We start from the raw sequence: 57671 nt of genomic DNA, 5'->3' as shown, positions 1-57671 counted from the left end.
TGGAGGTCGATCTCGCGCGCGGCCAGAAGACGGGGGCGTTCCTCGACCAGCGCGACAACCGCGCCCGCGTGCGCGCGCTCGCGGCCGGGCGCCGGCGCGTGCTGAACCTGTTCAGCTATGCGGGGGGCTTCTCGGTGGCCGCGGCGCTCGGCGGCGCGGGCCGGGTCACCTCCGTCGACTCGGCGTCGGCCGCGCACGCGTCGGCGCAGCGCACGTTCCGCGAGAACGGCGTGGATCCCGCGGCCCACGAGTTCGTGACGGCGGACGCGTTCGACTTCCTCGAGAAGGCCCGCGCGCGCGGCGACCGGTACGATCTCGTCGTCTGCGACCCGCCGAGCTTCGCGCCGAGCGAGCGCGCGAAGCCGCGCGCGCTCGGCGCCTACCGGCGGCTGCACACGGCGGTCGCGCGCGTGCTGGATCGGGGCGGCATATTGTGCGCGGCGTCGTGCTCGAGCCACATCACGGCGGAAGACTTCCTGGCGACGCTGGACGACGCCACGCTGGAGCGGGACGACCTTCGGATCCGGGCGATCCACGGGCAGCCGGAGGACCACCCGACGCTGCCGGCGTGGTGGGAGGGGCGGTATCTGAAGTTCGTGGTGCTGGAGTGAGGGGCTGACGCGCGCGCCATTGAACGCGCGGCGCGGCGCGCCGCGGCGCGCCGTGGCGCGCGTTCAATCCGGCACGGTGGAAATGGCCGTGCCTGGAATTCGCTGTCGATATAAAGACATGACCGCCGCGCGCCGCGGCCGTATCGGCCCCGCGGCGCGGCTCTCGGCGCCTCGGCAGCATCGCGCCTCGATGCTCCCTGTTTCGGCGTGATGTCGGCCTTCCGTGGCCACACTACTATACCGGCTCAGTATTGCCCATTACTTGGCCAACGCACTGCTTACCTGCGACAAGGCTGAGCAATAAAGCAGCATCCAAGCAGTCGTTCATCGGGCGCACCGCCATAATCCGCGGTACCTTGGCGGAGAGTCGCGCCGAGTACGCCAGTAGCTCGGACGCAGAAGACAAGGGGGTCTATCATGAAGACGCTGAGGATTACCCCGGAGCAGATGCGCTCGCGCATCGCGCGGTTCGGCGAGCTCCGGGCTCACATGAATCACACCGTCGACGCCAGCATCCCACAAGAGGCGTTCGACGCCGTGAACCCTCCCATGTATCTCCTCATGGCGCACGCGGCGCAGGGCGTCGGCGAGGGGATGGAGCCGGCCATCGCCGGCCCCAAGGGCATGAGCGTGGGCATCGTCAGCTGCCGGCCCGGCGATAAAGTTCTGTTGCACGTACACCATCGCTCGCGGGAGGTATTCCTGTGCCTCAAGGGCCGCTTCGCGCTGCGATGGAACGAGGGCGGCACGGACGAGACGACGCTCGAGCCGTTCGATATGATCGACGTCCCCGTGGGCGTCTACCGGCAGTTCGAGAACGTCGGCCAGGAGCCAGCGCTGCTCCTCGCCATCATCACGGACGAGCACGAGGACGAGCCCGGCGACATCGCCATCGCCCCCGAGGACAGGGCGCGCTTCGCCGAGCGCTTCGGGCCCGCAATCCTGGAGAAGCTCACGGCGGCGACTGGCCTGCTCTTCACCGACCCTCCCACGAAGTAGCGCCTGCCCTTGTGGTCCGTTCGCGGAAGGCAAACCACCAAGCCGCGGATGTGCTGAATACTCATCGCCAGACCCGACCCTCTGCCGGCGCGGCGCCGGGCAGCGCGCGGCGCGCGGCGCGCGTGAACTAGCGCGGAGAGGATCGAAGTGAGCCCGCCGCTCATCGGTCGAACGATTTTCATGATTCCGCTTGGCAAGTCCAAAACCAAAGATCATTATTAATTCTGCAAACTAATAAATCGTCTTGCCGGGGGAGGTATAGACGTCGAGACCTCGCGCCCTGGACTCGTCGCAGGCGTACACCAGCTGCGCGCTCGGGATGGATCGCGCGTTCGGGAGGGGAAACGCCCGAGCGCCGAGGGCATCGCTGAGCCGACAGCCCGCGCGCGGGGAGGGATGGAGTGGTTGACAAGCTGCATGGCACCGCGCACGCGGCGCGCGTGAACGCAGCGCGAGGGCCCGCTCCGAACGCTCGAGCGTGAAGAGAGAGGGGAGCCCTGACATCGACGGACAGGAGGGCATGCGCAATGGTTGAGCTGACGTACGCGCCACTTTCGTTGGAGCAAGAGACGAAGTGGCTGCTTGCCCGGATCCACGGCCCCACGCCGGCGATCCATGAACGAGGCGTGGCCTGGCTCGACGGGGATCTCGACGTGCAGAGGCTGATCCGCGCCGTCGAGGCGATCGCGGCGCGCCACGAGCCGCTGAGGACCTCCTTCGTCGAACGCGAGGGAGAGGCCGCGCAGGTCGTCTCACCCACGGTGGCAATCGACCTCCGGGAGGTGGACCTCGCCGCGGACCGACAGACCACCTCGGACGAGGCGGCGCTCGCGGCCGCCCGCGAGGAGGTCGCTCGTACCATCGATCATGAGCGCGCCCCGCTCTGGCGGGTGGCGCTCATCCGAGCGCGCCCGCGCCGCCACCTGGTCGCGCTGTCCATGCACGGCCTCATCTGCGACGGCGCCTTCAGCGTGGGTCTGTTCTTCTCGGAGCTCTTCGCCCTCTACCATTCCATGACGCCTCCGGCGCTGCCCATGCGCTACCAGGACCACGTGCGGCGGCAGCTCGGCCGCGCCGCGGGCGAACGCCTCGACGCGCGGCTCGACCACTGGGCGCGAGAGCTCGCTGGCGCGCCGACTGCCCTCGATCTTCCGACGGACCTGCCGCGGCCCGCCGCGCAGACCTTCGCCGGAGGATCAGCCGAGCGCGCGCTCGATCGAGAGCTCCTACAGCGGCTCGAAGCAGCGGCCCGGGATCAAGGAGCGGGCCTGTTCACGGGGCTGCTCGCGGGGATGCTGGCTGTCCTGCACCGGATCACCGGCCAGGAGGACGTCCTGATCGGCGTGCCCTCGCCCGGACGCGATGCGCCGGACGTTCAGGGGCTCATCGGCCTCTTCGGCGGCCCGATGATCGTGCGGGGCAGGTTCGGCGCAGCGCCCTCGTTCCGAGAGCTCCTGCGCCAGGTACACCGATCCATCGAGGAGGGCAGAGCGAACAGCGAGGTTCCCGCCAGGGCGCTGCTGGAGAGGCTCGCGGCGCCGCGCGACCCGGGCCGCACGCCGATCGTCCAGGCCCTCTTCGAGGCGCGGCCCCCCAGCCCTCCGCCGTGCGAAGGGCCGCTCCTCACGCTGACCCGAGCGGACCTCGACCTGCCCTACGTCGGCTACGATCTCGTGGCGAGCATTTACGACGCCGGCGCAGGGGTCGTCGCGAGGCTCGATTACCGCCGCGATCTCTTCGAGCACGCGACGGCGGCCAGGCTGCTCGACCACTGGGAAGCGCTGCTCGGCGGCGCCGCGGAGGACCCTGACCGGCGGATCTCGGAGCTGCCTCTCCTGTCGGCCGGCGCGCGGCGGCAGCTCCTCGTCGACTGGAGCAGCGGCGCATCACACTCCCGGCCGCGCGAGCGGGTCGACGAGCAGATCGCGGCGCAGGCGCGCCGCGCCCCCTCCGCCGTCGCGGTGGCGTTCGAAGGCGAGCGCCTCACCTATGCCGAGCTGGATCGGCGGAGCAACCAGATCGCCCACCTCCTCAGGAAGAGCGGCGTCGGGCCCGACGTGCTCGTCGGCGTCTGCCTGGAGCGCTCGCCGGACATGATCGTGGCCGCGCTCGGCGTGCTCAAGGCGGGGGGCGCGTATGTCGCGCTCGACCCGGCCTATCCCCAGGATCGGCTCGCGTTCATGGTGGAGGACGCGAAGGTGTCGGTGCTCCTGACCAGCGAGCGCCTCGTCGGCCGCGTGCCGGGCCACAGGCTCGACGTCGTTCGCCTCGACGCGGATCGGGCGACGCTCGATCGCGAGCCCGCGCACGAGGTGCCTCCTCCCGCTGCCGGCCAGGCGCCGGACGACCTGGCGTATCTCATCTACACGTCAGGCTCGACGGGCCGCCCCAAAGGCGTGCTCGTGGAGCACCGGGGGCTCACCAACCTCGTGGCCTGGCACAGGCGGCGGTTCGCCCTGTCCAGCGCGGATCGAACCACCCTCGTGGCGAGCCCGGGCTTCGACGCCTCGGTCTGGGAGATGTGGCCCCCGCTCTGCTCCGGGGCCTGCCTGCACATCCCCTCCGAGCCCCTCCGCCGCTCGCCCCTGGAGCTCAAGCAGTGGCTCCTCGATCAGCACATCACCGTCTCCTTCGTCCCCACCCCCATCGCCGAGGAGCTATTGCGCCTCGAGTGGCCCGCGCGCTGCGCGCTGCGCTCCCTGCTGACCGGGGGCGACAGGCTCCGACTCTGGCCTCACCGCGCCATCCCCTTCGAGGTCGTCAACAACTACGGCCCCACCGAGGCCACCGTCGTCACCACCTCTTGCGCGCTCCCCACGGCCGCCCCCGAAGACCTCGGCGCCTCACGCGAGCCGCCCATCGGCCGACCCATCGACAACGTGCGCGTCTACGTCCTCGACCCGCGGCGCCAGCCCGTCCCGATCGGCGTCCCCGGCGAGCTCCACATCGCCGGCGACGGCCTCGCCCGCGGCTACCTCCACGACCCGGATCTCACCCGAGACCGCTTCGTCCCCGACCCCTTCTCCGCGTCGGCGGATGCACGGATGTACCGGACCGGCGACCTCGTCCGCTGGCTACCCGACGGCAACATCGGGTTCCTCGGCAGGCTCGACCACCAGGTCAAGATACGCGGCTTCCGCCTCGAGCTCGGCGAGATCGAGGCCGCCCTCCGGCAGCACCCCGCCGTCGACGACGCCGTCGTCCTCGCCAGGGAAGACGGACACGACGACAAGCGCCTCGTCGCCTACGTGGTCGCGAGGAGCCGTGAGGCAGCTTCCGCGCAGGGAGCGGAGGCGTCGCCGGCGGCGCTCCGCGCTCACCTCCAGGGCCGGCTACCCGAGTACATGGTGCCGTCCACCTTCGTCGCGCTCGACGCGCTGCCGGTGACGGCGAACGGCAAGATCGACCGCTCCGCGCTCCCTGCCCCCGCCGCCGCGTCGACCGAGCTCGCGCGGGGCTTCGCGGCGCCTCGCTCTCCGATCGAGGCGTCGCTCGCGGGGATATGGCAGGAGGTGCTGCGGCGAGAGCGCGTGGGGATCCACGACAGCTTCTTCGAGCTGGGCGGCAGCTCGGTCCACGCGGTGCGGCTGCTCTCCCGCGTCCGCGGCGCGCTCGGGGTGGACCTCAGGTTCGAGGAGCTCTTCCGCCACCCGACCATCGTCGATCTCGCGCCCGTCCTGGAGCGGGAGCGCGCGGCGCGGCGGGCCGAGCGCGCGATCACGAAGGTCCCGCGCCTCGGGCCGCTGCCTCTGTCCTTCGGACAGGAGCGCCTCTGGTTCCTCCAGCGGCTCTCGCCCGAGAGCCGGGCCTACAACTGCCTGTTCCCGTTCCGCCTGCGCGGGCACGTCGACGTCCGAGCGCTGGACAGGGGCGTCCGAGAGCTCGCGGAGCGGCACGAGATCCTGCGGACGACCTACGCGGAGCGCGACGGGCGTCCGGTCCAGGTCATCGCCCCGCAGAGCTCCTTGCAGCTCGACGTGGTGGATCTCCAGCACCTCGCCGAGGGAGAGCGAGAGGTCGCGGCGCACCAGCGCATCAACGCGGAGGCGCGCACCCTCTTCGACCTGGCGCGCGGCCCCGTGCTGCGCGCCTGCCTGCTCAAGCTCGGGCCGGAGGACCATATCCTCTGGCTCCACATCCATCACATCGCGACCGACGGCTGGTCCATGGAGCTCGCGTTCCGAGAGCTCGCCGTGCTCTATGACGGCCACCGCCAGGGCGCCCCCGCCGCGCTGCCCGAGCTCGCGATCCAGTACGCCGACTTCGCGGCGTGGCAACGCGAGCACGTGAAGGACGACGCCCACGCAGGGCTGCTCGCCTGGTGGAAAGAGCGCCTCCTCCACGCGCCGCCGCTGCTCGATCTCCCGAGCGATCGCCCGCGGCCGGCGGTCCAGAGCCTGCGCGGCGGGGCCGTTTCCTTCCGGATCGAGGCGCCGCTCGTCGAGGCCCTCCGGGAGCTCGCCGTCCGGCGCGGCATGACGGTGACGATGGTCCTCATGGCCGCTTTCAGCGTGCTCCTGCACCGTTACACGCACCACGACGACATCCTGATCGGAATGCCGAGCGCCAACCGGGCGCGCATGGATCTCGAGGCGCTCATGGGCTTCCTCGTGAACACGGTGCCCGTACGCCTCGATCTCTCCGGCGACCCGAGCTTCGACGATCTGCTCCACCGGGTGCGGCAGGTGTGCCTGGAGGCCTACGAGCACGACACGCTGCCCTTCGACGTGCTCGTGCACGAGCTCCGGCCCGAGCGCAGCCCCGGCTACAACCCGATCGTGCAGATCGCGTTCGCCCCGCAGATGCCGGCGGAGCGCGATCTCGCGCTCGCCGGGGTCGAGGTCCGTCCCATCGAGGCGGACGCCAAGAAGACGATCTTCGATCTCTCGCTCTATTCCTGGGAGAGCGAGGGCGGCGTGGCGGCGATGTTCGAGTACAGCGCCGATCTGTTCGAGCGAGCGACCATCGAGCGCATGGCGGATCACCTGCTGACGATGCTCGGGACCGCGGCCTCGGAGCCGGGGCTGCCCGTCTCGTCGCTGCCGATGCTCACGCGCGCCGAGCAGCGCCGGCTCGTCGTCGAGATGAACGACACCGCCGCGGATCACCCGAGGGACCGGAGCGTCCTCGACCTGTTCGAGGCGCAGGCGGCGCGGGCGCCGCGCGCCCCGGCCGCTGTGTCGGACCGCGGCGCGCTGACGTACGGCGAGCTCGATCGCCGGGCGAACCAGCTCGCCCACCGCCTGCGCGAGGCCGGGGTGGGGCCGGAGACGACGGTCGCGATCTGCGCGGAGCGGTCGCTCGAGCTGCTCCTCGGCATCGTCGGGATCCTCAAGGCGGGCGGGGCGTACGTCCCGCTCGACCCGGACTCTCCGCAGGACCGGCTCGCGTTCATGCTGAGCGACTCCCGGGCGCCGGTGCTCGTCGCCGAGGCGCGCCTCGCCGACCGCATCCCCGCGTTCGGCGGCGCGGTGATCCGCCTCGACGCGGGCGGAGCGGCGCTCGCCGGGCTGCCCGGCTCGGCGCCGCCGAGGAGCGCGGGCCCCGCCGACCTGGCCTACGTCATCTACACGTCGGGCTCGACGGGACGCCCGAAAGGCGTGCTCGTGGAGCACCGGGGGCTCACCAACCTCGTGGCCTGGCACAGGCGGCGCTTCGCCCTGTCCGGCACCGATCGGACCACGCTCATGGCGAGCCCGGGCTTCGACGCCTCGGTCTGGGAGGTGTGGCCCTCGCTCTGCTCGGGCGCGTGCCTGCACATCCCCTCCGATCCGGTCCGCCGCTCGCCCCTGGACCTCAAGCAGTGGCTGCTGGAGCAGCAGATCACCGTCGCGTATGTCCCCACGCCGATGACGGACGAGCTCCTGCGCCTGGAGTGGCCCGCGCGCTGCGCCCTGCGCGCCCTGACGACCGGCGGCGACAAGCTCCGGCTCTGGCCCCACCGCGCCATCCCCTTCGAGGTCGTCAACAACTACGGCCCCACCGAGGCCACCGTCTGCACCACCTCCTGCGCGCTGCCCAGGCTCGCGCCCGACGACGCCGCGCGCGAGCCGCCCATCGGCCGACCCATCGACAACGTGCGCGTCTACCTCCTCGACCCGCGGCGACAGCCCGTCCCGATCGGCGTCCCCGGCGAGCTCTACATCGGCGGCGACAGCCTCGCCCGCGGCTACCTCGGCGACCCCGCCCTCACCCAGGGCCGCTTCCTCGACGACCCCTTCGCCGACGCGCCCGGCGCCCGCATGTACCGCAGCGGCGACCTCGCCCGCTGGCTGCCCGACGGCAACATCGAGTTCCTCGGCAGGCTCGACCATCAGGTGAAGCTCCGCGGCTTCCGCGTCGAGCTCGGCGAGATCGAGGCCGCCCTCCGGCAGCACCCCGGCGTCGATGACGCCGTCGTCCTCGCCAGGGAGGACACCCCCGGCCACAGGCAGCTCGTCGCCTACGTCGTGCCGGGCCTGCGCGGCGAGCGGCCCGCGGCAGGTGACCCGGGTCTCGACGCGGACCACGTCTCGGCGTGGCGCGCGCTGTACGACGACGACACGTACGCGAAGGGCGGCGCGGGCGCCGATCCGGATCTCGACACGGCGGGCTGGAACAGCAGCTACACAGGCGCGCCGATCGATCCGGCGGAGATGCGCGTGTGGCGCGACGTCACGGTCGACCGGATCCTGTCCTTCCAGCCGAGGCGGGTCTGGGAGATCGGCTGCGGGACGGGCCTCTTGCTGCTGCAGGCGGCGCCCCGCTGCGAGGCCTACCTCGGGACGGACATCTCCGAGCAGGCCCTCTCGCTGCTCCGGGCCCGGCTCGCGGGCGGCGCGTACGCGCGCGTGACGCTGGCGCGCCGCGAGGCCAGCGACTTCGATCACGTCGCGCCGGAGAGCGTCGACGCGGTCGTCCTCAACTCGATCGTCCAGTACTTCCCCGGCGCCGACTACCTGCGCTCGGTGCTCGAGGGCGCCGCGCGCGCTGTCGCGCCCGGCGGGCTCGTCTTCGTCGGTGACGTGCGGAGCCTGCCGCTGCTCGAGGCCTTCCACGCGTCGGTCGCGCTGCACCGGGCGTCGCCGGACACCCCGGCCGCGGCGCTGCGAAGCCGGGTCGAGCGGGCGATCTCGGCCGAGGAGGAGCTCGTCGTGGCGCCCGGGTACTTCCACGCCCTGCTCGGCCGGATCCCCGGCGTCTCGCACGTCGAGATCTGGCTCAGGCGCGGCCGCGGCGCCGACGAGATGACCCGCTACCGCTACGACGCCGTGCTGTTCGTCGGCGAGGCGCCGGAGCCGGTCGTGATCACCCGGTCGCTGGGCTGGCCCTCGGCGGGCCTGGAGGAGCTCGAGCGAGCCCTGCGCGACGACCGCCCCGAGGCGCTGGAGGTGCTGGGCATCCCGAACGCGCGCGTGCACGCGGACCTCGCCGCGGCGGCGGCGCTCGCCGCGGCGAGCGGGACCAAGGAGGACGTCCTCGCGGCGGGCGGCGCGCTCCCGGGCGCCGCGATCGACCCGGAGGCGCTCTGGGAGCTCGGCGGCAGGCTGGGCTACGCGATCCGCGTCACGTGGTCGCGCGACGGGGCGCCGGGGCGCATGGACGCCCTCTTCGAGCGCGACGGGGACCCGCGCAGGCCGCGCGCCTGGCGCGAGGCGCGCGCCGCGCGCGTCGACGAGGAGCAGGCGCGCGCGCCGCTCACGAACGACCCGGTCCGCGCCAGGCAGGCGCGCGCCCTCGTCCCCGCGCTGCGGGCGTTCCTCGTCGCGAAGCTGCCCGAGTACATGGTCCCGACGGCCTTCGTGAAGCTCGACGCGCTGCCGCTCAACGCGAGCGGGAAGGTCGACCGGCGAGCGCTCCCCGCGCCGGAGCGCCCGGCGCCGAGCGCCGCGCCGAAGGCCGCCGCGCCGGCCTCGGACCTCGAGGCGGTCCTCAGCGAGATCTGGCGCAAGGTGCTCGACCTCGACCGCGTGGGGCTCGACGACCGGTTCTTCGAGCTCGGCGGCCACTCGCTCCTGCTCGTGCAGGTCCGCGCCGCGATCCAGGCGCGCCTCGGCCGGGACGTGCCGATCGTGGAGCTGTTCCAGCACCCGACGATACGCAGCCTGGCCGCGCACCTCGGGGCGGCGCCCCCGGCCGCGGAGGCAGACGAGGGCGAGGCGCCCGCGCCGCCGACGCAGCCCTCGAGCCGCCCGGGCCCCGCTCCTGCGCGCAGGAGGGCGCCCGAGAACGCCGTCGCGATCGTCGGGATGGCCGGACGCTACCCCAGGGCGCGCGACATCGACGCGCTCTGGTTCAACCTGCGCAACGGCGTCGAGGGCATCCGCTTCTTCACGCCCGAGGAGCTGGAGGCCTCGGGCGTCGATCTGGACCTCATCCGCGCGCCGAACCTCGTGCCGGCGTGCGGCGTGCTGGACGACGCGATGTGCTTCGACGCGCGGTTCTTCGGCTACAGCCCGAACGAGGCGACGCTGATGGACCCGCAGCATCGGATCTTCCTCGAGTGCGCCTGGGAAGCGATGGAGAGGGCCGGCTACGACCCGCTCTCCTGCAAGCAGTCGGTCGGCGTCTTCGCCGGCAGCGAGGCGCCGCTCTACTGGCTCGAGCACATCGGCGTGCCCAAGGCGCCGCTGAGCGCCGAGTATTACCAGGTCCTCACCGGGAACATCACCGACGGCCTCACGACCCGGGTGGCGTACAAGCTGGGCCTCCGCGGGCCCGCGGTGACGGTCCTGAGCGCGTGCTCGACGTCGCTCGTCGCGGTCCACATGGCCTGCCAGAGCCTCGCCGCGAAGGACTGCGACATGGTCCTCGCGGGCGGCGTCGTGGTCCTCCCGCTGAAGCGGCTCGGTCACGTCCACGAGGAGGGCTCGCTCGCGTCGCCGGACGGACACTGCCGGCCGTTCGACGCCGACGCGCAGGGGACCGTGGCCGGCAGCGGCGTGTCGGTGGTCGTGCTCAAGCGGCTGGAGGACGCGCTGAGCGACGGCGATCACATCCACGCCGTCCTCCTCGGATCCGCGATCACCAACGACGGCGCGCGCAAGGTCGGCTACGCCGCGCCGGGCCTGGAAGGGCAGGTGCAGGCGATCCTCAAGGCCCACGCCGCCGCGGGGGTGGAGCCGGAGAGCATCGGCTTCGTCGAGGGCCACGGCACGGCCACGAAGCTCGGCGATCCGATCGAGGTCGCCGCCCTGTCGCGCGCCTTCAGAAATGGCACTGACAAAGTCGGGTTCTGCGCGCTGGGCTCGGTGAAGAGCAACCTGGGGCACCTCGGAGCCGCCGCCGGGGTCACCGGGCTCGTCAAGGCCGCGCTCTCGCTCGAGCGCGAGCTGATCCCGGCCACGCTCCACTTCCGACGCCCGAACCCCGAGCTCCACCTGGAGAGCAGCCCGTTCTTCGTCAACTCCGCGCCGCTCGCGTGGAAGCGCGGAGCGCTCCCGCGCCGCGCCGGCGTGAGCGCGTTCGGGATGGGGGGCACGAACGCCCACGTGGTCCTGGAGGAGGCCCCCGCCCGGGAGCCGTCCGGCCCATCGCGGGCCTGCCAGCTGCTGGTCCTGTCCGCGCGGACGAACGACGCGCTCGAGCGCGCCACCGATCGACTGGCCGGACGGCTGCGGCACGCGGCGGACCTCTCCCTCCCCGACGTCGCCTTCACGCTCCAGCAGGGCCGGGCGCCGTTCGCGCATCGCCGAGCGGTCGTCTGCCGCGACCTGGCCTCGGCGGCCTCCCACCTGCGAGCGCGCGATCCCGCCCACGCCTTCAGCGATGTGGCCGAGGGCCGCTCGCCGAAGGTCGTGTTCCTGTTCCCCGGCGGGGGCACCCAGCGGGTGGACATGGGGCGAGAGCCTTACGGGAGCGAGCGCGTCTTCCGGGAGAGCATCGATCGGTGCGCGGCGCTGTTCGAGCGCGAGCTGTCCATGGACATCCGGGCGCTGCTCTTCCCGGACCCCGAGGAGCGGGAGCGCGCGGCCGAGCGGCTGCGCGCCCCCTGCGCGAACCTGGCGGCCATCTTCTCGACCGAGTACGCGACGGCGCAGCTGCTCCTCTCGTGGGGCATCCGCCCCGCGGCGGTCAGCGGGCACAGCCTTGGCGAGTACACGGCGGCCTGCGTCGCGGGCGTGCTGTCGCTCGAGGCCGCGGTGAAGCTCATCGCGGCGCGCGGGCGCCTGTACGAGCTGCTGCCCGAGGACACGGCCACGCTCGTCGTGCACCTCTCCGAGGACGCGCTGCTCGCTCGCCTCGGCGACGGCCTCTCTCTGGCCGCCGTCAACGGCCCGGAGGCGTGCGTCGTCTCCGGGATGGCCTCGGCGATCGATCGCCTCGAGCGGGAGCTCGCGCTCGAGGGCCACGAGACCCGGCGCCTTCCGGTCGCCATCGCGGCGCACTCCTCGCTCGTTGGCCCCCTCGCGGACCGCTTGACCCGGCTGGCGGCCTCCCTCGAGCGGCGGGCGCCGCGCATCCCGATGCTCTCGAACCTCACCGGCACCTGGATGACGGACGCCGATGCGCAGGATCCGTCGTACTGGGCGCGGCACCTCCGGGGGACCGTCCGCTTCGAGCGAGGGATCGCGGCGCTGCTCGTCGACCCGGACCACGTCTTCGTCGAGGTGGGGCCCGGGCGAACCCTGGCCGCGTTGACGAGCCGGCACCCCGACGCCGGCGAGGGGCGGCTCGTCCTCACGACCCTGGCGAGCTCGGGCTCCGATCGGACGGACCTGGAGGCGCTGCTCGCCGCCGTCGGCCAGCTCTGGTGCGCCGGCGCCGACGTCGACTGGGCGGCGTTCTGCCGGGACGAGCGGCGCCGTCGCGTCCCGCTGCCCACCTACCCGTTCGAGCGCACCCCGTACGTGATCGGCGCCTCGCGCCCGGCGCCCGCGTCCAGGGCGGCGCCCTCGTCGGCGCTCGACAGCCGCGACGCCCCGCCTGCCCCGGCGCCTGTGTCCCAGCGGGTCGGCGCGACCTACGAAGAGAGGGACGGAGCGCCCGCCGATCACGTGGCGCGCGCGCTCGCGGACATCTTCAGGAAGGTGCTCGGCGTGGCCAGGGTGCGGCCGCACGACAACTTCTTCGACCTCGGCGGGAGCTCCCTGAGCGCCCTCCAGGTGCGGGCCCAGATCAAGGAGCGGCTGAAGGTCGAGCTACCGGTGCACGTGCTGCTGGAGCTCCGCACCGTCGCGGCGCTCGCCGAGCACATCCGCGGGAGCCAGCCCCCCAGCGCGCCCGCGCCGCTGAGCGCCCCTCCCACCTGCAGGAGCGCGAGCGCCGTGGCGTCGGATCGCGGGGGCGGCCGGCTCCTTGTCCCGCTCCAGGTCGGGGCGCGCCGGAGGGCGCCGCTGTTCCTCGTGCAGCCCATCGGCGGCACGATCTACATCTACCGCGAGCTGGCGCGGCAGATGGGCGCCGAGCTGCCCATCTACGGGATCCGGGCGTCGGGGATGGAGCCCGACGAGCCCGTCGTCACCGAGATCCCCGCCATGGCCGCGCGGTACCTGCAGGAGCTGCGCGCCGTCCAGCCGGAGGGCCCGTACCTCCTGGGCGGTCACTCGGCCGGCGGCGTGATCGCCTACGAGATGGCGCAGCAGCTCCTCGCGGAAGGGCAGAAGGCGCAGCTCCTCCTGCTCGACACCGGATCCCTCGCGTCGGCGCGGCGCAGGTCGATCGAGGGCGCCGAGGACATGGTCCAGCAGATGAGCGCGCTCCAGGAGACGGCGCCCAAGGCGTACGAGGGCTTCGTCGCGGCGCTCCAGGAGGACACGCCGTTCCGCGCCATCGTGCTGAGCACCTGGCGCGCCATGACGCTCTACGAGCCGCGCCCGACGCAGGCCAGCGTCCTGTTCGTGCGCGCGCGCGAGCAGCTCGAGGCGGAGTCCGACGACGTCGGCTACTGGATGAACCTCACCCGCGGCCCGTTCGCCATGCACCAGGTCCCCGGCAACCATTTCACGATGATGGAGCCTCCCCAGGTCGCGTCCGTGGCCCGCGTCATCCGGGAGCACATCGCGGCGCGGAGCCACGCGCGGACCGCGATCCCCTCGGCCGCCGCCCGGGCGAGGACGGGCCGCTGGGGCTCCCAGAGAAGCGGCCCGGACAGCAGCCCCGACAGCGGCGACACGACGCACTAGGCGGTCGGGCCAGCGCTGCGCTCAGCGCGCAGCGCTCTTCGCGAGGGCCTCGGGCCTCCCCGTCCTCTGCAGCGCGTACGCGATGCCGCTCTGGAGCGTCCCCCGCGTCACGATCTCCTTGAACTCGATCTGCAGGCCCGTGAGGGTCGTCGCGACCTCGGGGCGGATGCCGGTGAGCACCGCCTGCGCCCCGAGCATCCGGAGGGCCTTCGCGGTGGACATCAGCGTGCTCGCGACGTCGGTGTCGACGAGCTTCACGCCGGTGATGTCGAGGATCACGACCTCGGCGCCGTTCGATTCGACCCCGTGCAGCGCGGTGCTGAGCGCCTGCTGGGCCCGCGCGCGGTCCATCATCCCGATCAGCGGCATGACCATGATCCGGTCGGTGATCGGGATGAGGGGGGTGGACAGCTCCGCGAGCCGATCGTTCTGCACCCGGATGATCTCTTCCTGCAGCGACAGGCGCGCCCGCTCGCTCCGCTCTCGCCCGGCGAACTCGACCCCGAGCCGCTGCTCGGCCTCCTGGAGCGCCGCCGTGCGGTGCTCCAGGTGCTCGTAGAGCAGCGCGTTCTCCACGGCCGTCCCGGCCTGGGACAAGAGGAGCCTGACGAGCTCCTGCCGCGCCGGCTTGAAGGTGCTCGGGGCGAGCCGGTTCTCCAGGTAGATGATCCCCTTGGTCCGGCCCTGGTGGACCATGGGCAGGCACAGGATCGACCTCGGGGCGCACGCGGCGACGTACGGGTCGCTCGCGAACCGGGGCTCCTGCGTCGCGTCCGCCAGGATCACGGGCTCCCTCGTCCTCGCGACGTACTGCACGATGGAGACCGGCACGTCGTCGCTCCCCTCGAGCGGGATGGCCAGGCCTGCCCGGAGCGAGCTCGGCTCCGCCGTGACGACCGCCTCGACGAGCAGGTGCTGCTCGCGATCGAGGATGAGGGCGCCCTTCTGCGCGCCGGAGTTCTTGATGACGATCTCCATCAGCCGGCTCACGACGCTCTCCAGGACGACCTCGCCCGCGAGCGCCTGCGCGGCCCGGATGACCGCTTCCACGTCGAGGATGCTCGTGCTGAGCCGCGTCGTCGACGTGGTCTGGGCCCGGCTGGAGCGCGATGACGACGCGGTCACGCTGCGCGGCCCGAGGAGCCCTCCGTCGGGAGGCACGAGGTGGGGCGCGACCCGCGCCAGGCTCTCCACCTTGGCTGTCGCGCCCCACAAGAGGTACGCGTGGTACGCGTCCGTCATGAAGGCGCGAGCGCTCCGGAGCAGCCCCTCGCCCTCGTACAGCTTCGCCGCGAGCTCGTTCGCGATCGCCTCGTCGCGCACGAACCGGTTCGCCCTCGCCCCGTCGATCGCCTTCTCGTAAAGCATCATGGCGTCCCGCGTCCGCCCCGAGAGGCGCGCCACCTCGCCCGCCACGAGGGTGCTCTTGTGGGCGTAGTTGGACGGGCTCAGCTCCGCCCAGCGGCGCAGCTTCGCCTCGAGCCTCGCGAGCGCCTCCATGTGCTGCTCCCGCTCGCCGGCCGGCGCCGCGTCGCACGACGCCGCGAGCGTCAAGCAGCCGAAGAACACGATCTCCGTCGCCCAGGCGTGGCTCGACCACCCCGCGATCTGCCGCTCGGCCGCGGCCAGGAACGAGCGCGCGGCCGCGTAGTCCCCGTGAAGGTAGCTCAGCTGAAGCTTGAAGGCGCTGTACCAGCTGGCCACATAGCCGAACTCCGGCCCCTCGATCGACCTCGTGAACTCGGCCTCGTCGAACGAGCCGCCGCTCAGGGAGTGCCCCCCTTCGGTTCGGCCCGTGAGGTTCGCGACCACCTGCTTCGCGCAGATCAGCGTGTGGATCGTGGTCAGATCGCCGATCCGCCGCACGAGCGCGAGGTTCTGCTCGATCTCTTCCGCGAGCGCGTCCAGCTCGTCACCGAGGTTCAGCTTCGCCGCCGCGATATGCATGCAGCAAAACGACGAGAAGACCGGGTCGCCGCTCGCCAGCCCGGCCTCGCGGGCGCGCCCGAAATAGTCGATCGCCACCGTGAGGTGCTCGAAGAAATGGAGTATCGCCGCGAAGTAGATCAGGAGCTTGCAGGTGAGGCGGATGTCGTTGAACTTCTCGTTGAGCTCGATCCCTAGCTTCGCGAACGCGTATCCCTCCTCGTGCCGCCGCGGGTTGCCTCGGAGCTGGGGTAGGTCGTTCACCAGCATGCTGCCGTACGTGACGTACCCCACGGCGGACATGGCCGAGTTCCCGTGCTTCATCGACAGGTTGATCTGCTTGACCACCGCGAGCAGCGCGAGCGTGGGATCCACGGCGTTCGCCGGCGTCGCCAGCTCGCCCAGGAGGCTCAGGATCTTCTGTGTCTCCGCGCTGGCGGCCGGCGGCAGGTCGATGAGCTCGGCGATCTCGCGCCCCTCCAGGCCCGCGCGCATGGCGGCGAGCTCTTTGCGCAGCATCGCGTCGCGCTCCTCGACCCCCTCGGGGATGTCGATCCCGAAGAGGCCGAGCGCCTCCAGCGCCTGGCTGATCACCTTGCCGATCTGGCCGGTCATCACGAAGAAGGTCATGCGCAGGACGCAGATGTTCGCGCGATCCAGCGTGCTCTTCGCCTGGGCAGAGAGGACGTCGAGCAGCGGCTCGGCCGCCTCGAAGCTGCCGTTCAGACACCTGCACTCCGCGAGCTCGGCGTGGAGCCCGAACGTGAGCTCGTACTCGCGCTTCCAGCTCTCCTGATCGAGCAGCGATGTCCCGACCTCGAGGTAATGGACCGCGGCGTCATAGGCGGCCCCCATCTTCGCCCGCTTGCCTGCGTCGAGGTTCAGCCCCGAGAGCGTCCGCCTCTCGCGCTCGTCCGTGATCAGGGCGACGCCCCTGTTCATGTGGCCCACGATGTCGAACAGCTCGGCCTCGGACTGATCTCGCCTGCTGTCCTCCAGCATCAGCCGCCCGATCTGGAGGTGCGCCGCCTGCTTGTCCGCGTCGTCCATGAGCGCGTAGGCGGCCTGCTGCACGCGATCGTGCAAGAACCTGTAAGAGACGTTGAGCTCCTCGCCGGAGCCGTCCTCGGCGACGGCGAGCTCACCGTCCATCGCGATATCGAAGAACCTGGACTCCGCGTCCACGGGGAGGATGAACCCCTCGCGGAGCACGCCCCAGAGCTCGCGGGCCGCTTCCTGGCGAGACCGCCTCGTGACGATCGCCAGCGTCGTCAGATCGAACTGGTGGCCGACGCACGCCGCGAGGGAGAGGACGCGCTGGGCGCGCTCGGGCAGCCGGCGCATCTTGCCCACCATGAGCTCGATCACGTTCTCCGAGGCCTTCGCCTCGTGGATGCGATCGACGTCCCATGTCCACGAGAAGCGGGTGGGGTCGAACGAGAGGAGCTTCTCTGCGTGCAGGCTCTTCATGAGCTGGCTCATGAAGAACGGGTTGCCCCGGGTCTTGTCGAAGATGAGCCTCGCGAGGGGCTCCGCGCGATGAGGATCGCAGCTCAACGTGTCGGCGACGAGCTGGTTCACGTCGGAGAAGGCGAGCGGCTTGAGCGAAAGCTCGCTCACCCCCGCCGCCTTCGTGCGGAGCTCCCCGAGGACCACGGAGAACAGGTGGCTCGCGTCGACCTCGTTGTCGCGGTACGCGCCGATCATGAGCATGTAGGCGATGCGCGCTTCGGCCGCGATGGTCTGAAGGAACTTGAGCGACGCCGCGTCCGCCCACTGCAGGTCATCGAAGAAGAGGACCAGGGGGCGATCCTTGGAGGGGAAGGCGCGGCAGAAGTTGTGGAGCGTCAGCTGAAACCGCGCCTGGGACTCCGTGGGGCCGAGCGCCTGGACGGCCGGCTGAGGGCCGATGAGGAGCTCGAGCTCCGGTATCAGGTCGATGAGGAGCTGCCCGTTCGAGCCGACCGCCTCCCCCAGCCTGCTCTTCCACTGCGCCAGCGCCTCGGCGGGCTCCGCCATGATGTTGCGGAGGAGCTCCTGGTAGACGTGCGCGACGGCCGCGTACGGGGTGGTCCGGTTGAGCTGGTCGAACTTGCCGGTCGCGAAATACCCTCTCTCGCGAACGACGCTCTTCTGGAGCTCGTTCACGAGGACCGACTTGCCGATCCCGGAGTAGCCGGAGACCAGGACGGACTCGCTGCCGCCCTGCCTCGTGCGGCCCCAGGCGTCGGAGAGGAGCGCGACCTCGGTCTCCCGGCCGTAGAGCTTCTGAGGCGCCCGCAGCTCATCGACGTAGTCGTATCGGCCGGCGGGGAACGGCTCGATCTTCCCCTTCGAGGAGAGCTGCGACGAGCACTCTTCCAGGTCGACCTTGAGCCCGTGGGCGCTCTGGTACCTGTCGTCGGGGCTCTTGGCGAGCAGCTTCATCACGATGTCGGACACGGCGCTCGGCACCGCGGGCGACACGGTGTGCGGCGCCGGCGGGGTCCGCGCGATGTGGCTGTGCACGAGGTCCATGAGGTCCGTCGTCCGGAAGGGGAGGACGCCCGTCACCATCTCGTACAGGGTGACGCCCAGGGAGTAGAGGTCCGTGCGGCGATCGATGACGACGTTCAGCCGCCCGCTCTGCTCCGGCGACATGTAGGCCAGGGTCCCCTCGAAGGACGCGAAGCGGCTCGCTTTGTGGGCTTCCTGCGATAGGCGCGTCGCGCTGCCGAAATCCGTCAGCTTGGCCTGCAACGTCTCCGCGTCGACGAGGATGTTGTGCGGCTTGACGTCCATGTGCGTGACGCCTCTCCGATGGATCGACTCCAGGACGTCGGCGATCGAGATCGCGATACGGAGCGCGTCCTCCAGCTTCAGCTTGCTCGCGCCGATGATCTCGTTGAGCGGGCGCTCGCCCGCGTCCTCCATGATGAGCGCGAGGCTGCTCCCCACCTTCTCGATCCCATAGACCCTCACGACGCCCGGCAGCGCGAGGTCTCGGGCGATGGCGTATTCGTACTTGAGCTTCGCGATCTCGACCGGCAGCGGGCGCTCGCTCTTGAGCCGCTTGATCGCCACCGGCGAGCGGTCGCTCTCTCGAACTCCCCGGTAGACCGTCGTCGCCGTGGATTCGTGGATGACCCCCGTCAATGTGTAAGCAGCCCCACTTGTCATAAATACATTCTCGCGGGTTCGGGCCATCGCAGCAAGGGGATCCCTTACAGCCGCGACCCGAGGCAGCCGCCCAGGTGATCCACTGGGGTCGCACGTGGCAGCCCGCGGCAGGCGAGCGTCGGAGTCGCGCGCCGCCTGTCAGCCCTCAGGCGCGCCGGCCCAGCAGGAACGCCGCCAGCGCCTCCGCCTTGGGGACCAGCGTGCCCACCTCGACCAGCTCGTCCTTCGTGTGGAAGCCGCTCCCCCGCGGCCCCAGCCCGTCGATGGACGGGATCCCGATCTCGGCCGTCGAGCTGGCGTCGGATCCGCCGCCGAGGAGGGGCGCCTCGGCGTCGCCGAGCCCCGCCGCCCGCGCGCAGGCCGCGTACTCACGGTAGAGCGCCTCGCTCGCGTCGGTCCGCACGAGCGGCGACCGCGCGATCTCGCCGTCGACCTGCGCGGCGGTGCCGGGCACCTCGGCGGCCGCCTCGCGCGCCGCCGCGGCGAGCGCCGCCAGGATCGCCTCGCCGTCCGCGCGGCTCACGAAGCGGAAGTCGACCTGCGCCTCCGCCGCGTCGGGCACCGTGTTCCTGCCCTGCCCTCCGCTCACCTTGCCGACGTTGACGGTCACCCCCCGCCCGTAGTCGGTGAGCTGCTGCGCCCGGTCGATGAAGCGCGCGAGCGCCCAGATGGCGTTCGCGCCCTGCCGGTGCGCGTTGCCGGCGTGCGCGGCCTTGCCCGTGGCCCTCACCGTCGCGCCCCCCGTGCCCTTGCGCGCGGTGATGATCCGGTCCCCCTCGCGCCCCGCCTCAAGCACGAGCGCGCACGCGGCGCCCGCGAGCTCGCGCTGCAGCAGCGGCCGCCCCTCGGGCGACCCGACCTCCTCGTCCGCCACGATCGCGAACCGCACCGGGATCGCCGGCAGCGCGCCGATCCGCTCGAGCGCCCTGAGCGCCTCGATCGCCACCACGAGCCCGCCCTTCATGTCGAGCACGCCGGGCCCGCGCGCGAGCTCCCCGTCCAGGCGGAAGCCCTCGAAGACCCCCGGGGGAAACACCGTGTCGAGGTGCCCGACGACGGCGACATGCCCCGCCGGGGACGCCTTCGCCGCCTCGCTCTCCGCCACCCAGTGCGCGGCGTAGCGCGCGCTCGCGAACCGCCGCACGCACAGGCCGGGGATCGTCGAGAGCTCGTTGGCAAGGACCTCGCCCACGGCGTCACCGCCGCGTGGATTGTCCGTGAACGAGTTGAGGTTCACCAGCCGCTCGAGGAGCGCGAGCATCGGCTCCGCGCGGCTGGACAGCGCCTGTCGGAGGGCCTGGATCACCGCGCAAGCATGCCACGGAAGCCGCGGAGGGCCGAGCGCCGCCCCGCGCGAGGTCGCCGGCGCCCGCTCGCGCTACCACCCGCCCCGCGCGCGGCGTGAGCGCTCACCCACCCCCCGCCACCCCGCGCGCGGGCGCGGGCGCGGGCGACCTCTGCCCTGGCCGTTTCAGAAGTGGTACGTGTGCCCCTCATGAAATGTCCCAGAGCAGCGCGGAGGCACCCGTGACCACGGCGACAGGCCCGCTCGTCATCAAGCTCGGCGGTGAGGTCGTCGGCGGCCCTGCCCTCGCCATCCTCTCCAGCGACCTCGCGGCGCTCACCCGCGCGGGCACGCGCGCGATCGTCGTCCATGGCGGCGGCGCGCAGGCCACCCGGCTGCAGGAGCGCCTCGGCATCCCCGTCCGGCAGGTCGCCGGTCAGCGGGTCACCGACGCGGACACGCTCGACGTCATGAAGATGGTCGTCGCCGGCAAGCTCAACGTCGACCTGTGCGCCGCGCTCGTCGCCGCGGGGGCGAGGCCGGTCGGGCTCCACGGCGCGAGCGGGCCCGCCCTCTCGGCGGTCAAGCGGCCGCCGCAGGTGTACGCCAGCGCCGGGCCCGAGCCGGTGGACCTCGGCCTCGTCGGCGACATCACGGGCGTCGATCGCGGGCTGCTCGAGCTGCTCGGGAGCGGCGGCTACTTGCCCGTCCTCGCCTGCCTCGGGGCCGGCGCGGACGGGCAGGCGTACAACATCAACGCCGACACGGTCGCCAACCGGGTCGCCGTCGAGCTCGGCGCGGCGGGGCTCTTCCTCGTGAGCGACGTGCCGGGCGTGCTGCGCGACGTGTCCGATCCCGCCTCGCGCATCCCGAGCCTCACGGTCGCCGAAGGGCGCGCCCTCATCGCGAGCGGCGCCGTCACCCGCGGGATGATCCCGAAGCTCGAGGAGTCGTTCGCCGCGCTCGCCGAAGGGGTCCGCCGCATCCACATCCTGGGGCGGCTCAAGCCGGGCGATCTCGCGCGCGAGGCGAGCGAGCCGGGCTCGATCGGCACCGTGCTCATCCCCTGAGCCGCCGGCCCGACTCGCCCGAGCCGGCCTCGCGCCGTATGCTCCCCGCCTCACCGCCGTATGTTGCCCGCCTCATCGATGACGGATTCCGCCCGAGCAGCGCTCGCGTTCGTCGAGTCGCACCGCGAGCAGTTCGCCATCGGCGTGGGCGTGTGCCTCGTCAGCTTCCTCGCGGGCATGGCGCTCGCCGCTGTCGTGCTCGTCCGGTTGCCCGAGGACTACCTGGAGAGGGAGGAAGAGGCGCCCTTCCTGGAAGGGCGCCCGGCCTGGGTGCGCGTGGCGGCGCGCATCGGAAAGAACCTGCTCGGCGTGATGGCCGTCGCGCTCGGGATCCTGCTGTCGCTGCCCGGCGTCCCCGGTCCGGGCGTGCTGGTGATCGTGATCGGCGTGATGCTCCTCGACATCCCCGGCAAGCGGCGCCTGGAGCGGCGGCTGCTCGGGGCGCCGCAGGTGCGCGCCGTCGCCGACCGCGTGCGCGCCCGCTTCGGCCGCCCTCCGCTGCGCGTTCAGGCGGAGGCCCGCGGCTCTTCACCCGGCGCGCCCTGAGCGCCGCGGGCGCCCTGCGCGAGCGCCGCCGGCCCTCCCTTCGGGGCCCTGGCGCGCCGCCGGAGGTGCCACCCGAAGAGCACCGCCGCGAGCACGAGCGCGAGCCCCGACGAGATCCACTCACGCGGCGCGAGCAGGATGCAGCCGGACGCGAAGGCGCAGCTCGCGAGCGCGAGGCGCTCTTCAGCGTCGGGCGCTTCGGGCGCTTCGGGCGCGTTGGGCGCTTCGGGCATCGGGCGCACGTCGCCCTCCTCGTTACCGTCCCGCGCCGCGCACATCAAGAGCGCCGTGCGGTCGCGATCCTGCCCACAGGGCGTGACGCGGCGCGCTCGCCCGTCGCGCCCCTGGTCGCCTCGTGCGGCGCCCGCGCGGTTGCGGTAGGTAGGGGATCGGAACGGCGAGCGCTCCGCTCGCGCAGCATCGATATCGATCTCGACGCCTTATGAACGCAAAAGACGATCGCGACGAGGGTGGGCCCGAGGGCGCGCTCCGGAACGAGGACCCCGGCGAGAGCCGCGAAGCAGGCCCGGAGGCCGCCGCCGCGAGAGGCTCCGGCGCGAGCGAGGGCGCGCGCGCAGACGACGGCGCGAGCAAGGCCGCGCGCGTGGACGACGGCGCGGCGCGCGAGGCGCGGCGCGAAGGGGTCGCCGAGGACGATGTCGCCGCGGAGGGCGAGCACGACGAGGAAGACGACGCGGAGCCGGAGCCGCCTCCCCGGCCGCGCGGGCCCTCGATGTGGGACATCCTCCGGGACAGCTTCTTCACGTTCGACCGGCGCACGCTCGGCTTCACGCGCATCCTGCTCGGCTTCTTCCTCCTCGGCGACCTGTTCCGCCGCAGCTGGGCGTGGTCCGACATGTTCGCGGACATCGGCGTCCTGCCGAACCACGTGAACCTCTGGCGCCCGCAGGGCGGCGGGAACTTCTCGATCGTCAACGCCTTCTCCACGCCGGGCGAGCTCTGGGTCCTCTGGGCCGTGATCTTCGCCACCTACGTCTGCCTGCTCATCGGCTGGAAGACGAAGCTCATGCAGGTCCTCTCGCTCGTGTTCGTCACGAGCATGAACGGGCGCGTCCTGCTCATCGAGAACGGCGGCTACGTCGTCCACAACCTGCTGCTGCTCTGGACGTGCTTCCTGCCGCTGGGCGATCGCTTCTCCGTCGACGCGCTCCGCGCGTCGCTGAAGCGGAGCCGTGAACGGACCGCGGACGATCTGAACGACCGCTCCACGCTCGACGACCCCCGGAAGCCGGACGCCCACGTGACCGTCCTCGGGCCCGTCCTGCTGATCCAGCTCGCGGCGATCTACTTCTTCAACGTCGTGCACAAGACCGGCCCCGCCTGGAAGAACGGGACCGCTGTCCACTTCGTGCTCTACGTCGACCGGATGGTGACGCCGATCATCGCGGACGTCCGCGACTACGCGCCGAACTTCCTCATCCTGTTCATGACGAAGATGGTCATCTCGTTCGAGGCGGCCATCCCGGTGTGCCTGCTGTCGCCGCTCGGCAGGGTGTGGGCGCGGCGGCTCACGCTCGTGATGATGAACCTGCTCCACGTCGGGTTCGGCACGACGTTCGTGCTGGGCCCGTTCGCGTGGGCGCTCTGCGTGTTCTCCACGCTCCTCATCAGCCGCGAGGACTGGGAGATCGCCGCGCGCACGATGCGGCGCGTGCACCGGGCCCGCGTGGTGCTGTTCGACCCGAGGTCGCCGGGCGCCGTGCTCGCCTGCCGCTTGCTGAAGCGGATGGACCGCTTCGGGCTGCTCACCTTCGAGGCGTCGGACTCCGCGGCCCACGGGCTCGCGGCGCGGCGTCCGGGCGGCGAGGCGGCCGAGGGGGCCGCGGCGCTCGCCGACATCGTCTCGGCGATCCCGCTCGGCCCCGTCGTGGCGTGGGTGTTCCGCCTGCCGCTCGTGCGCGACGCGGCGACCGCGGCGATGGCGGCGGCGCACCGCCGCAGCCTGGGCCGGGCGCTCGGCGCGCGGATCCCGGAGCGCTCGGAGATCGCGCCCCCGCCGGCGCCGCTCCGGCTCGCCGGCCGGAAGGTGCTCGTGGCGCTGCGCGAGGTCGCCGTGCTCGTGATGTTCGTCGGCGCGATCAACCAGGCGGCGGTCGAGCTCTGGGTCATCAAGAACCGCTGGAAGGTGCCTCACCCCGAGCCGACGCGGGTCCTCGCGCAGAAGCTCCGGTTCCTCCAGGGCTGGTTCATGTTCTCGCCGAACCCCGTGATGGACGACGGGACGATCGTCGTGGACGCGGTCACGGTCGACGGCCGCCACATCAACCCCTTCACCGGCGAGCCGCCGAACTTCGACCTCCTGCACGCGAAGAGCTTCGGGTACACGCAGATCTGGTGCGACTACTTCGCCCGCATCAAGCTGCCGGCGAACACCTCGTACCGGGACGCGATGAAGGAGTACATGTACCGCTACCCGGACCGCACGGGCCGGCCCGAGGACGCGATCGTCTCCGGGGACGTGTACTGGGTGAAGGACTGGAACCCGAAGTGGGGCAGCACGGAGAGCTACGGGGAGGAGCGCGAGAAGCTCTTCTCCTTCCAGAACCCGAAGGCCCAGGCGCGCGCGCAGGCCGAGCCTCCGCCGGCGCCCGGCGCGCCCGCGGAGCCGCCGAGCCCTGCCAACTAGGGGGAAACGGGGGAACCACGGCAAGCAAGGGGACCTGGTGGGGCGCCCAGGGTCCCCCCGAACGACAGACCGGCGGTGGAGAGAAAACCGCCATCAATGCTTGACACCAGCGCCCCGGCGAGTAGAGTCCGCGCTCTCGAAAGCGAGGGCCTGTAGCTCAGTTGGGAGAGCGCTAGAATCGCACTCTAGAGGTCGCAGGTTCGATCCCTGTCAGGTCCACCCTCGAAGCAGCTCAGTTCTCTTTCTTAACCGTTCTTCTTCATCCTCCCCGCAATCGCTCTTCACTCGAGAGCGTGCGGCTTCATGAGAAGCGGTCCGCGTAGAGCGTGCGAGCTCACGCGATTGCGCAATGACGCCCGAAGGGGTGTTCTCCTCCGCACCGGGTCGACTCGCAGCGCGCTGAGCTCTCGCCGCGGGGCGCTCGTCGACCTCGCCGTATGCCTCGCTGCGCTGAGCTCCCGCGCGGCTGCGGATGGCGGTCGCCGCGCCGCGTGAGTCAAGCCGGTCCGCGGTCGATGAGGTGGAGCGCCCACCGGGACCGCGCGCTGCGCGATCCGATGCGCTCATCGGCGCGCGGAGGCCGCGCGGCCGATGCGCTCACCCTGCCGGCGCCTCCGCGCTGCCCGGGACTCGGCTCGCCGAGACGGCGCGGAGGCTCGGACCGCTCACTCGTCGATCGGCTCGAAATCGGCCTTGGTCGCGCCGCACTCCGGGCACATCCAGGAGTCAGGCAGGTCCTCGAACGAGGTCCCGGGCGCGATGCCGGTGTCGGGGTCACCGACCCCCGGGTCATAGACGAATCCGCACACCAGACACCGATATTTCTTCATCCGTGGTCCTCCTCAGGATCTCGACGAGCGGCGCAAGACGCTACCACGAGGGCGGACACGACCGCAGATGAACCTTCTGGTCCGCACCGCAGCTCTCGCCGCAGCGCCCAGGTCCTGCGCCTCGGCGCGCCGCCCCGCCGATCGCGGGCCCGAGGGGGCGGGCGCCTCACGGCGGCGCCGGAGCGCCGCGCACCGCGAGCTGCTTCTTCCGCAGCACGCGCGCGATCGGCCAGTAGGCGAGCCGGAGCACCCACCGCGGGCAGATGACGCCGAGATGGATGACGAGCCACGCCACCACCCCGGGCACCACGAGCGCGCGGCCGCGGTCCACCGCGCCGACCAGCGTGCGCGCGCAGCGCTCCGGGGAGATCGAGAGGAGCGCGGGAGGCTCGAGGCCCGTGAAGTTGCCGGCCACCTCGTTGAACTCGGTCCTCACGGGCCCCGGACAGACCTGCGTCACCCGCACGCCGGTGCCGGCGAGGTCGAGGCGGAGCGCTTCGGTAAAGCTCGTGACGAAGTGCTTCGTGCCGACGTACGAGGCCATCCCGGGCCCGAACGTCATCCCGAAGCCGGAGCTCACGTTGGCGATCGCGCCGCGCCCGCGCGACACCATCGGGCCGACGAGCCGGTGCGTGAGGTACGCGAGGCTCGTCACGTTCAGCGCGATCATCTGCTCGGTGCGCGACCACGCGGAGAGGTCGAACACGCCGAGGTCGCCGAAGCCGGCGTTGTTGACGAGGACGTCGACCCCCCCGACCTCGGCCTCGACGGCGAGCAGCATCGCGTCGACCGCGGCCCGATCGGTGACGTCGCAGCCGAAGACGAGCACGGCGAGCGCCGGGCGCGCCGCGACGAGCTCGGCGCGCAGCGCCTCCAGGCGATCCTTGCGGCGCGCGACAAGCACGAGCGCCCGGGCGCGATGGGCGATCTCGTGCGCCAGCGCGCGGCCGATGCCCGACGACGCGCCGGTGATGAGCACGACCCCGCTGTCGATCGGCGATTGCACGGCCGGAAGGGTTGCCCGGCGCCCCCCGGGCGCGCAAGGGGCCCCTCGCCGGCCGGCCTCGTGTCGCCCACGGTCCCGCGCTTCCGCCCTCCCGCGCTTCCGCTATCCGGCGTTTCCGCGTTTCCGCGCTTCCGTTATCCGGCGTTTCCGCGCTCCCACGCTTCCGCCCTCCCGCAGCCCACCTGCCACGCCCCGCAGGCCGCGCGAGCGCGCCGCGCGGCATCTCGGAGAAATTGGGCGAAGCGGAGAAGCGCACCTCGGAGGAGATAGGCGCGCAGGAGGCACCTCGACATCCATTGCGCTACCTTCGAGACCGCGAGTCGCAGCCGACCGGTAACATGCATCACCCCGGAGGCGCCCCCGCGACCGCCGCCAGCACCGCGCCTTGGCCGGCGAGCGCGCCCGACGGCGCGGCCGCGGCGCGCGTTGACGTCCACGGCGGCTCTCTCATACCGTGGACGGCGTCCTCACGAGCCAGGAGACCTCATGCGTTGGCCCTCATCTCTCATCAGTGCGCTCTTCCTCGCCGCCGGGCTGGGCGCCTGCGAACGATCCGCGGATTACGAGCACAAGGCCCCCCCGGCCTCGAACACGGCGAAGCCGGCCGCGACCGCCGCGGCGACAAGCGACGTGAAGCCGCTCGTCTTCGATCCGAAGGACGTCAAGTCCTTCAAGGTCCTGCCCGCCAAATTCGAGAGCGACAAGAACCCGATCACCGATGACAAGGTGACCCTGGGAAGGATGCTGTGGTACGAGACGCGCCTCTCGAAGAACCAAGAGCTCTCCTGCAACTCGTGTCATGGCCTCTCGACCTACGGCGTCGACAACAAGCAGTTCTCCTCCGGGCACAAGGGCCAGCTCGGCGGCCGCAACTCGCCCTCTGCGTACAACGCGGGCTTCCACGTCGCCCAGTTCTGGGACGGCCGCGCGGCCACGCTCGAGGACCAGGCCAAAGGGCCTATCCTGAACCCGGTCGAGATGGCCATGCCGGACGAGAAGCGGGTCATCACGACGCTCAAGTCGATCCCCGACTACGTGAAGCTCTTCAAGGCGGCCTTCCCCGACGACAAGGAGCCGATCACCTACGACAACATGGCCAAGGCGATCGGCGCGTTCGAGCGCGGCCTGGTCACGCCGTCGCGCTTCGACAAGTTCCTGGGCGGCGACGACAAGGCCCTTACCGCCGAGGAGAAGGCCGGCTTCCACAAGTTCATCTCGCTCGGGTGCCCGACCTGCCACACGGGCGTGGCCGTCGGCGGCTCGACGTTCCAGAAGCTCGGCCTCGTGAAGGAGTACCCCGGCCTCAAGGACAACGGGCGCTTCGACGCCACGAAGGACGAGAAGGACAAGTTCTTCTTCCGCGTCCCGAGCCTCAGGAACGTCGAGAAGACCTTCCCGTACTTCCACGACGGCTCGCTCGCGACGCTCGACGAGACCGTGACCAAGATGGCGTGGCACCAGCTCGGCGTGGAGGCCAAGCCCGAAGAGGTGAAGTCGATCGTCGCGTTCCTCAAGTCGCTCACCGGCGACCTCCCGACCGACTACATCAAGCAGCCCGAGCTGCCCAAGAGCGGGCCGACCACGCCCAAGGCCGACCCGACGTGAGCTGATCGCGCTGTTCACGCTGTTCACCTGATTGCGCCGGGAGGGCGGATCGGCTCTGCTCCGCCCTCTCGGATGAGCATGAGCTCCAGCGACGACGGACAATCCGCGCCCGCTCCAGAGGACGGAGCGGGCGCGTCCGCGGAAGGAGCTCGCGACGCGAGCGAGGGGCGCACCTCGAGGGCGCTCGTCTTCGTGCGCGAGCGCTTCGACGGCGCGTGCCTCGCCTTCCCCGTCGCGGCGCCGGACGTCGCGAGCTTCGGCCGCGACGAGGACGTCCTCGTCGAGCAGCAGCTCTTCCTGCGCGAGCACGCCATACGCGCCCGGCCCGAGGCGGTCTCCCGGCTCTCGTTCCCGCAAGGGACGGGGCTCCTCTCCGTGAGCGTCCCCGTCCCGCGCGACGATCTGCCGCGCAAGCTGCGGAACGAGGTGCCGGTGAGCTTCCCCTGCGTCGTCGTGCCGGCCGGCGAGCTGAGCGGGCGCGGGCAGACGGAGACGCCGGCGGAGCGCGGCGACAGCGACGCGTGGGTGCTCGTGCCGAGCCTCGGGCACGCGTTCTACGTGGAGGCGGGCGAGCCGATCGAGGCGGCGATCCGGCACGAGGTGCGCCGGCTGCTCGCGTCGCAGGTCCTGTCGACGTGGGAGCACCTGGGGCTCCTGCCCGGGAGCGCGCACCGCCTGGAGGTGCTCCACACGCGGCTGCCCGAGCCCGAGCGCGCGGGCGGGCACGGGCCGCGCGGCGCCTCGATCGTGGAGCGCGCGCGGCGGAAGAAGGCGGTGGAGGCGCTCGTCGCGGTGGCGACGCCGCTCCACGTGGCGGCGCAGCGGAGCCCGCACGCGGCGCCGCCGCTCGCCTGCCGCGACGCGGAGCTCGCGCGCCTCGCGGCGCTGCTCGACGGCGAGGAGCGCCTCGGCGTGCTGCTCGTGGGCCCGGAGCACGCCGGGAAGACCGCGCTCGCGCTGGCGTACGTCGCCCGCCAGACGCGGCTCGTCTACGCGACGTCGGGCGCGCAGCTCATCGCGGGCATGAGCGGGCTCGGGCAGTGGCAGGAGCGCATCCACGGCGTGATGGAGGCCGCCGCCGCGCTCGACGCGGTGCTCTACTTCGAGAACCTCGACGACCTCCTGGCCGAGCGCGTCGACGGGGGCCACGTGGACCTGGCCGGCGCGATGCGGCCCTACCTCGACGAGGGGCGGGTGCGCGTCCTGTGCGAGCTCCGGGACGACCGGCTCGACGCGCTCGAGGGGCGGCACTGGGCGTTCTTCGCGGGCCTGAGCCGCATCCGGATCGATCCGCTCTCGGCCGCCGATACCCGGAAGGCGCTCGGCGCGCGCGCCGAGCGCGACGCGCGCGTCGAGCCGCACCGCCCCGCGGTCGCGGCCGACGCGCTGACGGCGCTCGTCGATCTCGCGGAGCGCTACCTGCCGTACAGCGCGTTTCCCGGCAAGGCGGTCCGCCTCTACGAGGACCTGCGCGCCGTGCACGAGCGGGAGCGGACAGCGCAGGGGGAGCCGGTCACGCTCGGGCGGGGCGATCTCTACGAGCTGTTCTCGATGCGCACAGGGATGCCGGCGTTCTTGCTGCGCGACGATCTCCCGCTCCGCGTCGACCGCGTGGCGCGCGCCCTCGGCGCGAGCGTGGTCGGGCAGGAGCGCGCGGTGCGCGCGCTCGCCGAGACGATCGCCGTGGTGAAGGCGGGGCTCTCGCCGCCCGACAAGCCGCTCGCGGCGTTCCTCTTCGTGGGGCCGACGGGCGTCGGCAAGACCGAGCTGGCCCGCGCGCTCGCCGGGCTGCTCTTCGGCTCGCCCGATCGGCTCTCGCGGTTCGACATGAGCGAGTTCTCGAGCGAGGGCGCGGCCGATCGCCTGATCCGCGGGACCGACGGCGCGGGCGGGCTGCTCACGCAGCGCGTGCGCGAGCAGCCGTTCTGCGTGCTCCTGCTCGACGAGATCGAGAAGGCCCACCGGGCCGTGTTCGATCTCCTGCTGCAGGTGCTCGGCGAGGGGCGCCTGTCCGACGCGCGCGGCAGGACGGCGTACTTCCACAACGCGATCGTGATCATGACCTCGAACCTCGGCGCGGCGGAGCGGCGCGCGCGGGCCGGGTTCGCCGGCGAGCGGGGCGCGGAGCGGCCGGAGGAGCAGGCCGCGCTGGACGAGGCGCACTACCAGCGCGTCGTCGCGGGCGCGTTCCGGCAGGAGTTCGTGAACCGCATCGATCGCGTCGTGCCGTTCCGGGCGCTGACCCGCGCGGAGCTCGCCGAGGTCGCGCGCCTCACGGCGCAGCGCCTCGCCCAGCGCCGCGGGCTGTCGGAGGCGGGCGTCGCGCTCGAGGTGTCGGAGCGGGCGCTCGCGCGGCTCGCCGAGGACGGCCACGCGCCGGCGTACGGGGCGCGGGCGCTGCGCCGGCACGTCGAGGAGCACCTCGCGGCGCCGCTCGCGCGGCTGCTCGCGAAGCTCGGGGGCGACGCGCGGGAGCTCACGGTGTGGGTGGCCGAGGCGGGCGAGCCTGACGCGGCGGCGCCCGCCGACGGCGCCGTCGTGGCCCGCGCCGAGACGCCCGCGCTCCGCCTCGTGGCGCGGCGGCGGCGCGCGGCGAAGGCGGCGCAGCAGGCGTTCGGCGTCGAGCAGCTCGGCGAGCTCCGGCGCGAGGTGGACCGGTGGATGGGCCTCGGGCCGCTCGAGCAGCTCAAGAGCAGATCGACTTCCTGCTGACGCAGCTGAGCCTCGCGAGCGGGCCGTCGCGCGATCGGCGGAAGGAGATCGACGCCGCGGCGCTGCAGGCGGAGCACCACCGGCTGAGCGAGCTCTGGGGGCAGCTCGAGCGCGCGCAGGAGGAGATGCACGGCGTCGAAGAGCTCGCCCTGATGGCGCTGCTCGAGGGCGAGGAGGTGCGCGGGCTCGCGGGCGAGGCGCGCGCGGCGTGGGACGGCGTGCGCAAGGTGCTGCCCCGCGCGCTCGTCGCGACCGAGTCGCGCCGCGACGCGATCACGCTGATCCTGGAGGAGCTCGACGCGGGGGCGTTCGAGCGGTGGCTCGCGCCGCTCCTCAGGCAGCTCCCGCGGCGCGGGTGGAGCGCGACGCTGCACATCGACGGCGAGCGGGCCGGGCCCAACGACGGCGCGTGGCCCGCGAGCCGGCGGTGGGGCCCGCCGCGCGCCCCGGGCGACGTGCTGGAGGCGCTCGACAAGCCGAAGCGCGGGTTCCGGAGCGTGCTCCTCCGCTGCACCGGCGCGTACGCCGGGGCGTTCCTCTCGCTGGAGCGAGGGCTCCACCGGGTGGTCGCGCGCAAGCGGGACGCGGGCGAGGCTTCGGACGACGGCCGGATGCACGTGTTCGTGCACTTCGTCGCGCACGCGGCCGACATCGCCGAGGACCAGTGGGAGCACAGGTCGCTCGCCCCGCCGCCCGCCGGCTCGGCCGCGGCGCGGCGGCGCGGGGCGGCCGCGCGCGAGCTCGACGAGGTCGAGGGCGCGGCGCTGATCGCGGGGCGCAGGGCGCGGATCGCGATGGACCCGGCCTGGTACTGGGAGCGGCTCGACGAGGTCGCGCTGACGCACCTGCTCCTGTTCGAGGACGAGGGGAGCGGGCTGGATCGGAGCGAGTACTTCAGCGCAGGCGGGGACGGCGCGGCGCTGGATGATTTGCACGACGCCTGACCTGGCGTAGCCACTACCCTGAGGCCGTGCACTTCACGATCCCGCTCTTCGAACGGCGGACCACGAACGTCGAGTGCGTGACGCTCGGCCTCGGCCCGAGCACGCGCTCGCGGGAGGGGCGGCACTCGGAGCGCGTCCGGCGCCTGCTCACCGACGAGCTCAGGCCCGTCTTCGAGAAGGCGCGCGCGGCCGAGATCGCGCGCTTCGAGTTTCCCCGCGGCATCCGGCTCGAGAAGGTGCGCCTCGAGCTCACGCTCTCCGGCGCCGCCGACCGGCGCAAGGTGAGCGGGCTCTGCCCCGTCGTGCTCGAGCCGCGCTGGGCCTCGGAGCAGGAGCGCATCGTCTTCGCCTACCACCCCGCCCGCCAGGGCGAGGCCGCGCCGATCCGCGAGGATCTCCCGCTGGACGAGCAGCTCCGCGCGCTGTTCCAGGTCGCGTGGGCCGCGCTCGACGACGACGAGATCGCGCGGCTCTGGAGCCGGGGCAAGGAGCGCATCACGGCGCTGTCGTTCTCGTGCGCCCCGCGCTCGGCGCTCGCCGATCTGCCGGATCGACCGGGCGACGACGACACCGGCGCCGATCCGGCGTTCCGCTGGAAGAAGCGCCGGGGCCTCAAGGTCCTGCCGAGCCTCGGCGTGAGCCTCACGCAGCGCGCGGCCCAGGGCAACCTCGACGCGGGCGTGCCGCGATCGCCGCAGCGCGAGCAGCTCGCGCTGCTGCTCGGCGCGGGCAGGGCGCAGCCGGTCGTCGTCGTCGGCCCGCCGGGGTGCGGCAAGACGACCCTGATCCACCGGGCGGTGCTCGATCTCCTCGCGGCCGACGGGTACGGCGCGCACAAGAACCTCGACCGCGTCCGCGACGTCTTCGCCGTGAGCGGCCGCAGGCTCATCGCCGGGATGAGCCACCTCGGCGACTGGGAGAAGCGGTGCGTCGAGCTCGTCGACGACGCGCGCAGCCGGGGCGCGATCCTCGTGATCGACGACCTCCACCACTTCGGCCGGATCGGCAGGTCGCGCGAGAGCGAGCGCTCGCTCGCCGATTTCTTCCGCGGCCCGCTCTCCCGCCGCGAGATCGTGATGGTCGGCGAGTGCTCCCCCGAGGCGTTCCGCCTCCTCGAGCAGGAGTCCCCGTCGTTCGCGGCCCTGTTCACGCCGCTCTTCCTCCCCGAGGCGACGCCCTCCGAGACGTTCCGCCTCATGGTGCGGGAGGTCCGCGCGCTCGAGCAGCGCCACGCCGCCCGCGTGAGCCCGTACGTGCTGCGGACGATCCTCGATCTCGGCGGCTCGCTCCTCTCGGCGCAGGCGCTGCCGGGCAAGGCCGTCGACCTCCTGCGCGAGGTCGTCCGCGCGGGCGTGACGCCCTCGTCCTCCGGGGAGCCGGGACCGGCGCGCGGCCACGCGTCGCGATCGGTCGGCTCGCAGGACGTGCTGCGGCTCCTGTCGCAGAAGACCGGCGTACCGCGGCTCCTCCTGGGCGGCGACGAGCCGCTCGACGCCGGCGCGCTGGAGGAGGAGCTCGGCCGGCGGGTGATCGGCCAGCCGGAGGCCGTGCGCGCCGCCGCGGACCTCGTGGCGCGCATCAAGGCGGGCCTCGTGGATCCGCGGCGCCCGTACGGCGTGTACCTGTTCACAGGGCCGACGGGGACCGGCAAGACCGAGCTCGCCAGGTGCATGGCGGAGCTCATCTACGGCAGCGCGTCGCGCCTGCTCCGCTTCGACATGAGCGAGCAGAGCGGCCCGGACGCGCCGGCGCGGCTCGTCGGCGATCGCTACGCGCCCGACGGGCTCCTGACGCAGCGGGTGCGGGAGCAGCCGTTCTCGCTGGTGCTGCTCGACGAGATCGAGAAGGCGCACCCGTCGGTGCACGGCCTCTTGCTCCAGCTCTTCGAGGACGGGCGGCTCACGGACGCGGCGGCGAGGCCCGCGCACTTCCACCACGCGGTCGTGGTGATGACGTCCAACCTGGGCGCGCGGTCGCGGGCGCTGGTGGGCTTCGGCGGCGCGGGACTGCCCGAGGCGCGGGCGCTCGCGATCGCGGAGGAGTCGGCCCAGGAGGTCGCGCGGGCGGTGCGCGACTTCTTCCCGCCCGAGCTGTTCAACCGGATCGACCGCGTCGTGCCGTTCCGGCCGCTGACGCCCGAGGTGGCGGTGCGGGTGGCCGAGAAGGAGCTCGACCGGCTGCTCGCCCGGCGCGGGCTCGCCGAGCGGAGCGCCTTCGTGCGCCGGGGCGCCGGCGTGGCCGAGCGGATCGCGCGCGAGGCGTTCGTTGCCGAGGACGGCGCCCGCTCGGTGAAGCGGTTCATCGAGGACGAGATCGGATCGCTGCTGAGCGACGCGCTCACCCGCGGCGCGCCCGCCGCGATGCAGGTGATCCGCATCTTCACGACCGCGCGCAGCGACGGCGCCGCGTCACCCGGGTCACCCGAGTCGCCCGCGTCACCCACGTTTGCGCTGCACCGCGAGGCGCTCGCGGAGGCCGAGCCCGCGGCCGCGGCGTGGGCCCTCGCGCCGCTCATGGCGAGGCCGCTCGGCGCGCTCACGGCGGAGCTCTCGCCGCTGCTCGAGTTCGTCGACGCGCTCGATCGGAGCGACGACCTCGCGCGCCTCTCCGAGCGGATCCGCTACCACCTCGCGGAGCACAGCCGGACCGCGGCGGAGGGGCCCGAGGCGCACGAGCACGCGGAGGCGGTCTACAACCTCGACGCCATGCGCGGCGCGATCCGGGCGTTCCGCGAGCGGATCGACCTCGTCCGGCGGCGGAGCGGCGACGACGACGAGCAGCAGCACCTCGACCTGGAGGTCCGGCGGTTCGGCTACGTGACGGTCGAGGACGAGTGGAGCCGCTCCAGGGTGCGCCTGTTCCACCGGCGCCAGCTGCCGGGCCCGCTGCGCCGGCCGGCGAAGCAGGAGGTCCTTGAGTGCATCGCGGAGGGCCACGCGCTCCGGCGCGCGCTCCGCAAGGTGGACGAGCCGGGCCAGCACGCGGTCCTCATCGAGCTGCTCCGCGCGGCGCGCTTCGACGAGAGGCCGGCCGGCGCGCGCGACGAGCCCGAGGAGGGGCTCTTCGAGGCGCTCGCGCGCGCCTACGGCGAGGCGGGGGGTGAGGTGGAGGGGTGGGCCTGCGCGCCCCTCTGCAGCGCGTCCGACGGCGACGGGCACGCGCGCGTGGTCGAGCAGGGCCGCGGGGCGGCGGGGCTCGAGGCGATGCTCGCCGCCCCCGGGCGCGGGGCCGAGCTCCTCGTCCTGAGCGTCGTGGGCCTGTGCGTGACGGACTTCTTCGAGCTGGAGACGGGCGCGCACGTCTGGACGTCGCTCTCGCGCGGCCCCGAGGTGGTGCGGGTGCGCGTCCTGCCGGCCCGGCCGGGCCTCTCGCCGGCGGGCGCGGTCCGGGAGCACCTCGAGCTGCAGGCGGCGTTCGACGAGGCGGCGCGGCGCGGGCACGCGCTCCCGCCGAACCCGGCCGAGCTCCTCCCGGTGGTGCGACGGGTCCGGTTCGACCCGCCGCGCCGCCCGGGCGCGACGGCGCCTATCGAGATCGAGGACTACGTGATGGGGTATGCCGAGTCGGCGCTGGTGCGGAGCCTGTCGCAGGCGCTGGCGCCGCTGTGGCTGCTCCGGATGAGCCGGGAGGACGTCGCGTAAGCCCGTAAGCCGGCGCGCCCCGGGCTGCTGCTCCGGGAACGCGCGGCGGTGGGCGGCCTCTCAGGGCAGCCGGAAGAGCGGGCGACCGTACTCCATGAAGGGCCACGGGATGGCGGCGAGGATGACGAGCAGCGTGAAGAGGACGCCGAGCGCCAGGCGCCGGTGCTGCGCGGTGGGGTCCGGGGCTCGCTTCACCCGGGCCCAGGCGACGTGGGCGACCGCCACCGCCACGATCATGGTGAAGATGTGCTCGACGGCGAAGAAGCGCAGCGCCGCGATGGGCATGGCGGCCTTCAGCGCGGCCAGCGACGTGGGCCTGAGCGGGCTGAGCGCGGTGTAGAGCAGGATGCCGAGGAGGAACTGGGCGTCGAGCGAGCCGACGAACGCCGCGCCGACCTTGCGATCCGCCGCCGTCCACGGCCCCCGCTGGGCCCAGCCACGGACCGACCGCGCGAGCGCCAGGAGCCCGAGCAGCAGGACGACCCAGCGCAGCCACGAGTGCGCGACGAGGACGAACGAATAGATCATGGACCCTGCTTTCCGGCCGCGGTGCCGGCCTCGATGATGTACTGCGCGATGTCGGCGAGATCCGACTCCCGGACGCCGCGGAAGCTGGGCATCGGGGGGACGTCGGCGCGCTTGCGCCCCGGGGTCACGGCCCAGCGGACGATGCCCGCGGGATCGGCCCTGTAGAGCCCTGCGATCTCGCTGAGCGGAGGGCCGACCAGCTTGGAGCTGGGGGCGTGGCACGCCGCGCAGAGGGTGGAGAACATGGCCTTGCCCTTCGCGGCCTGCGGCGAGAGCGCGACCGCCTCCTCGGCGGGCCTCTTGCACGCGGCCACGAGCAGGAGCAGGGCGGCGAGGATCGGCGACCACTTCATGCGGGCGGCCCGGAACATAGCGCGCGGCGGCCCGCGTGGGGCCGGCGTCGCGCTGCGAGGATCACAAGGGCGCCGCGCGCCCGGCCAGCCCGACATGGAGGCCGCGGCGCAGGGCGCAGGGGAAACGCCGTCGCATCACGACGGTCACTGCGTCTTGAAGAGGTCCAGGATCCCCTGCCCGATCGCGGCCGGGTCCGGCACCGCGACGCCGGTCGGCTCGGTGCCCTCGAGGAACACCTCCTCCACAGCGCCCTCCTGGCCGGGGAACGCCGGCATCCCGCTCTCCGGGTCGATCGGGAGGCGCACGATTCCGAGCGGCTCCGGGAAGTCGGTCGCCGGCCGCCCCGCGTGCGCCTTCTCCATGAACGCGATGAACGCCGGCAGGGCGGCGCTGCTGCCCACCTCGCGCGCGCCGAGCGTCGTGGCGTCGTCGAAGCCGGTCCACACGGCGCACGCGATGTCGGTCGAGTAGCCGACGAACCACGCGTCCCTCGCGTCGTTCGTCGTCCCGGTCTTTCCGGCGATCGGCCGGCGCAGCGAGAGCGCCTGCTTCGCCGTGCCGACCTTCACGACCGAGGTGAGCAGGTCCGTCGTGATGTACGCCTCCGCCGCGGTCATCACCGGGCGCGGCGGGGGCCGCGCCGGCAGGGGCAGCGCCTCGCCGCGCGGGCCCGCGATCCTCGTCACGAGGACGGGCTCCTGGTACGCGCCGCCCGCGGCGAACGTCGCGTAGGCGGCCGCCATCTCGCGCGGGGTCACCTCGTAGGAGCCGAGCGCGAGGGACAGGTCCGCGCCGAGCTTCGACGCGATCCCGAGCTCCCGCGCCCACGCGACCACGCCCTCGGGGCCGACGTCCCGGAGCGCCGACACCGCGGCCACGTTCACGCTGTGGGCGAGCGCCTCGCGCAGGCGCTTCGGGCTCTGCCCTTCGCTCTCGTCGTAGTTGCCGGGCCGATAGCCCTCGAGCGCCGCCGGATCGGTCTCGAGCATCGACGCGGCCGTGAGCTTTCGCGAATGGATGCCGTAGCCGTAGACGATCGCCTTGAAGGTCGATCCTGGCTGGCGGTGCGCGTTGCTCGCCCGATCGAGGCCGCCGCGCGCGCCCTCGTAGCCGCCGGCGAGCGCGACGATCTCGCGCGTGCGCGCGTCGATCGCGACGAGCGCCCCCTGCGGGCCGAGGTCGAGCCGGAGCTTGCCGGCCTCGGGATCGCCCTCGAAGCGCACGCGCAGCACCTTGCCGACCTCGGCGAAGCGGCTCGGCGGGAGCCCGCGCGGGTTGTATCGGCGCTCCTTGCGCAGATCGACGGTGCCTTGCGCCGTGCCGACGCGGACGGCCAGCGTCCCGCGCGCGTCGTCGGCGCCGGTCACCGCGCCGAGGTAGGCGCGGCCCGCGTCCTTGGGCGCGCCCTGGAAGGGCGCCGGATCCCCCTTGGCGCGGGTGAACGGCGCGACGAGCCCGTGCCGCGCGGCGTAGGCGTCGAGGTTCTGGCGCACCGCCGCGCGCGCCGCGGCCTGCATCTTCGGGTCGATCGAGGTCACGACCGTGTAGCCGCCGTACCTCGCGTCGGGCCCGACGGCCTTCCGCAGCGCGCGCTCGGCCTCGGCGAGGACCTCGGGCGCGAGCTCGTCCAGGTGCTCCGGCTCGGGCGCGAGGCGGATCGGCTCCGCGAGCGCGGCGTCGATCTGCGCCGCGGGCAGGAAGCGCTTCTCGCGCATCTGACCGAGCACGAAGGCGCGGCGCTTCTCGGCGCGCTCCTTGTTCACGCGCGGCGAGTAGATGGAGGGCCCCTTCACGAGGCCCGCGAGGAGCGCCGCCTCGGCCAGCGTGACCTGACGGACGCTCTTGCCGAAGTAGAACCGCGCCGCCTCCTCGACCCCGTAGCGCCCGTGCCCGAAGTAGATGTGGTTCAGGTAGAGCTCGAGGATCTGGTCCTTCGTGAGCTCCTGCTCGATACGGCGCGCGAGGAGGAGCTCGCGCACCTTCCGGTCCAGCGTGCGCTCGTGCGTGAGCAGCACGTTCTTCACGACCTGCTGGGTGATCGTGCTGCCGCCCTGGCGCGCCTCCGCCGAGCGCAGATTGACGATCAGCGCGCGGAGCATGCCCAGGTAATTGAGGCCGTCGTGTTTGTAGAACCTGGCGTCCTCGGCCGCGAGCGCCGCGAGGCTCATCACCGGCGGGATCTCGATGACGGGCACGAGCGTCCGGCGCTCGACGAAGAGCTCACCGATGACGGTGCCGTCGCGCGCGAGGAACCGCGTCACCTGCGGCGGGTTGTAGCTCTTGAGCTCCTCGGTGGTCGGCAGGTCGCGCTCGTAGTGATGGACGACGAGGAAGAAGGCGACCACGGCGACGGCAAGGAGGCAGGCGAGGGCGATCGCGAGCCGCTTTCCCCAGCGGAGGAGCAGCGCGCGGGGCGGCAGCTTGGGCCGCGGCGCGCGGGGCTCCCGCCGCAAGAGCGCGCCCAGCGCCGCTCGCAAGAGCGCGCCCAGCGCCGCTCGCGCACGCTCGGCCGCGGACCGCCGTGGGGACCAGAGCCGCGTCGGCGCGCGCTCGCTCGGCGAGGGGCCTGAGCCATCGGCGCCACCGTCATCGGGGAGCGTACGTTCCACGGGTGCGGCCCGATCGCTCGATGCGTCGGGCGGCACGACGGGCTTTCGCGGGAGATCCGAGGCCATGCGTCAGCGCGCCGGAATCACCAGCCCCATCGCGGCGGTGAGCCGATCCAGCCACGCCACAATATCACGAGCCCGGACCTCGACGCAGAGGCCTCATGGCTGCCGGCGTCCCAGCCGTGGAGCGCAAAATTTTTGGTGCGGGCATCGGCCCATGGCAGGCTGCGGCGAGACCTGGAGAAGAGGTGAGAGGCGCCGCGCCCTCGCCGGCCCGATCGATAACGCCGTGCCCATGACGAAGCTCAAGATTGGCTCAAGTGGAGAGAGGGGTCTCGGCGTCTTCGCGTGCGGCCTCATCGCGAAGGACGAGACGGTCGAGCGTGTGCCGGTGATCGTGCTCCCGGATCCGCAGTGGGAGCTGCTCGAGCAGACGGCGCTCCACGCGTATTACTTCCTCTGGGGAGAGCACGCGGCGGCGATCCCGACCGGGCTCGGGATGCTGTACAACCACTCCCCCGAGCCAAACGCAAAGGTCATCCGACACCTCGAGTCGAGGGAGATGGAGATCGTCGCCGTGCGCGACATCCATCCAGGCGAAGAGGTGACGTTCCGCTACGAGTCCGTCTGGTTCCCTCTGAAGTAATCTCTTCCGAGGTGCTCCATGGCGGGGCGCATCTTCGTGCGTTACGGGCTCATCGGCGCCGTTCGGCTCGATCCGTTGGATCCAGAACCGTGGCGCACGAAGTATCGCCGCTGCCCGCTGCGACAACTCTCGGACGTCGATCGAGGCGTCGTGGTGCGCGATGCTGGGCACCGTCGCATGCCACCGGCAGAGTCGAACTGTGACGTCCGTGCGGAGGTGAGGACGGGATTCGAACCCGCGTATAACGGTTTTGCAAACCGTTGCCTAACCACTTGGCTACCTCACCGACTGTTCGAAGCGGCGCGTGGTCATGCCTCATCTCCGCCCGGCTGTCAACGCCTTTGGTGCCCCCCGTCTCCATTCACGATTCACGCGGCCGAGCCGCCTCTTCCGCCAGCGCTCCGCCGCGCTCGTCCAGTCGCCGTTCAGTCGCCGTTCAGTCGCCGTTCTCGCTCTGTCTTCCAGCTTCCAGCTTCCAGCTCCCTCCGTCCCGATCCTGGAGCCGGCGGAGGGGGGAGGAGAGCGCACGGCGCGCGCTGGGGACGGGCCGCTGTCCGAGCGACTCTGCGCCTGCGTTCATCTCGCGAAGCGAGGTGAACGCAGGCGTTCACGCGAGTTCGGCGGGGCCCCAGCGCGCGCCGTGCGCTCCCCCTCCCCCCTCCGCCGGCCGCTGCCCCTTGGAGGCGGCCTCCGCGCGTTCCCCCGCAGCCCTCCAGAACCCCCGCACCGCACCCCGGCGCCGCCCCGCTGATTACTGTTCGCGCCCGCCGCGCCGCGTCCTTCTCGCGCGCGGCACCCTCTCCCGCCCCCCCAGGGCCCGCCCGATGTAGCTGGCCATGTAGACCGCCCGCCGCGTCGCCTGGAGCAGCCCGCGCGGCACGATCCCCTTCCCCGTCTGGAACGGGTTGAAGCGGAGGGCGCGCTGGTCGATGTCCACCGGCTCGTACAGCTCCATATCGGCCACTGCCATCCACCGCGCGCGCGATCCCCCTCGCCTCACCTCGAGGCGCATCAGCGCGAGCCCCGCCGCTGCGGCGCGCTCCAGCTTCTCCCGGCGGTTGCCTTTCACCACCGACGCGCGCAGCGGCACCAGGCGGAACTCCGCGCGACCGAGGCCGGCCACGTCGAACCGCGCCAGCGCGTAGTAGTCGTTGTCCAGGAAATCGTGCCTCTTCGTCGTGAAGAGCGCGAACGGGAGCAGCCAGAATCGGCGCGCGCTCACGAAGACCAGGTCCTGATCGCCGGCGCTCGCGGCCGGCGTCACCTCTTCGCTGGTCCGGAAGCGCACCGCGACCCCCAGCACGTCCGGACGGCGCTCGCCCTTGCCGTCCCGCCACCGCCACATCCCGCCCGAGAGCCGCACGAGCGCCGGCCCCGCAAGCCGCTGCGCCAGCGCGCCGACCTCGCCCTCCGCCGCGAGCGCCTTCACCCCGGCGCAGTAGACCACGCCGTCGGGATGGAACAGCCTCGCTCTCCGGATGAAGCTGCCTCCCAAGGCGATGGGAGACAGCGCTCCGCCGATCACACGCCCAACCGCTTCCAAGAACCGCATGGTGACCCCTCCCTCGAACCTGGAGCGCCGGGGGCCAATCGCAAGTTGGGCGCAGCCCGGCAGCCGCCCTCCCGCGGCGCTCACCGGGATCGAGGCGTCGAGAGCCGCTGTTCTCCGCGCGCGCTCCGTTCTCCCGCGCAACGGCGATTCCAGGGAAGCGCCGTGTCCCCGGCGCTCCCTCTCATGCCGCTCGCGCCGAGTCCTCCAGCGCCCCTCGCTCCTCCGCGCGCGCCCTGTCCCCCGCGAGCGCCGGACGGCGCCCGCGCGTCACCCCGCGCCGGCCTTCGCCGCCGGGTCGATCGCCGGAGCGGCGTCTCGCTCCGCCCGGTACTCGATAAGGCGCTTCGCCACGAGCGTCAGGAGCGCGAGCAGGACGAGCAGCGAGGCGACGGCGAACGCCGCCGAGAAGTGGAACTCGTTGTAGAGCACCTCGACGTGCAGCGGCATGGTGTTGGTCTGCCCCCGGATATGCCCCGAGACGACCGACACCGCGCCGAACTCGCCCATCGCCCGCGCGTTGCAGAGCACCACGCCGTAGAGCAGGCCCCACTTCGCGTTGGGGAGGGTGATGCGGAAGAACATGCTCCACCCGCTCGCGCCGAGCGACAGCGCCGCGTGCTCCTCGTCGGCCCCCTGGCTCTCCAGGAACGGGATGAGCTCGCGCGCGACGAACGGGAACGTCACGAACGTCGTCGCGAGGATGATCCCCGGACGATCGAAGATGACCCGGAGGTCGTGCTCGATGAGCCAGGGGCCGAGCACCCCTTGCGCCCCGAAGAGCAGGACGAAGATCATGCCGGAGATCACCGGCGAGACAGCGAACGGGAGATCGATGAGCGTGACGAGCAGGCTCTTTCCCGTGAACTCGAAGCGCGCGATCGCCCAGGCCGCGGCCACGCCGAAGACGAGGTTGAGCGGCACGGCGATGATCGCGGTCGTGAGCGTCAGCTCGATGGCGGCCACGGCGTCGGGCGCGGTGATCGCCCGCCAGTACCCCGCGAGGCCGTCCTTCAACGCCTCGATGAACACCGACACGACCGGCAGGAACAGGAAGAACCCGAGGAACGCGAGCGCCACCGCCGTCAGCGCCCAGCGCACCAGCGGGGGCTCGGACGTGGCGCCGCGCACCGCCCCGCGCGACCTGACCCGCAGCTTGCCCGCCGCGCCAGCCATTACGACGCGACCCCGGGCGCTCTGGCCCCCGCGGGCCGCTCCGACGCGGGCTTGGGCGCTTCGACAGGGCTCCGCGACGACACGCGCGCGCCGCTCCAGGACTGGAGTCGGTTGATCAGGAAGAGGAGCACGAAGGAGCAGAGCAGCATCACGAGCGCGAGCGCCGTCGCGCCCGCATAGTCGTACTGCTCGAGCTTGGTCATGATGACGAGCGGCGTGATCTCCGTCTTGAGCGGCATGTTCCCGGAGATGAACACGACCGACCCGTACTCGCCGAACGCCCTCGCGAACGACATCGCGAACCCGGTGAGGATCGATGGCCAGAGCGCGGGCAGGAGGATGCGACGGAAGATCTCGAATCGGCCCGCGCCGAGCGACGCCGCCGCCTCTTCCTGGTCGACCTCGAGCTCCTCCATCACCGGCTGGACGGTCCGCACGACGAACGGGAGCCCCACGAAGGTGAGCGCAATGACGACGCCCAGGCGGCTGAACGCGCTCTGGATCCCGAGCGGGTACAGGAACCGACCGACCCACCCCTGCTGCGCATAGATGGCCGTGAGCGCGATGCCGCCGACCGCCGTCGGCAGCGCGAAGGGCAGGTCGACGAGCGCGTCGACGATCGATTTGCCCGGAAAGCTGTAGCGCACGAGCACCCACGCCACGAGGACGCCGAAGACCGCGTTGATGCCCGCTGCGATGAGCGACGCGGAGAAGCTCATCTTCAAGGAGGCGACGGCGCGCGGCGACGTCACCACCGCCCAGATCTCGGCGGGCTGGAGCGTCGCCGTCTTGAGGAAGATCATCGACAGCGGGACAAGCACGAGCAGCGACAGGTACGTTACCGTAATCCCCATCGCCAGCCCGAAGCCGGGCAGAACGCTCTGTCGCCGCCAGAGGAGAGCCACGAAGTCTACTTACCGGCCTGGTAGATCTGGTCGAAGACGCCGCCGTCGGAGAAATGCGTCTTCTGGGCTTTTTGCCACCCGCCGAACACGTCGTCAATCGAGAAGAGCGCGACCTTCTGGAAGACACCCTCCGACTCGGCCGCCGCGAGGATCGCCGGGTTGCGCGGGCGATAGAAGTGCTTCACCGCGATGCGCTGCCCCTCCTCCGTGGAGAGGAAGGCGAGGTACGCCTCCGCCGCGGCCCTCGTCCCGCGCCTGTCGACCACCTTGTCGACCACCGCGACAGGCGGCTCGGCGAGGATGCTGATCGACGGCACGATCACCTCGAACTTGTCCTTACCGCTCTGCTTCACCGCGAGCAGCGCCTCGTTCTCCCAGGCGATCAGGACGTCGCCGAGCCCACGCTCGACGAACGTCGTGGTCGAGCCGCGCGCCCCCGTGTCGAGGACGGGCACGTTCTTGAAGAGGCGGCCGACGAAGTCCTTCGCCTTCGCCTCGTCGCCGCCCGCCCGCTTCAGCTCGTACCCCCACGCGGCGAGGTAGTTCCACCGCGCCCCGCCGGAGGTCTTCGGGTTCGGGGTGATGACCGCGACGCCCTCCTTCACGAGATCGTCCCAGTCCTTGATGCCCTTGGGGTTGCCCTTGCGCACCAGGAAGACAATGGTCGACGTGTAAGGAGCGCTGTTGTCCTTGAGGCGCGCCTGCCATCCCTCCTTGATCAGCCCGGCAGACGCGACCGCATCGACGTCGTAGGCGAGCGCGAGCGTGACCACGTCCGCCTCGAGCCCGTCGATCACCGACCGGGCCTGCTTGCCCGAGCCGCCGTGTGATTGCTTGATGGTGACGTCCTGTCCGCTCTGCTCCTTCCAGCGCTTCGCGAAGGCGGCGTTCACCTCTTCATAGAGCTCACGCGTGGGGTCGTACGAGACGTTCAGTATCTGCAGCGACCCCGACTTCGAGGCGCCGGCCGCATCGCCCTTCGAGCACGCCGAGAGCGCCAGCGCCAGCACACAACAAAGCACCGTCATCAAGCATCGCATCGATCGTCCCTACTCCCTCATCCAGCCGCGAGATACCGCGATTCCCGCTGCGCGAGCGCGTCGAGCAGCTGCTGGAAGCGCGAGGCGCCGCAGCGCCGGGCCATGAACGCCGCGCGGCCGAGCTTCTGGCAGAGCTTCTTGGCGAGGAGCACACCGCCGTGGCTGTTCACGTCGGTCAGCACGATCACGAGATCGGCCCGCTCGATGGCCGCCCGCAGCTCGGCCGCCCCGCGGCCGCCCGTGTTGCCCGTGTGAAACTCCAGATGGTGCCCCGCCTGCAGGGCCATCCGCTCCAGCTGAGCCTGGTTGCGATCCAACCCACCAATCCAGGTGATCCGCATCGCTCCGCCTCCTTGCTCCTCGCAGCGGGTAACCGCCGTTATAACGGACATATCTCACGCTAAAGCAGAGGACGCAAGGGAGTTCTGCCAAAATAACGGAGGACATGTCTTGGATACCGGAGGGACACGAGGCCGGTGGGGTCCGGAAATGCGGCCGAGCTACCTACCTACCCGCGCGAGCCGTAGGTCATGACGAGGTACATGACGGCCTCTGCGCTGCCCGGGTTGCGGTAGCTGTGCGGGCTGTCGGCCTCGAACAGGATGGCGTCGCCGGTCTCGAGCAGGCGCCGCTCGCCGGCCACGGTGATTTCCACCGAGCCCTCGGTGACGATCAGGTTCTCCGCGGTGCCCGGCGCGTGCGCGTCGGCGTGCTCGACCGAGCGCGGCGCGAGGCGGAGCTCGTAGAACTCCACGTTGCGCGGCCGGTCCATCGGGAAGAGCGCCCGGGAAGAGAAGTCGCCGTTGCGCGATCGCAGGATGCGCGCGTGCGAGGACTGCATGACGGTCGTGACGGGCGAGGTCGCCTGGCTCATCAGCGCCGAGAAGGGGACCCCGAGGGCGCGCGCGATCTTCCAGAGGACGTTGATGGTCGGCGTGCTCTGGCCCAGCTCGATCTGCCCGAGCATCGCCCGGCTCACCCCGGACGCCTTCGCCAGGCGCTCGAGCGAGAGGCCGCGCTCGGCCCGGAACCGCTTCAGGTTGGAGGCGACGACCGGCGTGAGGTCCGACGCCTCGTCGAACGCCGGGTCGTCCCCGCCAGGCTCGCTCGCCGGGGGCGGGGGTGGGGACGGCGGCTCGGCAGCCGCCGATCGCGCGGGGGTCTGGGCTCTGCGTGCCTTCACTGGACGCGTATCCGCCATGGTGGAGGGCGCGCGTCAAGCAAGCGGGGGAAGGCGCGCTCAGGGGCCGCTGGAGACGGCCTCAGCCGCCGGACTCGCGGCCGACGGGCGACGCAGCGAAGGCGCAGGCGCCGCCAGGAGCACCGGCGAGGTATGGCCGGTGATGAGGCGGGCGCCGCGCTTGAAGGTGATGTACTGCCACATCCACGCGAACATGACGGTGAAGCGGTTCCTGAAGCCGATAAGGAACAGCACGTGGACGGCCAGCCAGGCGAGCCACGCCAGCGTGCCCGACATCTGCAGGCGCCCGACCTTCGCGATGGCGCGCGAGCGGCCGATGGTCGCCATCGTCCCCTTGTCGAGGTAGGCGAACTGCCCGCGCGGGCGGCCCTCGAGATCGCCGAGGATGCAGCGCGCGACGAAGCGCCCCTCCTGGATCGCGGCAGGGCTGAGGCCGGGCACGTCGACGCCGTTCCGGTCGCGGAGCATCGCCATGTCGCCGATCGCGAAGACGTTCGGATGCCCGGGGAGGGAGCAGTCCGGCCCGACCTTCACGCGGCCGACGCGATCGAGCTCGACGCCGAGCGCGTGCGCGAGCGGGGTGCCGCGGACCCCCGCGGCCCAGATGACGGTCGCGGCGCGGAGGCGCTCGCCGTCCTCGAACTCCACCCCCTGCTCGTCGATGCGGCGGAAGCGGCGCCCCTTGATGACCTCGACCCCGAGGGACGTGAGCTGCTCCTCGGCGCTCGCAGAGAGGCTCTCCGGGAAGGCCTGGAGGATGCGGGCGCCGATCTCGACGAGCAGCACCCGCGAGAGCGAGGGGTCGAGGGAGCGGAAGTCGCGCGCGAGGATGTAGCGCGCGAGCTCGGCGAAGGCGCCGGCCATCTCGACGCCCGTGGCGCCGCCGCCGATGACGACGAACGTGAGCAGCCGCCGCCGCGCTGCGGGGTCCTCCTCGCGCTCGGCGGCCTCGAAGGCGAGCAGCATGCGCTCGCGGATGGTGAGCGCCTCGTCGAGGTTCTTGAGCGCCGGCGCGAACCGGGCCCACTCCTCGTGGCCAAAGTAGTTGTTCGTCGCGCCGACCGCGAGGATCAGGAAGTCGTAGTCCAGCGGGTCGCCGTCGACGGAGACGCGCCGGCCGGCGAGGTCCACGCCCGTCACCTCGCCGAGCAGGACCCGGACGTTGCGCTGGCGCGACAGGACCGATCGGATCGGGACCGCGATGTCGGCCGGCGAGAGGCTGGCCGTCGCCACCTGATAGAGCAGCGGCTGGAACAGGTGATGATTGGTCCTGTCGATGAGGGTGACCCGGACGGGCGCGTCACGGAGCGCCTTTGCCGCGTTCAGGCCGCCGAACCCTCCGCCGACGATCACGACGTGAGGCTCTCTCGCGGTCGTTGCCATGGTGCCTCCTGGCGAGGAACGCTTCCTCGGTGGCACGACGATGGTAGGGGGCGCAGATCACCGCGGCAAGCAGGCGCAGCGCGCGAGCGCGGCAGGCAGGCGCGGCGCGCAGGCGGCCGAAAGAGCCCTCGTTGCGGCGGCGAATCGGGCCGCATCGGCGCAGCGCAGGAGCGACGCGACGCCCGGTCGCGGGCGACGGAGATCGCCGCCGCGATCGCTCATGCCGCCGCGGCCTTCACGTCGCTCCTCGCCTCGGTCTTGCCGCCCGGCGCTTCGCTCTGCAGCACCTCGGCGAGCAGCTTCCGGCCGCGGTGCAGGCGGCTCATGACGGTGCCGACCGGGACGCCCAGCCGCGTCGCTGCGTCCTTGTAAGACATCTCCTCGAGATCCACGAGCACCAGGGTGTCACGGAAGGTCGGCGGGAGCGTCGCGAGCGCGCGCCGCACGCCGGGCGAGAGGGCGTGCACGTCGGCGCAGCGCTCCGGCGCGGTCCACGCGCACGGGTCGCTCGCGAGCACGTCGAGGGCGTTGCGCTCGCGGCGGCTGCGGCGGCAGCGGGTGATGAAGACGCTGAAGAGGATCTGGTGCACCCACGCCCGCAGGTTGGTCCCGGGCTCGTAGCTCCCCGCAAACCGGATCGCGCGCTCCACCGTGTCCTGCACGAGGTCCTCGGCCGTCGCGGGCGTCCGGGAGAGCCGCAGCGCGCGGCCGAAGAGCTCCGGTGTCATTTCGACAAGGCCCCGGAGCAGCTCGTCGGCCGCTCCCCGCGAGCCCTCTCCTGGCGCCGTCCGCGCCGCGCCGAAGGACGGCCCGCGCCCGAGCGCGCGCGTCGCGCCGGGCGACGGCGGCGCTGGGTTCGAGGACCGGGCGGGGGCATGAGCGGCGTGGACGAGCATGGCGGGACCTCCTGTCGTACCGGCACTGGCAAGGCAGGTGCCACCGCGCGGACCTCGCGAAGGCCGCGAATCACGCTGAACGGCGCGGGCGGAGACACGCGCGCGCGTGTCAAATCGACAGCAGGGAGAACGGGCGCGCCAGGGTGGCGAGCCGCCCCGCGGCGCGCCCGGCCCGGCGGCCCCACCCGCGCAGGCGCCGGGCGGGGCTTCCGGCGGAGCGGGCGCCGGGCGGGGCGTCCCGCGGAGCGGGCGCTCGCGTCACGTCGAGAGCGGGTCGCTCCCGGCGGCCAGCGCGGCGATCAGGCCCGGGACCAGCTCGGCGATCTCGCCCGCGAGCAGCCCCCGATCGCTGCCCGTCTGCGCGCGCCACACATCCCCGGCGAGCGCGTGGATCAGCACCCCGGCGCTCGCCGCGGCGGAAGGATCCATCGAGCACAGGAGGGCCGCGATCATCCCGGTCAGGACGTCGCCCGAGCCGGCGGTGGCGAGCGCGGGGTTGCCCGCCATGCAGATGAACATGCGGCCGTCCGGGAGCGCGATGACCGTGCGCGCCCCCTTCAGCACGACGATCGCCCGGGTGAGCGCCACGGCCTCGCGCACCGCGCCGAAGCGGTCCTCCTCGACGGCCCGAGCGCTGCGGCCCAGGAGCCGCCCGAGCTCGCCGGAGTGCGGCGTCATGATGAGGCTCCCGCGCGCGGTCGCGAGCGCCTCCGGGCGGCCCACGAAGTGGGTCAGGGCGTCCGCGTCGACGACCTTCAGGCCGTCCCAGCCGAGCACGACGTGATCCACGGCGGCCCGCGCCCGCTCGTCGAGGCCGAGGCCCGGGCCGATGGCGACCGCCCGCCGCCCGGCGAGCGCGCCGTCGAGCGACGCCGCGATGCGGGCCGGATCGATCGAGGTCGTCATCAGCTCCACGACGCGCGACTCCATTGCGCGCGCCGTGTCGGCCCAGGTGCAGATCGTCACGAGGCCCGCGCCCGTCCGCATCGCCGCGCGCGCGGTCAGCAGCGCGGCGCCGAGCTTGCCCGACGAGCCGGCGATGACGAGCACGTTGCCCGCCTGGTGCTTGTAGACGCTCGCCTCGCGCGGGCGCAGCGACGAGCCGATCGTCTCCTTGCGGAGGACCTCCGCGACGTATCCCACCTGGGCGAGGATCGGCCGGTCCGGGACCCCGAGATCGACGACGTGGACGTTGCCCGCGAGCCGCGCGCCCTCGGGCGTGAGCAGGCCGATCTTGAGGTGGCCGAAGGTGACGGTCTCGTCGGCCTGCACCGCGGCGCCGAGCGGCGCGCCGCTGTCGGCGTCGAGGCCCGAAGGCACGTCGAGCGCGATGCAGAGGCAGGTCGCCGTGTTGAGGACGCCGATGACGCCGGCGAGGTGGCCCTCGATGGGGCGGTCCAGGCCCGTGCCGAAGATCGCGTCGACGACGAGGTCGGCCTCCGCGAGCGCGACCTCGAGCGGGGCGAGGGACGCGCCCGGGGGGAGCTCGGTCAGCGCGCCGCCGAGATCCACGTACGCGTCGTGGTTGATGCGGCTGTCGCCGGTGACCTTCTCGGACCGGGCGGCGAGGAAGACCTGGACCTCCGCGCCGCGGGCGAGGAGGTGGCGCGCCACGACGAAGCCGTCGCCGCCGTTGTTGCCAGCCCCGCAGACGACGACGACGCGGGCGTGGAGCGGGTACGTCGCGGGCTGCCCCGGGCTCGGGACGTGCCGCACGGGGAACGATCGGATGCGCGCGGCGCGGGCCTCCTCGGCGTCGCGACGGCCGTTCGGCGGCGGTGGGACGCTCCCAGGGCGGCCCCGGAGACCCGCCCCGGAGGGCAATGTCGCCGGCCAGAACGCCCGCGCGGGCGAGAGGCCGGACGCGGGCAGGTGCGGCGCGCGGTGCGCGGCGTCGCCGGGCTGCCCGGCGCTCCGCCCCTCGATGATCGCCGAGATCACGTCGGCGGCGCCGCGGCCGGCGTTCTCCATGAGGACAACGCCGGGGACGTGGCACTGGTGGATCGCGTGTTTGTCGAAGGCGCGCATCTGCGCGCGCGATAGGACCGGAATCACGAGCGCTCTTTCCCTTCGTCGTCCAGGCTGGATCGGCTCTCGCCGCCCTCGTCCGCTTCGGTCGGGGATCGGCTCTCGCCGCCCTCGTCCGCTTCGGTCGGGGATCGGCTCTCGCCGTCGTCGTCCACTTCGGTCGGGGATCGGCTTTCGCCGTCCCCTTCCAGGATAGCCACCGCCGCCGCCACGCCTGCGTCATGCGTGATTGACAGGTGGACCCGCCGGACGCCCATGCGCTCGGCGAGCGCGCGCGCCGGCCCGTGGAGCGCCATCGTCGGCGGCATGCGCGGCGCGCCGCGCACCTCCAGGTGGTGCCAGCCGACGCCCGGCGCGCCGGCCATCGCCTTCACCACGGCCTCCTTCGCGGCGAAGCGGCCCGCGAGGGCCGTCGCCCGGTCCACGCGGTGCGCGAGTGACCGGCGCTCCGGCTCGGACAGCACCCGCTCCCAGAACCGCTCTCCCCACCGCGCGAGCGCATCCTCCATGCGTCCGATGCCGCACACGTCGATGCCGATGCCGAGGATCACGTGACCCCCTCGCTCGACCGAGCGTCCGGGCCGGCGGCCGGCGGTTGCACCGCGCCTCCGCGGGCGACGCTCGCCGCGATGCGATTGGCGGGACAGACAGACAGGGGGAACGCCATGAGGCGACTCTACTCTATTCGATGGCGACGCCCCCTGAAACGCGATCCGCGCCTCGCCCCGAGCGCGGAAGCGGAAGGACAAGCAGAAAGCGCCTCGACGGCGGCACGCGAGCGGGGAAGAGGCCCGGCGCAAGGCGGCCGGCCGCGGCCTCGGGCGCAGCGACCGCGCGGCGAGCGCTGCCGTGGAGCGTCGCCCGCGCGCGCCGATCGCGGCTACCATGGTCGCGGCGCCAATGCAGACAGCCCTCGATCTGACGGTCATGCTCCCGCAGAGCGCCTACGATTACGGCGAGCGCTCGTCGGGCGAGGCCCACGGCGTGGTGCTGACCAAACCCCACGTCGTGAATCTCATCCTCGATCTCGCGGGCTACACCGCGGACCGGGATCTCGCGTCGCTGTCGCTGCTCGAGCCAGCCTGCGGCCACGGCGCGTTCCTTGTCCCCGCCGCCGAGCGGCTGATCCAGTCGGCGCGCCGCCACGATCGCGACCTCCTCGAGATCGAGCCGGCGATCCGGTCGTACGACGTCGAGCGAGATCACGTCGACCGCGCGCGCCTCGCGGTCGCCGGCGCACTCGCGCGGCTCGGGCTGCCGCACGCCGACGCGACGCGCCTCTCGGAGGCTTGGATCGCCCACGGCGATTTCCTCCTCACCAGCCAGGGACGCCGGTTCGACGCGGTGGTCGGCAACCCGCCCTATGTCAGGATCGAACAGCTCTCACCCGAGCTCCAGGAGGAGTATCGACACCGGTACAGGTCGCTCTACGACCGCGCCGATCTCTACGTGGCGTTCATCGAGCGCGGCCTCGAGCTCCTCGCGCCCGGCGGGGTCCTCTCCTTCATCTGCGCCGACCGTTGGACCCTCAACCGGTACGGCGCGCCGCTCCGCCGGATGCTGTCGAGGTGGTTCCAGGTGCGGTGCTACGTCGATCTGCGGGGCGCCTCTCCCTTCGAGTCCGAGGTCGTCGCCTACCCGTCGATATTCGCCGTGTCGCCCGGCAAGACGGGGAGCGTCCCTGTCGCGACGCTGCGCACCGCCTCGCCGGAGGAGTGCGAGGCCGCCTCCGCCGCTCTTCAACGCGCGGAGGGGCGCGGTGAGGCGGGCGCGGCCGAGCGCGGCTCCGGCGTCGCCGTGTCGGAGTACGCTTCCTGGTTCGAGGGCGACGACCCGTGGGTGCTCGGCTCGCCAGAGCACCTCGAGGCCCTGCGCGCGCTCGAGGCGCGGTTCGCGCCCATCGAGGAGGTCGGCGGGACCCGCGTCGGCATCGGCGTCGCCACCGGGAGCGACAGGATCTACATCGTCGGCGAAGAGGTGGATATCGAGCGAGATCGCCTCGTGCCGCTCGTCATGCGAGACGATATCGAGGACGGCCGCATCCGCGACGCAAGGCGGTTCGTCATCAATCCTTTCGGATCCGACGGCAAGGTGGTCAATCTAGAGGAGTACCCGAGGCTCTCCGGGTACCTGCACGCGCACGAGGCCGAGATCAGGAGGCGCTACATCGCCCGGCGGGGCGGCGCTGGCTGGTTCCGCACCATCGATCGCGTCTATCCGGGGCTGACCGCCGCCCCGAAGCTGCTCGTCCCCGACATCGCGGGCTCCAACGAGGTGGTCTATGACGAGGGCAGGTTCTATCCGCACCACAATCTCTATTTCATCACCTCGGAGGGCTGGGACATGGAGGCCCTCGGCGGGCTGCTCGGCTCCAGGGTCGCCCTCTTCTTCGTGTGGTCCTATGCGGTCAAGATGCGCGGCGGCTACCTGCGCTTCCAGGCCCAGTACCTGCGGCGGATCCGCCTGCCGCCGCCGGAGAGCGTCGCGGACGAGCTGATGAGCGATCTCCGCAGCGCCTTCCAGCGGCGCGATTTCGACAGGCTCGACGAGCTCGCGCTGCGCGCCTACGGCATCGACGCACTCCCCGGGTTCGGCTTCCTCGACACGCGGAGATAGCCGGCTATCCGGGCCCACACGCGGCGTGATACCGTCGCGCTCTCACGGGGCGTTCGCGGGCGAGGGACGAGCGATGACGGCCGAGAAGATCGAGTGCGCTAGCCGTATCGAGGGGGTCGTCGTGTACGCGCGCGGGGCGATCGTCACCCGCCGCGTCGAGCTCGCGGCGCCGCTCCCCCGGGGGGCGGTCGAGATCTCGGTGCCGGGGATCACGCCCCTCGCCGAGCCGGGGAGCTTCCGCGCGCTCATGGACGCCGCGGGCGGCGCCCCAGCGGGCGCGGCGGCGGGCTCCGGGCCCCCGCGCGACGTGCGCGACGTGCGCGACGTGATCGGCGTGCGCGCGCGGCTCGTCGTGCCCCCGGCGCCCGTCTCGAGGACGGCGCTCTCCGCCGAGCTCCGCGAGCTCGAGCTCGCGATCGCGCGCCTGTCGGCGGAGCGTGACCACCTCCGCCTCTGGCGCGACCAGCTCGGCGCCGTCTCGCTCGATCCGGAGCTCGCGCGGCGCTTCCGGCCGGGCGACCCGGCGGCCCGCATCCGCGACGCGCTCGCGGTGAGCCGCCTGCTCTCGGACGAGCTCGCCGCGCTCGACGCCCGCGCCGCCGCGCTCGACGCGGAGCTCGAGCGCGCCCGGAAGGAGCTCCTGGCCGCCCAGCTCGACGCCGCCCAGGCCACGAGCGGCGAGGTCGAGGAGCGCGACCCGGCGCGCCTCGACGTGGTCGTGCGGCTCGCGCCGGAGCGCGGCGGCGCGGCCGGGGAGCCGGCGCTCCGGCTCGAGTACGCCGTGTTCGCCGCGCGCTGGTGGCCCGCCTACGCGGCGCGGTTCTCGCGCGGCGCGACCGAGGTCGCCTTGCAGCTCGACGCCCTCGTCGCGCAGGCCTCCGGCGAGGACTGGAAGGACGTGCGCCTCGCGCTCTCCACCGCCGATCTCGTGCAGGACACGCGGCTGCCGGAGCTCGCCTCGCTGCGGCTCAGCCGCGCGCAGCGCCCCCCGCGCCGCGGCTACCGTCCCGCGCCCGAGGGGCTCGACGCCATGTTCGAGGGGTTCGACCGCTTCGTCGCCGCCCTCCCCCCGCCCGCCGCGCGGACCACCGCCGCGCCCGAAAGGCTCCTGCCCGCGCGTGACAGCGACGAGCCCACGCGGAACCGGGCCAGCCCGGAGTCCTTCGCGGCGATGAAGAGGCTGCCGCCGCCTGCGCCGTCCGGCGCGGGCGCGCTGCCGCCCCCGGTGCAGGCCGCCGCGCCGATGGCGTTCGCCCCACCGCCCCCAATGCCGGCGGCCGCGCCGATGCCGCTCGCCGCGCCGGCGCGCAAGTCGCGCGGGCTGTCGCTCCCGTCGTTCGGCGGCGGCTACGGGGCGCCGCCCCCGCCGCCGGCTCCCCAGGCGAGCGCGCCCCCGGTCCCCCGGAGCGCCCTCGGCTCCGCGGCGAGCGCCGAGGTCACGGCCAGCCTTGAAGAGGAATGGCTCGCTCCCGAGCAGGCGCTGGACGGCGGCGCGGGCCCTGCGCCGCTCGAGCCCGCGCAGGTCGAGGAGTGGCTCGACTTCGACGCGCTGCACCTCCCGGGAGCGGGCAAGCAGCGCGGCCGGCTCGCGCGCGACGAGCCCGGGCCGTCGAGGGGCGCCGCGCGGCGGGCGGAGCAGGACATCGCGGACCTCGGCGCCCCGCCGCGGGCCGTGGATCCGCGCGACTCGCGCGGGCAGTTCGATCACCTTTACGTCGGCGAGAGCGCCGCCGACGTGCCGTCGAACGGCAGGCTCCACCGCGTCGCGCTGGGCGCCGCGCGCGCCCCCGCCGCGCCCCGGTTCGTGACCGCGCCCCGCGAGGCCGCCGAGGTCTACCGCGAGGCGCGCGTCGAGAACCCGTTCGACGCCCCCCTGCTCGCGGGGCCGGTCGAGATCTTCGTCGACGGCGCCCTCGCGGCGCAATCCTCGCTCGGGCGCGTGGACCGGGGCGGCCTCCTCCGCGCTGGCCTCGGCGTCGAGGAGCGGATCCGGGTCGCCAGGAACGCGCGCGTGGACGAGTCGAGCGCCGGCCTGCTCGGCGGCTCGCTCGCCGTCGAGCACGCGGTCGTCATCGACCTCTCCTCGTCGCTCGGGATGGGCGTCGAGGTCGAGGTCCTCGACCGCATCCCGGTGACGGACGACAAGGACGTCGAGATCAAGCTCCTCTCGTCGCAGCCGAAGGCCGAGCCGTACACCCAGGAGGAGCTCGGCGAGCCGGTGCGCGGCGGGCTGCGCTGGCGCGTCCCGATCGCGCCAGGCGGCAAGGCCTCCGTCGCCTTCACCTACCGCGTGGTGTTCTCGTCCAAGAACGAGATCGTCGGCGGTAACCGTCGAGAATAACAAAGGAAACGAGCGCACCATGGCAACGGATGCGAGCGGTTCGGACCGGGCTGGGCGGAGCGCAAGCGGAGGCGAAGGGAGCGAAGCGAGCGGCGGGCACGAAGGCGCCCGCGCGCCGCACCCGAGCGTGGCGCGCGCGGTGACGCTGTTCGAGGATCGCGCCGAGGTCGCGCGCGCTGCGCGCGTCGAGGTCCAGGCCGGGGCGCAGTGGATCGCGATCGGCGGCGTCTCGGTGTTCGTCGACGAGCGCACCGTGCAGGCGCGCGTCGCGGGCGCGGACACGGTCCGGGTGACGGCGGCGCGCGTACGGTGGAGGGCGCACAGGGAGGCGGCGCTCGGTCGCGAGGCGATCGACGCGCTGGAGCGCGAGGAGCGCGAGGCGTCGCTGCGGGCCGGCGCCGCGGAGCGCGCGCGGGACCGGGCGTCGCGCCGCGAGGCCCACCTCGACCAGCTGCTCGCGAAGTGGGCGCGGGCGATGAGCGAGGTCCCGAAGGACGCCGGCGAGCCCGAGCGCCTCGCCTCGTGGCGCGGCGGCGCCGAGGCGCTGCACGCGGCGCTCGCCGAGGCGCTCGGCGCATCGGCCGACGCGCGCGCGGCGCGGGCGCGCGCCGAGGAGGACGCGCGGCGCGCCGCGACGCGGCTGCGCGAGGGGTCGGTCGAGCAACCGCGCTATGAAGCGGTGATCGAGGTCGAGGTGCACGCCCCCGCGCCCCAGCCCGTCGATATCGAGCTGACGTACCGCGTCGCGTGCGCGATCTGGCGCCCCGAGCACCTGGCGCGGCTCGCTGCGGGCGCCGCGGGCGCGAGCGCGAGCGCGGGCGGCGCGGCGGCGCAGGGGCCGGGCGGCTCGATCGAGCTCACCACCTGGGCGGCGGCGTGGCAGGCGACGGGCGAGGTCTGGGAGAACGTCACCGCGCGCTTCTCGACCGCGCGGCCGTCGAGGAGCGCCGAGGCGCCGCTGCTCGAGGACGACGTGCTCCGTGCGCGTCGCAAGACGGAGATCGAGCGCCGCCGCGTGATCGTCGAGGCGCGCGACCAGGCGATCGCCGCGGCCGGGCTCGACCGCGGGGCGCGGGCCGTCGACGAGATGCCAGGCGTGGACGACGGCGGTGAGCCGCTGATCTTCGAGGCGGCGGAGCCGGTGACCCTCGCCTCCGACGGCCGCCCGACGCGCATCGAGATCGCACGGCGCTCGCTCCCCGCAGAGCTCGCGCTGGTGCTGTACCCCGAGGTCCACCCCGCCGCTCACCTGCGCGCCACGGTGACGCTGGACGGCGGCGGCGCCGGTGGACGGCCGCGCCCGCTGCTGGCAGGCCCGGTGCGCATCGCGCGGGGCGGCAGCCTCATCGGCCGCGCCCGGCTCGATTTCGTGGGCGCCGGCGAGCCGTTCGAGCTCGGCTTCGGCGTGGACGACGCCGTGCGCGTGCGGCGCACCGTCGACGAGGAGCAGGACACCGCGGCGATCACGGGGAGCCGCAAGATCCGCCGGCGAGTGAAGCTCTCCGTGTCCAACCTCTCCGGCAACGTGAAGCGCGTGCTGGTCACCGAGCGGATCCCTGTCAGCGAGGTGGCCGAGGTCGAGGTCGCGCTCGGCGAGGCCCCCGGCTGGACGCTGGACGAGAAGGACGGATTTCTCCGTGGCCATGTCGAGCTGCCTCCGAAGGGGTTGAAGACGATGTCGTTCAGCTACGAGCTCCGCGCCGCCGCGAGCGTGGTGTTGCCCTTCTGAAGCCAGGAAACGCAGAGAACGGGAACGGGGAAGGAGAGAAGCTGGGAAGCTGAGAGTCCGACGGCCGCCGTCGCACGGTTTGCGCGGAGCGCCGTTGACAGGACGCGGTGCGCTTCTGTAACGGTTCGATCTCTCAGCGGCTTCACTCGTGAAGGAGGAGGATCGCCATGAGGCAGCAGCTCGACGGGGCCGTGGTGCTGACCGCAGCCGACGAAGATGTGATGGAGTATTTGCCCAACCGAGGCGTCTTCATGGCGCAGCTGCTGGGAAGAGATCGCGGGCACGCCTTCGGCTTCTACAGGGGCACGATGGCGCCCGGCTGCGAGATCTCGCGCGAGCTCCACACGGAGACCACCGAGACCATCTACATCCTGGCCGGGCACGCGCTCGGCATCGTCGGCGACCGCGAGGTGCCCCTCGGTCCCGGCCAGATGATGCACGTCGAGACGAACGTACACCACGGGCTGCGCAACACGGGCGCCGGTCCGCTCGAGTTCCTCGTCATCGGCCATCCCGATTTCTGATCGCGCGGTCCGCTCCTTGAGGTGCGCTGCGGCCCTCCGGTTCGCCTCCAGCGCGCTCGCCGTGGCGGCGCTGCTCGGCGCTCGAGAGGCGCGCGCCGAGCCGTCTGCAGCGGCGCGAGCCGAGCTGTCCGCGGCGCCGTCCGGCGCGGCGACACGGGGAGCCGGCGACATCACCGCTCTCCATTCCGGGGCGTTGGCGCCGAGCGCCCCGCGCCGGGCCGCGCCGGAGCGGCCCTCGCGCGCGCGGCCCGAGGTCGCGTGGGATCCGGCCTGGCCGCGCTTCCGCGTGAGCGAATACGTGGCCACGGGGCTCCTGGCCGCGACCGCCTTCGGCACGCTCGCCATCCCGCCGTCGGAGGGCCGGTGGACGACCGTGAACGGCTTCGACGGCTCGGCGCGCGACGCCCTGCGCATCCGGAGCGATCGCCAGCGCGAGATGGCGCGGGACGCGAGCGATCTCCTGCTCACGCTGATGACCAACCACCTCGCGGTGGACGCCTTGCTCGTGACCTGGTGGGGGCACGGCCGCGGCAGCGTCGCCTGGGAGATCGCGATGATCGACGTCGAGGCGCTCGCGCTGAACGCGGCCCTGAACGGCGTCATCGCGGGGCTGACGAGCCGCGAGCGCCCCTACCGCGCCGGGTGCGCCGGGCCGCAGGAGCAGCAGGACCTCGACTGCCGCGGGAGCAAGCGGTACCGGAGCTTCTTCAGCGGCCACAGCTCGACCGCGTTCACTGCAGCGGGGCTCGTGTGCTCGCACCACGCGAACCTGCCCCTGTACGGCGGAGGCGCCCCCGACGCGCTCGCGTGCGCCGCGTCGCTCGGGACAGCGGCGGCCGTGGCGACGCTCCGGGTCGTCTCCGACCAGCACTTCGCGACCGACGCGCTCACGGGCGCGGCGGTCGGCGCCCTGACCGGCCTCGGGCTCCCGTGGCTCCTGCACTACCGCGGCGGCGCCCCCGCCTCGGGCGCGCCGCGCGGGGACGGCGTCACGCTCAGCTTCGCGCCCGCGCCGCTCGGCGGGTACCTGGTGGGCAGGTTCTAGCGATGGCGCTCCGCCG

At 72.7% G+C, this 57671-nt stretch carries 35 protein-coding genes and 2 tRNA genes (2 of these 37 only partly in view); 18 read left to right on the top strand and 19 right to left on the bottom strand.

Features of this window, described 5'->3' with window-relative positions; all coding sequences use genetic code 11:
• From POL72_RS21945 to POL72_RS21935, 3 genes are all read left to right on the top strand, one after another.
• Window positions 1–611, top strand: the 3' end of a protein-coding gene (locus tag POL72_RS21945; protein WP_272097460.1) for a class I SAM-dependent rRNA methyltransferase. Its footprint begins 631 nt before the window's first position; 611 of the gene's 1242 nt are visible here — the last part of the coding sequence; the start codon falls outside the window, past its left edge; the stop codon is at window positions 609–611.
• Window positions 612–1028: 417 nt separating this feature from the next.
• The gene (locus tag POL72_RS21940; RefSeq protein ID WP_272097459.1) at window positions 1029–1610 is read left to right on the top strand and encodes a cupin domain-containing protein; all 582 of its coding nucleotides are present in this window, start codon (window positions 1029–1031) and stop codon (window positions 1608–1610) included.
• Between the two features lie 527 nt (window positions 1611–2137).
• A complete protein-coding gene (locus tag POL72_RS21935) occupies window positions 2138–13714 on the top strand; it encodes a non-ribosomal peptide synthetase (protein WP_444547642.1) in 11577 nt (3858 codons plus the stop codon).
• 21 nt (window positions 13715–13735) lie between these two features.
• Here the strand turns inward: POL72_RS21935 and POL72_RS21930 are convergent, their stop codons facing one another.
• Together POL72_RS21930 and POL72_RS21925 are read right to left on the bottom strand one after the other, a co-directional pair.
• Entirely contained in the window at window positions 13736–18799 is a 5064-nt protein-coding gene (locus POL72_RS21930; protein ID WP_272097457.1) for a protein kinase domain-containing protein, read from the bottom strand.
• A 145-nt stretch (window positions 18800–18944) separates the two neighbouring features.
• Window positions 18945–20105: a M20/M25/M40 family metallo-hydrolase gene (locus tag POL72_RS21925; protein ID WP_272097456.1), complete on the bottom strand. Its 1161-nt coding sequence runs from the start codon at window positions 20103–20105 to the stop codon at window positions 18945–18947.
• Between the two features lie 221 nt (window positions 20106–20326).
• On the opposite strand from POL72_RS21925, the gene argB reads away from it, so the two are divergent.
• Window positions 20327–21154, top strand: coding sequence for an acetylglutamate kinase (argB, locus tag POL72_RS21920; RefSeq protein ID WP_308738129.1), 828 nt, complete (start codon window positions 20327–20329; stop codon window positions 21152–21154).
• A gap of 78 nt (window positions 21155–21232) precedes the next feature.
• Window positions 21233–21700, top strand: coding sequence for a hypothetical protein (locus POL72_RS21915; RefSeq protein ID WP_272097454.1), 468 nt, complete (start codon window positions 21233–21235; stop codon window positions 21698–21700).
• Here the strand turns inward: POL72_RS21915 and POL72_RS21910 are convergent.
• Complete coding sequence (locus tag POL72_RS21910; protein ID WP_272097453.1) at window positions 21661–21942, bottom strand: hypothetical protein; 282 nt, start codon at window positions 21940–21942, stop codon at window positions 21661–21663. The two genes, POL72_RS21915 and POL72_RS21910, sit on opposite strands and share 40 nt — an antisense overlap.
• A gap of 200 nt (window positions 21943–22142) precedes the next feature.
• Between POL72_RS21910 and POL72_RS21905 the strand changes: the two genes are divergently transcribed.
• Window positions 22143–24347 carry an HTTM domain-containing protein gene (locus POL72_RS21905; RefSeq protein WP_272097452.1) on the top strand — a complete coding sequence of 735 codons (2205 nt, stop codon included), beginning with the start codon at window positions 22143–22145 and terminating at the stop codon, window positions 24345–24347.
• A gap of 146 nt (window positions 24348–24493) precedes the next feature.
• Window positions 24494–24566: transfer RNA gene (locus POL72_RS21900), tRNA-Ala, on the top strand.
• Between the two features lie 446 nt (window positions 24567–25012).
• Here the strand turns inward: POL72_RS21900 and rd are convergent.
• Together rd and POL72_RS21890 are read right to left on the bottom strand one after the other, a co-directional pair.
• A complete protein-coding gene (rd, locus tag POL72_RS21895) occupies window positions 25013–25177 on the bottom strand; it encodes a rubredoxin (protein ID WP_012232973.1) in 165 nt (54 codons plus the stop codon).
• A gap of 166 nt (window positions 25178–25343) precedes the next feature.
• Entirely contained in the window at window positions 25344–26183 is an 840-nt protein-coding gene (locus POL72_RS21890) for an SDR family NAD(P)-dependent oxidoreductase (RefSeq protein WP_272097451.1), read from the bottom strand.
• A gap of 486 nt (window positions 26184–26669) precedes the next feature.
• On the opposite strand from POL72_RS21890, the gene POL72_RS21885 reads away from it, so the two are divergent.
• From POL72_RS21885 to POL72_RS21870, 4 genes are all read left to right on the top strand, one after another.
• Entirely contained in the window at window positions 26670–27788 is a 1119-nt protein-coding gene (locus POL72_RS21885; protein ID WP_272097450.1) for a cytochrome-c peroxidase, read from the top strand.
• Between the two features lie 78 nt (window positions 27789–27866).
• Window positions 27867–30500, top strand: a complete 2634-nt coding sequence (locus POL72_RS21880) for an AAA family ATPase (protein WP_272097449.1) — start codon at window positions 27867–27869, stop codon at window positions 30498–30500.
• Window positions 30446–31444, top strand: coding sequence for a hypothetical protein (locus tag POL72_RS21875; RefSeq protein ID WP_272097448.1), 999 nt, complete (start codon window positions 30446–30448; stop codon window positions 31442–31444). Before POL72_RS21880 ends, POL72_RS21875 begins: the two co-directional genes overlap by 55 nt.
• Before the next feature lie 26 nt (window positions 31445–31470).
• Window positions 31471–35085 carry an AAA family ATPase gene (locus POL72_RS21870; RefSeq protein WP_272097447.1) on the top strand — a complete coding sequence of 1205 codons (3615 nt, stop codon included), beginning with the start codon at window positions 31471–31473 and terminating at the stop codon, window positions 35083–35085.
• 60 nt (window positions 35086–35145) lie between these two features.
• On the opposite strand, the gene POL72_RS21865 is transcribed toward POL72_RS21870, so the two are convergent.
• From POL72_RS21865 to POL72_RS21855, 3 genes are all read right to left on the bottom strand, one after another.
• The gene (locus tag POL72_RS21865; RefSeq protein WP_272097446.1) at window positions 35146–35613 is read right to left on the bottom strand and encodes a hypothetical protein; all 468 of its coding nucleotides are present in this window, start codon (window positions 35611–35613) and stop codon (window positions 35146–35148) included.
• Complete coding sequence (locus POL72_RS21860) at window positions 35610–35966, bottom strand: c-type cytochrome (RefSeq protein WP_272097445.1); 357 nt, start codon at window positions 35964–35966, stop codon at window positions 35610–35612. The genes POL72_RS21865 and POL72_RS21860 overlap by 4 nt, the downstream gene beginning before the upstream one ends.
• A gap of 144 nt (window positions 35967–36110) precedes the next feature.
• Entirely contained in the window at window positions 36111–38576 is a 2466-nt protein-coding gene (locus POL72_RS21855) for a penicillin-binding protein 1A (RefSeq protein WP_272097444.1), read from the bottom strand.
• Window positions 38577–38871: 295 nt separating this feature from the next.
• Here POL72_RS21855 and POL72_RS21850 point away from each other — a divergent pair, with 295 nt between their 5' ends.
• Window positions 38872–39222, top strand: a complete 351-nt coding sequence (locus tag POL72_RS21850; RefSeq protein WP_272097443.1) for an SET domain-containing protein — start codon at window positions 38872–38874, stop codon at window positions 39220–39222.
• Window positions 39223–39436: 214 nt separating this feature from the next.
• On the opposite strand, the gene POL72_RS21845 is transcribed toward POL72_RS21850, so the two are convergent.
• From POL72_RS21845 to acpS, 11 genes are all read right to left on the bottom strand, one after another.
• Window positions 39437–39508, bottom strand: a tRNA-Cys gene (locus tag POL72_RS21845).
• A gap of 465 nt (window positions 39509–39973) precedes the next feature.
• On the bottom strand, window positions 39974–40774 hold the full coding sequence (locus POL72_RS21840; protein ID WP_272097442.1) for a hypothetical protein: 801 nt from the start codon (window positions 40772–40774) through the stop codon (window positions 39974–39976).
• Between the two features lie 267 nt (window positions 40775–41041).
• The gene (gene cysW, locus POL72_RS21835) at window positions 41042–41947 is read right to left on the bottom strand and encodes a sulfate ABC transporter permease subunit CysW (protein ID WP_272097441.1); all 906 of its coding nucleotides are present in this window, start codon (window positions 41945–41947) and stop codon (window positions 41042–41044) included.
• Window positions 41947–42852, bottom strand: a complete 906-nt coding sequence (cysT, locus tag POL72_RS21830; RefSeq protein ID WP_272097440.1) for a sulfate ABC transporter permease subunit CysT — start codon at window positions 42850–42852, stop codon at window positions 41947–41949. The genes cysW and cysT overlap by 1 nt, the downstream gene beginning before the upstream one ends.
• Before the next feature lie 5 nt (window positions 42853–42857).
• Window positions 42858–43880, bottom strand: coding sequence for a sulfate ABC transporter substrate-binding protein (locus tag POL72_RS21825; RefSeq protein ID WP_272097439.1), 1023 nt, complete (start codon window positions 43878–43880; stop codon window positions 42858–42860).
• Window positions 43881–43909: 29 nt separating this feature from the next.
• Complete coding sequence (locus POL72_RS21820; RefSeq protein ID WP_272097438.1) at window positions 43910–44233, bottom strand: DUF2325 domain-containing protein; 324 nt, start codon at window positions 44231–44233, stop codon at window positions 43910–43912.
• Window positions 44234–44400: 167 nt separating this feature from the next.
• Window positions 44401–45075 carry a helix-turn-helix domain-containing protein gene (locus POL72_RS21815; RefSeq protein ID WP_272097437.1) on the bottom strand — a complete coding sequence of 225 codons (675 nt, stop codon included), beginning with the start codon at window positions 45073–45075 and terminating at the stop codon, window positions 44401–44403.
• A 57-nt stretch (window positions 45076–45132) separates the two neighbouring features.
• Window positions 45133–46476, bottom strand: a complete 1344-nt coding sequence (locus POL72_RS21810; protein WP_272097436.1) for an NAD(P)/FAD-dependent oxidoreductase — start codon at window positions 46474–46476, stop codon at window positions 45133–45135.
• A 218-nt stretch (window positions 46477–46694) separates the two neighbouring features.
• The gene (locus POL72_RS21805; RefSeq protein WP_272097435.1) at window positions 46695–47372 is read right to left on the bottom strand and encodes an RNA polymerase sigma factor; all 678 of its coding nucleotides are present in this window, start codon (window positions 47370–47372) and stop codon (window positions 46695–46697) included.
• A 258-nt stretch (window positions 47373–47630) separates the two neighbouring features.
• A complete protein-coding gene (locus tag POL72_RS21800; protein WP_272097434.1) occupies window positions 47631–49427 on the bottom strand; it encodes an NAD(P)H-hydrate dehydratase in 1797 nt (598 codons plus the stop codon).
• Window positions 49424–49951, bottom strand: a complete 528-nt coding sequence (gene acpS, locus POL72_RS51280) for a holo-ACP synthase (RefSeq protein WP_272097433.1) — start codon at window positions 49949–49951, stop codon at window positions 49424–49426. Before acpS ends, POL72_RS21800 begins: the two co-directional genes overlap by 4 nt.
• Window positions 49952–50300: 349 nt before the next feature.
• Between acpS and POL72_RS21790 the strand changes: the two genes are divergently transcribed.
• The 6 genes from POL72_RS21790 to POL72_RS21765 form a co-directional block, all read left to right on the top strand.
• Entirely contained in the window at window positions 50301–52016 is a 1716-nt protein-coding gene (locus POL72_RS21790; protein ID WP_272097432.1) for an Eco57I restriction-modification methylase domain-containing protein, read from the top strand.
• Between the two features lie 73 nt (window positions 52017–52089).
• Window positions 52090–54357: a DUF4139 domain-containing protein gene (locus tag POL72_RS21785; protein ID WP_272097431.1), complete on the top strand. Its 2268-nt coding sequence runs from the start codon at window positions 52090–52092 to the stop codon at window positions 54355–54357.
• Window positions 54358–54376: 19 nt separating this feature from the next.
• The gene (locus POL72_RS21780; RefSeq protein ID WP_272097430.1) at window positions 54377–56086 is read left to right on the top strand and encodes a DUF4139 domain-containing protein; all 1710 of its coding nucleotides are present in this window, start codon (window positions 54377–54379) and stop codon (window positions 56084–56086) included.
• A 167-nt stretch (window positions 56087–56253) separates the two neighbouring features.
• A complete protein-coding gene (locus tag POL72_RS21775; protein WP_272097429.1) occupies window positions 56254–56610 on the top strand; it encodes a cupin domain-containing protein in 357 nt (118 codons plus the stop codon).
• Between the two features lie 16 nt (window positions 56611–56626).
• Entirely contained in the window at window positions 56627–57655 is a 1029-nt protein-coding gene (locus POL72_RS21770; RefSeq protein WP_272097428.1) for a phosphatase PAP2 family protein, read from the top strand.
• A gap of 2 nt (window positions 57656–57657) precedes the next feature.
• Window positions 57658–57671, top strand: partial view of a hypothetical protein gene (locus POL72_RS21765; protein ID WP_272097427.1) — the start only. It continues 880 nt past the right edge of the window; the window shows 14 of its 894 coding nt (coding positions 1–14); the start codon lies at window positions 57658–57660; its stop codon lies off the right edge, out of view.

Source organism: Sorangium aterium, assembly GCF_028368935.1.
GTDB lineage: Bacteria > Myxococcota_A > Polyangia > Polyangiales > Polyangiaceae > Sorangium > Sorangium atrum.
The sequence above is the reverse complement of the archived record's forward strand: the minus strand, read 5'-3'. Positions and strand labels throughout refer to the sequence as shown.

Coding starts and splice junctions, on each gene's coding strand:
- POL72_RS21940 (WP_272097459.1), top strand. CDS start 1,029: ATGAAGACGCTGAGGATTACCCCGGAGCAGATGCGCTCGCGCATCGCG.
- POL72_RS21935 (WP_444547642.1), top strand. CDS start 2,138: ATGGTTGAGCTGACGTACGCGCCACTTTCGTTGGAGCAAGAGACGAAG.
- POL72_RS21930 (WP_272097457.1), bottom strand. CDS start 18,799: ATGACAAGTGGGGCTGCTTACACATTGACGGGGGTCATCCACGAATCC.
- POL72_RS21915 (WP_272097454.1), top strand. CDS start 21,233: ATGACGGATTCCGCCCGAGCAGCGCTCGCGTTCGTCGAGTCGCACCGC.
- POL72_RS21905 (WP_272097452.1), top strand. CDS start 22,143: ATGAACGCAAAAGACGATCGCGACGAGGGTGGGCCCGAGGGCGCGCTC.
- rd (WP_012232973.1), bottom strand. CDS start 25,177: ATGAAGAAATATCGGTGTCTGGTGTGCGGATTCGTCTATGACCCGGGG.
- POL72_RS21885 (WP_272097450.1), top strand. CDS start 26,670: ATGCGTTGGCCCTCATCTCTCATCAGTGCGCTCTTCCTCGCCGCCGGG.
- POL72_RS21880 (WP_272097449.1), top strand. CDS start 27,867: ATGAGCTCCAGCGACGACGGACAATCCGCGCCCGCTCCAGAGGACGGA.
- POL72_RS21865 (WP_272097446.1), bottom strand. CDS start 35,613: ATGATCTATTCGTTCGTCCTCGTCGCGCACTCGTGGCTGCGCTGGGTC.
- POL72_RS21860 (WP_272097445.1), bottom strand. CDS start 35,966: ATGAAGTGGTCGCCGATCCTCGCCGCCCTGCTCCTGCTCGTGGCCGCG.
- POL72_RS21850 (WP_272097443.1), top strand. CDS start 38,872: ATGACGAAGCTCAAGATTGGCTCAAGTGGAGAGAGGGGTCTCGGCGTC.
- POL72_RS21840 (WP_272097442.1), bottom strand. CDS start 40,774: ATGCGGTTCTTGGAAGCGGTTGGGCGTGTGATCGGCGGAGCGCTGTCT.
- cysW (WP_272097441.1), bottom strand. CDS start 41,947: ATGGCTGGCGCGGCGGGCAAGCTGCGGGTCAGGTCGCGCGGGGCGGTG.
- POL72_RS21825 (WP_272097439.1), bottom strand. CDS start 43,880: ATGACGGTGCTTTGTTGTGTGCTGGCGCTGGCGCTCTCGGCGTGCTCG.
- POL72_RS21820 (WP_272097438.1), bottom strand. CDS start 44,233: ATGCGGATCACCTGGATTGGTGGGTTGGATCGCAACCAGGCTCAGCTG.
- POL72_RS21810 (WP_272097436.1), bottom strand. CDS start 46,476: ATGGCAACGACCGCGAGAGAGCCTCACGTCGTGATCGTCGGCGGAGGG.
- POL72_RS21805 (WP_272097435.1), bottom strand. CDS start 47,372: ATGCTCGTCCACGCCGCTCATGCCCCCGCCCGGTCCTCGAACCCAGCG.
- POL72_RS21790 (WP_272097432.1), top strand. CDS start 50,301: ATGCAGACAGCCCTCGATCTGACGGTCATGCTCCCGCAGAGCGCCTAC.
- POL72_RS21785 (WP_272097431.1), top strand. CDS start 52,090: ATGACGGCCGAGAAGATCGAGTGCGCTAGCCGTATCGAGGGGGTCGTC.
- POL72_RS21780 (WP_272097430.1), top strand. CDS start 54,377: ATGGCAACGGATGCGAGCGGTTCGGACCGGGCTGGGCGGAGCGCAAGC.
- POL72_RS21775 (WP_272097429.1), top strand. CDS start 56,254: ATGAGGCAGCAGCTCGACGGGGCCGTGGTGCTGACCGCAGCCGACGAA.